The sequence below is a fragment of the Kitasatospora sp. NPDC005856 genome (genome assembly GCF_040629945.1).
Classification (GTDB): domain Bacteria; phylum Actinomycetota; class Actinomycetes; order Streptomycetales; family Streptomycetaceae; genus Kitasatospora.
The window spans coordinates 1-46,930 of sequence record NZ_JBEXWT010000071.1; the positions used below are offsets into that span (position 1 = coordinate 1).

At 73.6% G+C, this 46,930-nt stretch carries 33 protein-coding genes, 1 rRNA gene and 1 pseudogene; 10 read left to right on the forward strand and 25 right to left on the reverse strand.

Annotation, left to right across the window (positions count from 1 at the left end; translation table 11 throughout):
• The 4 genes from ABZ449_RS31370 to miaA all read right to left on the reverse strand — a co-directional run.
• Positions 1-1,689, reverse strand: a 1,689-nt coding sequence (locus ABZ449_RS31370; RefSeq protein WP_360352927.1) for an HD domain-containing protein, incomplete at its 3' end; no start/stop codon positions are given.
• Between the two features lie 260 nt (positions 1,690-1,949).
• Complete coding sequence (gene dapF / locus ABZ449_RS31375) at positions 1,950-2,855, reverse strand: diaminopimelate epimerase (RefSeq protein ID WP_360352929.1); 906 nt, start codon at positions 2,853-2,855, stop codon at positions 1,950-1,952.
• 49 nt (positions 2,856-2,904) lie between these two features.
• Positions 2,905-3,417, reverse strand: a complete 513-nt coding sequence (locus ABZ449_RS31380; RefSeq protein ID WP_360352931.1) for a hypothetical protein — start codon at positions 3,415-3,417, stop codon at positions 2,905-2,907.
• A gap of 228 nt (positions 3,418-3,645) precedes the next feature.
• Positions 3,646-4,605, reverse strand: a complete 960-nt coding sequence (miaA, locus tag ABZ449_RS31385; RefSeq protein WP_360352933.1) for a tRNA (adenosine(37)-N6)-dimethylallyltransferase MiaA — start codon at positions 4,603-4,605, stop codon at positions 3,646-3,648.
• Positions 4,606-4,790: 185 nt separating this feature from the next.
• On the opposite strand from miaA, the gene ABZ449_RS31390 reads away from it, so the two are divergent.
• A complete protein-coding gene (locus ABZ449_RS31390) occupies positions 4,791-5,036 on the forward strand; it encodes an antitoxin (protein WP_360352935.1) in 246 nt (81 codons plus the stop codon).
• Between the two features lie 56 nt (positions 5,037-5,092).
• Here the strand turns inward: ABZ449_RS31390 and ABZ449_RS31395 are convergent, their stop codons facing one another.
• Positions 5,093-5,791, reverse strand: coding sequence for a class III extradiol dioxygenase subunit B-like domain-containing protein (locus ABZ449_RS31395; RefSeq protein ID WP_360352937.1), 699 nt, complete (start codon positions 5,789-5,791; stop codon positions 5,093-5,095).
• Positions 5,792-5,919: 128 nt separating this feature from the next.
• Positions 5,920-7,422, reverse strand: a complete 1,503-nt coding sequence (gene miaB, locus ABZ449_RS31400; protein WP_360352938.1) for a tRNA (N6-isopentenyl adenosine(37)-C2)-methylthiotransferase MiaB — start codon at positions 7,420-7,422, stop codon at positions 5,920-5,922.
• A gap of 95 nt (positions 7,423-7,517) precedes the next feature.
• Between miaB and ABZ449_RS31405 the strand changes: the two genes are divergently transcribed.
• The gene (locus ABZ449_RS31405) at positions 7,518-8,537 is read left to right on the forward strand and encodes a TAXI family TRAP transporter solute-binding subunit (protein ID WP_360352940.1); all 1,020 of its coding nucleotides are present in this window, start codon (positions 7,518-7,520) and stop codon (positions 8,535-8,537) included.
• Positions 8,538-8,586: 49 nt separating this feature from the next.
• Here the strand turns inward: ABZ449_RS31405 and ABZ449_RS31410 are convergent, their stop codons facing one another.
• Positions 8,587-10,011, reverse strand: coding sequence for a HAMP domain-containing sensor histidine kinase (locus ABZ449_RS31410; protein ID WP_360352942.1), 1,425 nt, complete (start codon positions 10,009-10,011; stop codon positions 8,587-8,589).
• 6 nt (positions 10,012-10,017) lie between these two features.
• A complete protein-coding gene (locus ABZ449_RS31415) occupies positions 10,018-10,830 on the reverse strand; it encodes a response regulator transcription factor (RefSeq protein WP_360352944.1) in 813 nt (270 codons plus the stop codon).
• A 391-nt stretch (positions 10,831-11,221) separates the two neighbouring features.
• On the opposite strand from ABZ449_RS31415, the gene ABZ449_RS31420 reads away from it, so the two are divergent.
• The 5 genes from ABZ449_RS31420 to ABZ449_RS31440 all read left to right on the forward strand — a co-directional run bounded on the left by ABZ449_RS31420 (position 11,222) and on the right by ABZ449_RS31440 (position 16,420).
• Positions 11,222-11,995, forward strand: a complete 774-nt coding sequence (locus tag ABZ449_RS31420; protein ID WP_360352946.1) for an amino acid ABC transporter ATP-binding protein — start codon at positions 11,222-11,224, stop codon at positions 11,993-11,995.
• Between the two features lie 121 nt (positions 11,996-12,116).
• On the forward strand, positions 12,117-13,022 hold the full coding sequence (locus tag ABZ449_RS31425) for a glutamate ABC transporter substrate-binding protein (RefSeq protein WP_360352948.1): 906 nt from the start codon (positions 12,117-12,119) through the stop codon (positions 13,020-13,022).
• A 52-nt stretch (positions 13,023-13,074) separates the two neighbouring features.
• Positions 13,075-13,725 (forward strand): amino acid ABC transporter permease, encoded by a 651-nt coding sequence (locus tag ABZ449_RS31430; protein WP_360352950.1) that lies wholly within the window; start codon positions 13,075-13,077, stop codon positions 13,723-13,725.
• Positions 13,722-14,570: an amino acid ABC transporter permease gene (locus ABZ449_RS31435; RefSeq protein ID WP_360352951.1), complete on the forward strand. Its 849-nt coding sequence runs from the start codon at positions 13,722-13,724 to the stop codon at positions 14,568-14,570. Before ABZ449_RS31430 ends, ABZ449_RS31435 begins: the two co-directional genes overlap by 4 nt.
• Before the next feature lie 122 nt (positions 14,571-14,692).
• Positions 14,693-16,420, forward strand: a complete 1,728-nt coding sequence (locus ABZ449_RS31440) for an FAD-dependent monooxygenase (protein WP_360352953.1) — start codon at positions 14,693-14,695, stop codon at positions 16,418-16,420.
• A 70-nt stretch (positions 16,421-16,490) separates the two neighbouring features.
• Here the strand turns inward: ABZ449_RS31440 and rny are convergent, their stop codons facing one another.
• From rny to ABZ449_RS31470, 6 genes are all read right to left on the reverse strand, one after another.
• The gene (rny, locus tag ABZ449_RS31445; protein ID WP_360352955.1) at positions 16,491-17,960 is read right to left on the reverse strand and encodes a ribonuclease Y; all 1,470 of its coding nucleotides are present in this window, start codon (positions 17,958-17,960) and stop codon (positions 16,491-16,493) included.
• 132 nt (positions 17,961-18,092) lie between these two features.
• The gene (gene recX, locus ABZ449_RS31450; RefSeq protein ID WP_360352976.1) at positions 18,093-18,770 is read right to left on the reverse strand and encodes a recombination regulator RecX; all 678 of its coding nucleotides are present in this window, start codon (positions 18,768-18,770) and stop codon (positions 18,093-18,095) included.
• Positions 18,771-19,140: 370 nt separating this feature from the next.
• The gene (gene recA, locus ABZ449_RS31455; protein WP_360352956.1) at positions 19,141-20,259 is read right to left on the reverse strand and encodes a recombinase RecA; all 1,119 of its coding nucleotides are present in this window, start codon (positions 20,257-20,259) and stop codon (positions 19,141-19,143) included.
• Between the two features lie 196 nt (positions 20,260-20,455).
• The gene (locus ABZ449_RS31460) at positions 20,456-21,637 is read right to left on the reverse strand and encodes an AI-2E family transporter (protein WP_360352978.1); all 1,182 of its coding nucleotides are present in this window, start codon (positions 21,635-21,637) and stop codon (positions 20,456-20,458) included.
• A gap of 117 nt (positions 21,638-21,754) precedes the next feature.
• Positions 21,755-21,949 carry a DUF3046 domain-containing protein gene (locus tag ABZ449_RS31465; protein WP_360352958.1) on the reverse strand — a complete coding sequence of 65 codons (195 nt, stop codon included), beginning with the start codon at positions 21,947-21,949 and terminating at the stop codon, positions 21,755-21,757.
• Positions 21,950-21,991: 42 nt separating this feature from the next.
• Complete coding sequence (locus tag ABZ449_RS31470) at positions 21,992-23,569, reverse strand: S8 family serine peptidase (protein WP_360352960.1); 1,578 nt, start codon at positions 23,567-23,569, stop codon at positions 21,992-21,994.
• Positions 23,570-23,762: 193 nt separating this feature from the next.
• Here ABZ449_RS31470 and ABZ449_RS31475 point away from each other — a divergent pair, with 193 nt between their 5' ends.
• The gene (locus tag ABZ449_RS31475; protein WP_360352962.1) at positions 23,763-28,511 is read left to right on the forward strand and encodes an ATP-dependent helicase; all 4,749 of its coding nucleotides are present in this window, start codon (positions 23,763-23,765) and stop codon (positions 28,509-28,511) included.
• A gap of 97 nt (positions 28,512-28,608) precedes the next feature.
• On the opposite strand, the gene ABZ449_RS31480 is transcribed toward ABZ449_RS31475, so the two are convergent.
• The 9 genes and pseudogenes from ABZ449_RS31480 to ABZ449_RS31520 all read right to left on the reverse strand — a co-directional run bounded on the left by ABZ449_RS31480 (position 28,609) and on the right by ABZ449_RS31520 (position 41,895).
• Complete coding sequence (locus ABZ449_RS31480) at positions 28,609-28,917, reverse strand: hypothetical protein (protein WP_360352964.1); 309 nt, start codon at positions 28,915-28,917, stop codon at positions 28,609-28,611.
• 55 nt (positions 28,918-28,972) lie between these two features.
• Positions 28,973-29,341 (reverse strand): helix-turn-helix transcriptional regulator, encoded by a 369-nt coding sequence (locus ABZ449_RS31485; protein ID WP_049660741.1) that lies wholly within the window; start codon positions 29,339-29,341, stop codon positions 28,973-28,975.
• Positions 29,342-29,663: 322 nt separating this feature from the next.
• On the reverse strand, positions 29,664-30,125 hold the full coding sequence (locus ABZ449_RS31490) for a CinA family protein (protein ID WP_360352980.1): 462 nt from the start codon (positions 30,123-30,125) through the stop codon (positions 29,664-29,666).
• 98 nt (positions 30,126-30,223) lie between these two features.
• Positions 30,224-30,862, reverse strand: coding sequence for a CDP-diacylglycerol--glycerol-3-phosphate 3-phosphatidyltransferase (pgsA, locus tag ABZ449_RS31495; RefSeq protein WP_360352966.1), 639 nt, complete (start codon positions 30,860-30,862; stop codon positions 30,224-30,226).
• Positions 30,859-32,364, reverse strand: coding sequence for a 30S ribosomal protein S12 methylthiotransferase RimO (gene rimO / locus ABZ449_RS31500; RefSeq protein ID WP_360352968.1), 1,506 nt, complete (start codon positions 32,362-32,364; stop codon positions 30,859-30,861). The genes pgsA and rimO overlap by 4 nt, the downstream gene beginning before the upstream one ends.
• 96 nt (positions 32,365-32,460) lie before the next feature.
• Positions 32,461-33,261 carry a helix-turn-helix domain-containing protein gene (locus tag ABZ449_RS31505; protein ID WP_360352982.1) on the reverse strand — a complete coding sequence of 267 codons (801 nt, stop codon included), beginning with the start codon at positions 33,259-33,261 and terminating at the stop codon, positions 32,461-32,463.
• A 344-nt stretch (positions 33,262-33,605) separates the two neighbouring features.
• Positions 33,606-36,309 (reverse strand): annotated as a pseudogene (locus ABZ449_RS31510) (DNA translocase FtsK).
• A 116-nt stretch (positions 36,310-36,425) separates the two neighbouring features.
• Complete coding sequence (locus ABZ449_RS31515; RefSeq protein ID WP_360352984.1) at positions 36,426-37,064, reverse strand: response regulator; 639 nt, start codon at positions 37,062-37,064, stop codon at positions 36,426-36,428.
• 292 nt (positions 37,065-37,356) lie between these two features.
• Complete coding sequence (locus ABZ449_RS31520) at positions 37,357-41,895, reverse strand: HAMP domain-containing protein (RefSeq protein ID WP_360352986.1); 4,539 nt, start codon at positions 41,893-41,895, stop codon at positions 37,357-37,359.
• Between the two features lie 544 nt (positions 41,896-42,439).
• Here ABZ449_RS31520 and ABZ449_RS31525 point away from each other — a divergent pair.
• Together ABZ449_RS31525 and ABZ449_RS31530 are read left to right on the forward strand one after the other, a co-directional pair.
• Positions 42,440-45,004, forward strand: coding sequence for a SpoIIE family protein phosphatase (locus ABZ449_RS31525; protein ID WP_360352970.1), 2,565 nt, complete (start codon positions 42,440-42,442; stop codon positions 45,002-45,004).
• Between the two features lie 347 nt (positions 45,005-45,351).
• Positions 45,352-45,915: a GPR1/FUN34/YaaH family transporter gene (locus ABZ449_RS31530; RefSeq protein ID WP_360352972.1), complete on the forward strand. Its 564-nt coding sequence runs from the start codon at positions 45,352-45,354 to the stop codon at positions 45,913-45,915.
• A gap of 23 nt (positions 45,916-45,938) precedes the next feature.
• On the opposite strand, the gene ABZ449_RS31535 is transcribed toward ABZ449_RS31530, so the two are convergent.
• Both ABZ449_RS31535 and rrf read right to left on the reverse strand, forming a co-directional pair.
• Positions 45,939-46,784 carry a phosphatase PAP2 family protein gene (locus ABZ449_RS31535; RefSeq protein ID WP_360352974.1) on the reverse strand — a complete coding sequence of 282 codons (846 nt, stop codon included), beginning with the start codon at positions 46,782-46,784 and terminating at the stop codon, positions 45,939-45,941.
• A 59-nt stretch (positions 46,785-46,843) separates the two neighbouring features.
• A 5S ribosomal RNA gene (gene rrf / locus ABZ449_RS31540) occupies positions 46,844-46,930 on the reverse strand; the annotation flags it as partial.

Genomic DNA, 46,930 nt, shown 5'->3' on the forward strand with positions numbered 1-46,930 from the left:
CGGGGCCGGTTGGCCGCCGGCCGGGCCGGTGCGGACCACCGGCTGCCGGGCCGGGTGGTCGGCCAGCCAGCGCTCGATGGCCAGCCGGGCGGCCGGGGTGCGGGCGTGCGCCAGCCACTCGGGGGCGGGGCCGGAGGGCTGTCCGCCGCCGGCCGGGAGGGACTCGGTGAGCACCGCGATCTGGTCGCCGTCCTCCAGCACGGTGGAGAGCGCGGTGAGCCGCCCGTTGACCCGCGCGCCGATACATCGGTGGCCGGTCTCCTCGCCGAGCAGGTAGGCGGCGTCCACGCAGGTGGCGCCGGCCCTCAGCTGAAGCGTTTCGCCGCCCTCCGTCACCACGGTGATCTCGCGGTCGCCGGCCAGGTCCGCGGTGAGCGCGGACCAGAAGGCGTCCGGGTCGGGCGTCTCCTGCTGCCACTCCAGCAGTCGGCTCAGCCAGCCCGGGCGGGCCGGGTCGGTGCGGTCCAGCTCGTCGGTGTCCTGCACGGCGCCGGCCGGGGAGGGGTCCCCGAGCGCGACCACCCCGGTCTCGGCCACCTCGTGCATCCGCCGGGTGCGGACCAGCACCTCGACCACCGCGCCACCGCTGAGCGCCACGGCGGTGTGCAGCGACTGGTAGAGGTTGAACTTGGGCGCGGCCACGAAGTCCTTGAACTCCCCGGGCAACGGCGTCCAGCAGGTGTGCAGCTCGCCGAGCACGGCGTAGCAGTCGGCGTTCTCCTCGACCACCACCAGCAGCCGTCCGAAGTCCGCCGGCCGCGGCCCCTGCGGCCGGCCGTCCGGCCCGGGCACGGCGGCCCGGCGCAGCAGCACCCGGTGCAGCGAGACGCAGTGCCGGGGCCGGACGGTCACCTCGGCGGCCACCCCGGCCTCGGCCAGCTGGCGGGCCAGCTGCCGGGCGAAGGGCTCCAGCAGGGTGTCCGGACCGGCCTCGTGACCGACCATCAGGGCTCGGGTGCGGGCGTGCTCCTCGGGGTGCAGGGTGGCGAAGACGATGTCCTCCAGCTCCGCCTTGAGCACCTGGATGCCGAGCCGCTCGGCCAGCGGGATCAGCACGTCCCGGGTGACCTTGGCGATCCGCGCCTGACTGGCCGGCTTCATGTGCCGGATGGTGCGCATGTTGTGCAGCCGGTCGGCCAGCTTGATCACCATCACCCGGACGTCGTCCCCGGTGGCGACCAGCATCTTGCGGAAGGTCTCGGCCTCGGCGGCGGCGCCGAAGTCGACCTTCTCCAGCTTCGTCACCCCGTCGACCAGGTAGGCGACTTCGGGCCCGAACCCGGCCGCCACCTGGTCCAGCGTCAGTTCGGTGTCCTCGACCGTGTCGTGGAGCAGCGAGGCGACCAGGGTCGTCGTCCCGGCGCCGAGTTGGGCCAGGATCATGGTGACGGCCAGCGGGTGGGTGATGTACGGCTCGCCGCTCTTGCGCTTCTGGCCCCGGTGACTGGCCTCGGCGAGCCGGTACGCCCGGGCGAGCAGGCCGAGGTCGGCCTGCGGGTGGTGCCCGCGGTGGACCCGGACGAGCGGTTCCAGGGCGTCCGGCACGGGTGGCCGGCCGGTCGCGAGCAGGGCCGCCCGCCCGGCCCGGCCGAGGGCGGCCAGGCCGAGCTCTCCGAAGGGCCGTCTGGCCCCGGCCTGCCGTACGGTCGTCGGCTGCCCCGTCAGGGACTGCCCGGCTTCCATGGTCATCGGCACCTCCGGCAACGGTCGCCGGGCGCCGCCCCGTCCGAGGGGGTGATCTGGACACCCCTCCCCATGGGGTGATCGACCCGGTGGTCCATGCTACCGAGCGGAGCACGTTCCGCGACGCCCTGATTCCCGTCCGCGACCGGTATCACCCGATCGGGGGGATTCGTCACCGCACGAATTGGGCAAACCGGGCTCCCGGCCCTGGACCGGCCGTCAAACTCCCGCCGTACGGCCCGCGGACGGGAGTTCGAGGACGGCCCCTACCGAACCGACTCCCACCAGCGCCCGTCCAGCCGCCCCTCGGCCACGATCACCGCCGGTCCGGTCATCTCCACTCGGCCGTCCGGGTGCTCGGTGATGACCAGTCGGCCGCCCAGCACGTCCACGGTGTACGCGACGGCCTCACCGGTGACCGCCGGGTCGACGCCGTCCCGGCGGATGGCCGCCACCGCCACCGCGCAGGCGCCGGTGCCGCAGGAGCGGGTCTCGCCCGAGCCGCGCTCGTGCACCCGCATCGCGACGTGCCGCGGTCCGCGGTCCACCACGAACTCGACGTTGACGCCCTCCGGGTAGGCGCTCGCGGGGCTGGTGAGCGGCGCGGCGAACAGGTCACCGGCGTGGTCCAGGCTCTCCACGAAGGCCACCGCGTGCGGGTTGCCCATGTTGACGTTCAGGGCCGGCCAGCGCCGCTCGCCGACCGCGACCTCGATGTCGTCCGGCCCGGGCAGCCGGGCCCGGCCCATGTCGATGGTGACGTCGCCGGGCGTGCCGTCCTCGGCGGCCTCGGCGACCTTCGCGGTCAGCACCCCGGAGCGGGTGGCGACGGACAGCTCGCCCGGCTCGGCCAGGCCGGCCTCGACCAGGAAGCGGGCGAAGACCCGCAGGCCGTTGCCGCACATCTCGGCGATGCTGCCGTCCGCATTGCGGTAGTCCATGAACCATTCGGCCCGGTCGGCCATCCCCGCGGCCGCCGGGTCGGCCGCCGCGCGCACCACGCGCAGCAGCCCGTCCCCGCCGAGGCCGGCCCGCCGGTCGCACAGCGCGGCGACGGTCTCGGGACCGATCTCCAGCGTGCCGTCCGGGTCCGGGACGATGACGAAGTCGTTCTGGGTGCCGTGTCCCTTGAAGAAGGGGATGCCGCCCTGCCGGGAAGAGGATGCGCTCACCCCTCCGATGGTACCGAGCGACGATCCGCCCGCCCGGGGCGGGAGCGGCTCAGCGCAGGTAGGCGACCCGCCAGACCGCGAGCGCGCAGGCGGCCACCGCGATCAGGGTGTAGACCACGATCGCCTTCCAGCCGGCCCGCTGCCCGGAGCCCCGGCGCGGCAGCCCCGGCCACTTGTAGCCGGCGTGCCGGGCGGCCATCGCGCCCCAGCCCATCGAGGCGGCGGTGAACAGCAGCCCGAGCATCCCAACCATGGTGGCGCGCGCCCCGGCCGAGCCGAAGGCGAGCGGGAAGGCGAACATCAGCGAGCCGAGGGTGCCCAGCAGGGCGATCGGCAGGGTCTGCCACCAGCGCAGCCGGCGCAGCGGGCGGATCTCCCGCTCGTGCACCGCGGCGTCGGGCGGGGTGCGGGTGTCCAGGGCGGGCACCGCGGCCGCGTAGGAGGTCGGCGCCTCCAGTCCGGTCAGCACGGGAAGGTCGCCCATCGTCGACTCGTCGAACTCCTCGGCCGGTGCGGTGACGCTGCCGCCCTGGCCGGATTCGGGGCCGGTACCCGTCGACACACGGCCTCCCCTGACAGTTCGACACGAGCGGACTCGCGGCCGGGCACGGTCGGCCCGTTCGGCCGACCCCTACGGCATCGATGATGGCATGTCCAGAGAGGCGTTCCGGGCCTGACCGGGGTCGACGGGTGATCCGTGGCCATCACGTGATCGGGCCGTGACCGCCGGTTCGTCCTGCACGGTCGCCTGCGCGCGCAGGTGCACTGCCCGATTGGCCGAAAACCCGTCCTACGCGGCCGGAACTCCCTGACGGCCGATCAGTTCGAGGGATCGTTCCAGCAGCTCGACGGGGTCGGTCCCGGCCGGCCGGGAGAGCCAGTCGATGCGGTCGTCGCGGCGGAACCAGGACTCCTGACGCCGCGCGAAGCGCTTGGTCGCCCGGACGGTCTCGGCCCGGGCCTCGTCCTCGGTGCACTCGCCGGCGAAGTGGTCGAGCACCTGCTGGTAGCCGAGCGCCCGGGAGGCGGTCCTGCCCTCGCGCAGCCCGATCTTCTCCAGCTCCCGCACCTCGTCCAGCAGCCCGGCCTCCCACATCCGGTCCACCCGCAGCGTGATCCGCTCGTCCAGCTCCGGGCGCGGCACGGCGACGCCGATCTGCGCCGTCTCGTACACGGCGGTGTTGCTCGGCAGGTTCGCGGTGAACGGCTGCCCGGTGATCTCGATGACCTCCAGGGCGCGGACGATCCGCCGGCCGTTGCCGGTGAGGATCGCCCCGGCGGCCGCCGGATCCAGCCCGGCCAGCCGCCGGTGCAGCGCGTACGGGCCGACCTCTTCGAGCTCGGCCTCCAGCCGGGCCCGCACCACCGGGTCGGTGCCCGGGAACTCCATCTCGTCGATCGCCGCCCGCACGTACAGCCCGGAGCCGCCGACCAGGACGGGCGTGCGGCCGGCGGCGAGCAACCGGTCGATCTCGGCCCGGGCCAGCCGCTGGTACTCGGCGACGCTGGCGGCCTCGGTGACGTCCCAGATGTCCAGCAGGTGGTGGGGCACTCCCCCGCGCTCGGCCGTGGTGAGCTTGGCGGTGCCGATGTCCATGCCCCGGTACAGCTGCATCGAGTCGGTGTTGATCACCTCGCCGTCGAGGCTTCGGGCGATGGCGACGGCCAGGTCGGACTTGCCGGCGGCGGTCGCGCCGACGACGCAGACCACACGGGGAGGGGCGACACGCGGGGTACGGGAGCTGCTCACCGTTCCAGTCTCCCAAAACCGCCGGGTGGCCGGAGACCGGGCTGCCGCCCGCCCGCGACTGAGCGACGATATGACTGTTTCCCGGACATTTTCCGGTTGTTTCCCCGGTTCCCCGGTTGGGCCGGTTTGCGAACTCTTTGCCGGGCCCGGTCGTTGTGCGGGAAAAGCCGACGAAGGAGATCGCCATGGGTCTGATGGACAACCTCAAGGGCAAGGCCGAGGAGCTCAAGGACAAGGCCAGCGAATTCGCGGGCAAGCACAGCGACCAGATCGAGAAGGCCGTGGACAAGGCCGGCGGCGCGATCGACAAGGCGACCAAGGGCAAGTACAGCGACAAGATCGAGCACGGCGCCGGCAAGGCCAAGGGCGCGGTCGGCGACTTCGCCCACAAGCCGAAGCCGGGCGACGAGGGGCAGCCCCCGCAGGCCTGATCCGGCTGCCCCGATCGGGCGGCCCCGGCCCGGAGGTCCCGCCCGGCCCGGCCCGGCTAGGACCAGGACGCCACGAAGTACCCGACCCCGTACGGCGCGTCCTGGTAGCCCAGCCGCCCGGTGAGGCCGGCGCCCTCCGCGGCGCCGGCCAGCACCTGCCAGGGCGCCCGGCCCTCGGCCTTGAGCTCGGCGGCCAGACCCGGGTCCAGCGCGGCCAGGACGGGCAGGTCGGCCGCGCCCAGGGCGGCGGCCAGCGCGGTGTCGAAGCCCTCGGCCCGCTCGTCCAGGTAGCCGGGGGCCTTCAGCGAACGGCAGGCGCTGCCGTCGCCGAGCACCAGCAGGGCGACCCGGTCGGCGAGGCCGGCCAGGCCCTGGCCGAGGCCGAGCATCCGGTCGGCGGGGGCGTCGGCGGGCACCGCGCAGGCGTGCGTCGGCAGGGTCACTCCGGCGCGCTCCAGCAGCCAGGCGCCGACGGTCAGCGAGGGGGCCAGTTCCGGCCCCTCGACCCGGTCCCCGGGCAGCTTGGCGACCAGCGGCACCCCGTAGCGGTGGAAGGAGCCGGCTCCGCCCTCGGTCCAGACCTCGGCCGCCGGCCCGGTGCCGACCACCACGACCAGCTGCGGCCCGGCCGCGACCAGCGCCGCCAGCGCCTCGTCGCAGGCCGCGCGCAGGGCGTCCAGCTCGGGCGCGGCCCCGGCGGCGACCTCGGGGACGAGCAGCGGCGGACAGGGGCACACGGCGGCGGCTACCAGCATGTGGATCACTCTAGGGCCTGTCCGGCGTCGCGGGCCCGGCAAGGACCCGCCGGACCGGCCCTGACCGAGAAGCCGGGCGGCCCGGCCGGAGCCGGAGCTCCCACCGGGCCGCCCGGAACACCCGCGGGTCAGTCGCCGCAGCAGGCCCCGCCCGCCGGAGCGGCCAGCGGCAGCTCGGCCGGGGCGCCGATCTTCGGCAGGCCGAGCATCACGCCGGCCGGCTTGGCGGCGGGCGCGGCCTGGCGCTTCTCCCAGGCGTCGCCGGCGCGGGTGCGGCGCACCGCGAGCGCCGGGCCCTCGGCGAGCAGGTGGTGCGGGGCGGCGTAGGTGATCTCGACGGTCACCGTGTCGCCCGGGCGCACCGGCTCCTCGGGCTTGGTGAAGTGCACCAGCCGGTTGTCGGGGGCGCGCCCGGAGAGCCGCCGGGTCTGGTCGTCCTTCTTGCCCTCGCCCTCGGCGACCAGGATCTCCAGGGTGCGGCCGACCTGCTTCTTGTTCTCCTCCCAGGAGATCTCCTCCTGGAGGGCGATCAGCCGGTCGTAGCGGGCCTGCACGACCTCCTTCGGGACCTGGTCCTCCATCTCCGCGGCGGGGGTGCCGGGGCGCTTGGAGTACTGGAAGGTGAAGGCGTTGGTGAAGCGGGCCTCGCGGACGACGTGCATCGTCTCCTCGAAGTCCTCCTCGGTCTCGCCGGGGAAGCCCACGATGATGTCGGTGGAGATGGCCGCGTCCGGCATCGCCTCGCGGACCTTGCGGATGATCCCGAGGAAACGCTCCTGCCGGTAGGAGCGGCGCATCGCCTTGAGGACGCGGTCCGAGCCGGACTGCAGCGGCATGTGCAGCTGGTGCATCACGTTCGGGGTCTCGGCCATCGCGGCGATCACGTCGTCGGTGAAGTCGCGGGGGTGCGGCGAGGTGAAGCGGATCCGCTCCAGGCCCTCGATCTGGCCGGCGGCGCGCAGCAGCTTGGAGAAGGCCTCGCGGTCCCCCAGGTCGGAGCCGTAGGCGTTGACGTTCTGGCCGAGCAGGGTCACCTCGATGACGCCCTCGTCCACCAGCGCCTCGATCTCGGCGAGGACGTCGCCGGGGCGGCGGTCCTCCTCCTTGCCGCGCAGCGCGGGGACGATGCAGAAGGTGCAGGTGTTGTTGCAGCCGACCGAGATGGCGACCCAGGCCGCGTACGCGGACTCGCGGCGGGTCGGCAGGGTGGAGGGGAAGGTCTCCAGCGACTCCAGGATCTCGACCTGGGCCTTGCGCTCGACCTCGGCCCGCTCCAGCAGCGCCGGCAGGTGGCCGATGTTGTGGGTGCCGAAGACCACGTCGACCCAGGGGGCGCGCTTGACGATGGTCTCGCGGTCCTTCTGCGCCAGGCAGCCGCCGACGGCGATCTGCATGCCCTTGTGACGGGTCTTGACCGGCGCGAGCTGGCCGAGGTTGCCGTACAGCTTGTTGTCGGCGTTCTCGCGCACCGCGCAGGTGTTGAACACCACCAGGTCCGGGTCGCCCTCGGGCCCGGCCTTGACGTACCCCGCGTCCTCCAGCAGGCCGGACAGCCGCTCGGAGTCGTGGACGTTCATCTGGCAGCCGTGCGTGACGACCTTGTAGCTCTTCAATCCGCTCTCACCGCTCACCAGACCAGGGTACGGGCAGCGGCGAAGCGCTTTTCCCGGAGCTTCCACCACCCGTTCCACTCCCGTTCGGCCGGAGCGCCTGGCAGTATCCCTGCATGGCCCCCACCACCCCGTCCCGTCTCGGCACCGCCGTCCGCACCGCGGCCCGCAGCCCGCTGTGGCGCACGGTGCTGGTGGTGGTGCTGCTGGTGGCCGGGTTCGGCGGCTGGTGGCTGTCGGGAGGCCGCTCGCCCGGGTACCCGCGCGGCGAGGTCCGCTTCGCCACCGGCGTGCAGCGCGGCGTCTACGACCGGTACGGGCAGCTGCTCCAGACCCACGTCTCCCGGGCCATGCCCGGGGTGCGGCTGGCCCTGGACAACTCCGAGGGCTCGATCGACAACCTCACCCGGGTGCTCCACGGCCGGGACACCTTCGCGATAGCCACCGCCGACGCGGTCGCCGACTACCAGGGCTCCGGCAAGGAGAAGCTGCGGGCCATCGCCCGGCTGTACGACGACTACCTTCAGCTGATCGTCCCGGCCTCCTCCCCGGTGCGCCGCACCGGGGACCTCAAGGGCCTGCGGGTGGGCGTCGGCCTGCCGCAGTCCGGGGTGAACCTGGTGACCAAACGGCTACTGGGTGCGGCCGGGCTGGACCCGGACCACGACATCGTCCCGGTGCCGAAGGGGATCGGCGAGGCCACCGACGACCTGCGCGCGGGCAGGCTGGACGCCTTCTTCTGGTCCGGCGGCCTGCCCACCAGCGCGCTCACCGACCTCTCCGACCACTTCCCGATCCGGGTCGTGCCGCTGAGCGACCTCTCCGAGGCCCTGCACAAGGCCGAGGGCGGCGGCACCGACGCCTACCGGGCGGCCACCATGCCCAAGGGCACCTACCCGAACGCCGAGCCCAAGGACGCCGTCGCCACGGTGGCCGTGCCCAACCTGCTGATCACCCGGGACGACGCGGACCCGGGCCTGGTCGAGGGCATGACCCGCGCGGTGATCGACAGCCGGGACCAGATCGGCGCCCAGGTGCACGCGGCCCAGCTGGTCGACCTGCGCACCGCCGTCTACACCGACCCGCTCCCGCTGCACACCGGCGCGGCGCGCTACTACCGCTCGGTGAAGCCGTAGGGCCACCCGCACCCGTCGGCTACCTCTCCGGGCGCTGCTTCTCCGGCCGCTACTTCTCCGGCCGCGGCACCGCCAGCGTCACCGCGAGCCCGGTCGGCTTGACCGGCGCGAAACCGAGCGTGCCGCCGCCGGCCGCCAGCAGGGTGCGGGCGATGGACAGCCCGAGCCCCGAACCGTCCACGTTCTGGTGCCGCGTGCTGCGCCAGAACCGGTCTCCGGCCCGGGACAGCTCGTCCTCGGTGAGGCCGGGCCCGGCGTCGGTGACGGTCACCGCGACCTCGTCCCGGCGCACCGCCACCCGCAGCCGCACCTCGCTGCCGGCCGGGCTGAACTTGAGCGCGTTGTCCACCACGGCGTCCAGGGCGGAGCCGAAGCCGATCGGGTCGGCCATCCCGATCGCCAGCGCCGGGCCGTCCCAGCGCAGCCCGATCCCGCGCTGCTCGGCCACCGGCCGCCAGGCGTCCACCCGGGCCAGGGTGAGCTCGGCGAGGTCGGTGCGCTCGGGTTCGGGGCGGGCGTGCTCGGCGGTGGCCAGGCCGAGCAGGTCGTCCAGCACCCGGGCCAGCCGTACGCCCTCCTCCCGTACGCCGCTGAGCTCCTCCTCGTGGCCCTCGGGCAGTTCCAGGCCGAGCAGCTCGACCCGCAGCAGCAGCGCCGACAGCGGGTTGCGCAGCTGGTGCGAGGCGTCCGCGACGAAGGCCTTCTGCTGGTCCATGGCGAGCACCACGTGGTCCGCCATCTCGTTGAACGAGCGGGCCAGCCGCTGGAGTTCGGGCGGTCCGCCGCCGGGGGCGACCCGGGCGGCCATCCGGCCGGTGGCGATGTCGTGGGTGGCCCGGTCCAGGGTGCGCACCGGGCGCAGCACCCACTCGGTGAGCCGGACGGCGAGCAGCACGGCGACGATCATCGCGGCGGCCTCGCCCGCGCCGATCACCAGCCACTGGTGCACCACCCGGGTGCGCAGCGCCTGGGTCGGGGACTCGCTGAGCACCACCGCGACCACGTCGCCGTCGCGCACCACCGGGGCGGCGACGGTGATCGTCCGGTCCGGCGTCCACGGCCAGACCTGCGGCGGGTTGTGGCTGCGCCGCCCGTCCAGCGCCTCCTGGAAGGCCTGGGCGCCCCAGCCTCCGACGGGCACCCGCCAGCCGTCCGGGGCGGCCGAGATCGCCTGGCCGTCGCGCTGGAAGATGCCCAGGCGCACGCCGTACAGGTCGTGGTAGCGGCGGACCTCGGCGTCGATCGCGCGCTGCCGGCTGACGTCGCCGGGGGCGGGTTCCGGGTCGCCCTTGCGGGCGGAGTCGACGGCGCCGGAGGTGGGCAGGTCCTGGGCGAGGCGGGCGGCGTCGTCGAGCCGGTCGACGACCACCTTGGTCTGTTCGGCCGCCGCGACCGCCGCCGCGAGCGGCAGCCCCAGGGCGGCCAGGACGCAGAGCATGAGGGCGATCAGGATGCCGAGCAGGCGGGTGCGCACGTGCGGTCAGTGCTCCGCGGGAGCGGGCGAGGCAGGAGCGGGCGAGGCGGAAGCGGGCGAGGCAGGAGCGGCCGGGACCGGCGGGGCGGATTCGGCCGCGGCGGGCGTCGGACAGTCCGGGATCAGCCGGTAGCCGACCCCGCGCACGGCCTCGACCAGGCCGGGCAGCGCCAGCTTGTTGCGCAGCGAGCCGATGTGCACCTCCAGGGTGCGCCCGTTGCCCTCCCAGCCGCTGCGCCAGACCTCGCTGAAGATCTGCTCGCGCCGGTAGACCACGCCGGGGCTCTGGGCGAGCAGCGCGAGCAGGTCGAACTCCTTGCGGGTGAGCGGCACGTCGCGGCCGTCCACGCTGACCCGGCGGCGCTCCCGGTCGATCCGGATGCCGCGGGACTCCAGCGGGCCGCGCTGCTGGGGCACGGTGTCGGGCGCGGGCACCGCCACCGCGGCGGGGGCGGCGCCGCGGCGGGCCACGGCGTGGATGCGGGCGAGCAGTTCGCCCATGTCGTACGGCTTGGTGACGTAGTCGTCGGCGCCCAGGTTGAGGCCGTGGATCCGGGAGCGGACGTCGGCGCGGGCGGTGACCATGATCACCGGCACGCCGCTGCCGGCCCTGATCCGGCTGCACACCTCGAAGCCGTCGCGGTCGGGCAGCCCGAGGTCGAGCAGCACCACGCGGTACGGCTCGTTGCCGTCCGGCACCAGGGCGTCCAGCGCCTCGTGGCCGCTGCGGGCGTGCCGGACCTGGAAGCCGTGCCGGCCCAGCACCGCGACCAGCGCGGCCGCCACGCGTTCGTCGTCCTCGACGAGCAGTAGTCGCATCCTGTTCTCCTCCTTCCCCCACGTGATCACCGATGATCACCGGGCCGATCGTTCAGGGCCCGGTCCTGCGCAGTATGGGCCAGCGAACGGCCCGGCGCCAGGTTCGACCGCCCACCGGCCCCGGGGGGAACGGGGAGCACCGGAGCGGATTCCCGCTGTGACATGCCCCGGCGGCGCCCGCGCGAACAGCGCATGGGCGCCGTGTGGCCGTTTCGTGATCCTCAAGTTCCGCTCAGATCGGCTGACGGCGCACGCTCGGGGCTCCTAAGGTCGGCCCACCGGGGGCTGCGGCTCCGCCGGCCGCGGCCCCCGGATTCGTACCACCATTGCCTGCCAAGGGAGTTGAGACCTCCAGAGCAGGCTTGATTCGACGACAGAGGGAGCAGGCGCGATGACCGAGAGCCCGGTCGAGGACTCCAACCCCGCAGCCGCCCCGCTGGTCGTGCTGAGCAACGTCAACAAGCACTACGGCGCGCTGCACGTACTGCAGGACATCGACCTGGAGATCGCCCAGGGCGAGGTGGTCGTGCTGATCGGCCCGTCCGGGTCGGGCAAGTCGACGCTCTGCCGGACGATCAACCGGCTGGAGACGATCGACTCCGGCGCGATCACCATCGACGGCCGGCCGCTGCCCGACGAGGGCAGGGAACTGGCCCGGCTGCGCGCCGAGGTCGGCATGGTGTTCCAGAGCTTCAACCTGTTCGCGCACAAGACCGTGCTGGAGAACGTCGTCATCGGCCAGGTGAAGGTGCGCAAGGTGCCCCGCCCTGAGGCCGAGAAGACCGCCCGGGGCCTGCTGGAGCGCGTCGGCGTCGGCGCGCAGGCGGACAAGTACCCGGCCCAGCTCTCCGGAGGCCAGCAGCAGCGCGTGGCGATCGCCCGCGCGCTGGCGATGAAGCCCAAGGTGATGCTCTTCGACGAGCCCACCTCCGCGCTGGACCCGGAGATGGTCAACGAGGTGCTGGAGGTCATGCGCCAACTGGCCGCGGACGGCATGACGATGGTCGTGGTCACCCACGAGATGGGCTTCGCCCGCTCCGCCGCCAACCGGGTGCTGTTCATGGCCGACGGGAAGATCGTCGAGCAGAACACCCCGGACGCCTTCTTCACCGCGCCGCGCTCCGAGCGCGCCAAGGACTTCCTCTCGAAGATCCTCCACCACTGACGCTTCGAGACCCGCGGGCCCGCCCCGGCCACCGTGCCGGCCGGCCCTGCCCGTGCACGCCTTCCAGACGCCAGAGCCCGGTTGACGCCGCGCGCCGCGGCCCATCCCCAGGAGAACCCTCATGAGGACTTCCCGCACCCTCGCCGTCGCACTCTGTGCCGTCGCGCTCACCGCCACCGCCGCCTGCGGCAAGGACGGCACCCCCGGCGCCACCGCCGCGAGCAGTGGCGCCGGCGCCCCCGCGCTGCCGAGCTACACGGTCAAGACCGACGTCAAGGTCGACTCCGCGGTCCTCGCCGAGGCCAAGAAGCGCGGCCAGCTGATCATCGGCGCCAAGGCCGACCAGCCGAACCTCGGCTGGGAGGACGTCGCCAGCGGCGACCGCAGCGGCTTCGACATCGAGATCGCCAAGATGATCGCCGCCGACCTCGGCTTCACCCCGCAGCAGATCAAGTGGCAGACCCTCGTCTCCTCGCAGCGCGAGCCGGCCATCGCCAAGGGCCAGATCGACTTCTACGTCGGCACCTACAGCATCAACGACGAGCGCAAGAAGAGCGTCTCCTTCGCCGGCCCGTACTACATCGCCGGCCAGGACCTGCTGGTGAAGGCCGACAACACCTCGATCACCGGCCCGGAGAGCACCGGCGGCAAGAACGTCTGCACCGCCACCGGCTCGACCTCGATCAAGAACATCCAGCAGTACAACCCGAAGGTCACCCAGTTCGACACCTACTCGGCCTGCGTCGAGAAGCTGATGTCCGGCGAGGTCGACGCGGTCACCACCGACGACGCGATCCTCAAGGGCTACGCCTCCAAGTACGCCCCCAAGCTCAAGGTGGTCGGCAAGCCGTTCACCAAGGAGAACTACGGCGTCGGCCTCAACAAGGACGACAAGGCCCTGCGCGACGCGATCAGCGACGCCCTCAAGGCCCACGAGGACAACGGCGACTGGAAGAAGGCCTACGACGCGACCCTGGGCGCCTCCGGCTCCGCGGCGCCGGACGTCCCGGCCCTCGACCGCTACTGATCCGCCCGCCGTACGTCGAATCCCGACCATGAACTGAGAGGAGGGCCGCCGGATGGGGTTCCTGTTCGAGGACGACAACTTCGCGTTGTTCCGCGACGGCTTCCTACAGACGATCGAGGTGAGCGCGCTCAGCGCTCTGCTCGCCCTGCTGCTGGGCACCCTGCTGGCGGCCTTCCGGGTCTCCCCGGTGCCGGCCCTGCGCGCCTTCGGCACCACGTGGGTGACGGTCTTCCGCAACACCCCGCTGACCCTGCTGTTCTTCGCCGTCACCTTCGGCCTGCCGCCGCTGGGCGTGCACTTCAGCCACCTGGCGTTCGCGGTGCTGGCGCTCGGCGGGTACACCGCCTCGTTCGTCTGCGAGGTGATCCGCTCCGGCATCAACACCGTGCCGCTCGGCCAGGCGGAGGCCGCCCGCAGCCTCGGCATGACCTTCGGCCAGACCCTCACCCTGGTCGTCCTGCCGCAGGCCGCCCGGACCGTCCTGGGCCCGATGAGCAGCGTGTTCATCGCCCTGCCCAGGAACTCGGCGATCGCCGGCGCGTTCAGCGTCCCCGAGCTGTACAGCGCCCAGCAGACCTTCTCCGAGCGCGGCTACTCGATCTTCGCCATCTTCTTCTGGGTGGCCTGCGCCTACCTGCTGATCAGCGCGACGGTCGCCACGTTCTTCCGGTTCCTGGAATCCCGACTGGCGGTGGCCCGATGAGCTTCTTCAACCGTCAGGCTTCGGCCAGCGTCCTCTACGACACCCCCGGCCCGCGGACCCGCGCCCGCTACCGCGCGTTCGGCGTGCTCTCGGTGCTCGCCATCGCCGGTCTCCTCTGGTACGTCTTCAGCGCGCTGAACGACAACGGCCAGTTCGACGCCGGCCTCTGGGACGCCTTCCAGTACACCTACGTCCAGCAGCAGATCGTGGACGGACTGCTGTCCACCCTGGAGGCGTTCGGGCTCGCGGCGGCCTTCTCGCTCACCCTGGGCGCCCTGCTGGCGGCCGGTCAGCTCTCCGACCACCGGCCGGTCCGCTGGTTCTGCACGGCCTTCACCCAGTTCTTCCGGGCGATGCCGCTGCTGATCCTGATCGTGGGGCTCTACTACGCCTTCTTCGCCCAGCAGCCGATGTGGGCACTGGTGCTCGGCCTCACCCTCTACAACGGCGCGGTCCAGGCCGAGATCATCCGCAGCGGCGTCAACGCCGTCCCGCGCGGCCAGGGCGAGGCGGCGTACGGGCTCGGCATGCGCAAGACCCAGGTGATGACGTCCATCCTGGTGCCGCAGGCCGTCCGCTCGATGCTGCCCTCGATGATCGGCCAGCTGGTCGTCACCCTCAAGGACACCTCGCTCGGCTTCATCATCACCTACCACGAGCTGCTGTTCGTCGGTAAGAAGATCGCCAGCCAGCCTCTCAACGCCGCGGGCTTCCCCTACATCCCCGTGGTGCTCGTGATCGGCCCGATCTACATCGCGATGTGCCTGTTGTTGACCGCGCTCGCACGCTGGATCGAAGCACGTGGCCGTCGCGGCGCGAACCGGCGCACTTCAGCTTCTGCTTGACGGACACGCAGGTGAACTGTTGCATTGCTCTTCGTGACACCTCCCGGGAGCATCCACGCGGCATATGCGGCAGCGGTAACTGACGCCGGCCGATCGGCCGGTTCGTGCCCGGAGGTTCCCTCATGGACCCGGTGATCGTGGTCGGGGCCGGACCGGTCGGTCTGGCCCTGGCCCTCGCCCTGGCCCGGCACGAGGTGCCCACCGTCGTCCTGGACGAGGGCTCCGGGCTCTGCCCCGAAGGCCCTCGCAGCCTCGTGCTCGGCGCCGACACCGCCGCCTTCCTGACCCGGATCGGCTACCCGCGGGCCGTCTCGGACTCCGCGCTGTGGGACTCCTTCGCCGTCTGGCGCCGCCGCCAGGAGGTGCTGCGGATCGACCTCACCGACTCGCCCACCTTCCACCTCCCCCAGCACCGCCTCCAGCGCGGGCTGCGGGACGCGCTGACCGGCACCCCGCTGATCAGGCTGGTCCCGCTCAACCGGGTCGTCGAGCTCGAACAGGACCGGGACGGCGTCAGCGTCCGCACCACGGGCACCCAGGACGGCTCCACCACCTGGTGGCGCGGCAGCCACCTGGTCGGCTGCGACGGCGCCAGATCCACCGTCCGCAAGCTGCTGAAGATCCGTTTCCCCGGCCGCCCCGCGGTCGACCGCAACGCCATCGCCACCGTCCGGGTCGACCTGCCCTTCGACGGCGCCCGGCTGCACCGCGAGCCCCCGTGGCGCGGCGACCGCGAGGCCTCCGCCCGTCCGCTGCCGGACGGCGTCTGGCGGCTCGACTGGCGGCTGCCCCCCGGCCGTCCCGCCGCCACCGAGACGGTCGACCCGCACGCCACCTGGCCCGGCATCGTCACCGGCGACACCCTGCTCACCCGGGTCACCTCCACCCTGGCCGGCTGGTGCGGAGAGCTGCCCCGGTTCGAACTGCTGGCCGCCGCCGACCACACCGCCCAGCAGCGGCTCGCCGCCCGCTTCCGGGTCGACCGCTGCTTCCTGGCCGGCGACGCCGCCCACCTGCACGGCGCGCTCGGCATGCAGAACCTCACGGACGGGCTGCGCGACGCCGACAACCTCGCCTGGCGGCTCGCCCTCGCCTGGCACCTCCACTCCGGCGGACCGCAGCCCGGCGGATCACTGCTGGACGGCTACGAGGCCGAGCGGCGCGGAGCGGTCGGCGCCCGGCTGCGCGCCGTCGACCAGTCCATGCCGCTGCTGCGCCCGCTGCGCGGCTGGCAGCAGACCCGGCGCTCGCTGTTGACCGGCGGCTTCCGCAAGCACGCCCCGCTGCTCGCCGACGGCCAGCTCGGCACCGGCCGGTTCGGCGGCGCGCCGGCCTACCCGGCGGCGCCCTCCGGCGTCCCCGGCCGGGTCCCGGCGCAGCGCGGCGCGCGCGGCACCACCTCGCTCAGCGAGCTGCTGCCCGCCACCGCCCCCGGCGTGCTCGTCCCGGACCTGCCGGTGCTCGCCGACGACGGCACCCCCGACCACCTGCACGCCCGGCTCGGCACCACCTTCCTGCTGCTACTGGTCGCGCCCGGCACGGCCGTCTGGTCCTCCGAGCACTGGCTCGGCGCCGGGCTGATGCCCCGCCTCGCCGAGGTCGCCGCGGCCCTGCCCGTCCCCGCCGAGGTGCTGGTCACCGAGGACTACCCGGGCGCCGGCCCGCACACCGTCCTGCTGATCCGCCCGGACGGCCACCTCGTCGGCGTCACCCAGGGCGCCGTCGCCGAGGACCTCCTCGCCCTCGCCGACCGTGCCCGCGGCGGCCCGGCCACGCTCACCCCGGCCCCCGACCCGGCCGAGCAGCCCGCGTCCCGGCAGGTGGACTCCCCGAGCCAGGGCGTGTCCTAGGCCCTCGGACGCCCGGGAGCCCGTCTGTTGTCCCGGAGCCCGTCTGTTGTCCCGGAGCCCGTCGGTCGTCCTAGCCCGCCACCGCCGTGGCCCGGCTCTCGCGGACGACCGTCACCCGGATCCGGCCCGGACAGGTCAGCTCGGTGGAGACCTGACGGGCGACCTCACGGGCGATCAGTTCCGCTCCCAGGTCGTCCACCGCGTCCGGGCGGACCATCACCCGCACCTCGCGGCCGGCCTGCATCGCGTACACCTCGGCCACGCCCTCGTACGAGCGCGCGATCTCCTCCAGCCGCGCCAGCCGCCGGACGTACAGCTCCAGCGACTCCTTGCGCGCGCCCGGCCGGCCACCCGAGCAGCCGTCCGCGGCCTGGGTCAGCACGGCCGTCACGGTACGGGGATCGACCTCGTTGTGGTGGGCGGCGATCGCGTGCACCACCTCGGCGGACTCGCCGTGGCGCCGGGCGAGCTCCGCGCCCACCGCGGCGTGGCTGCCCTCGGACTCATGGGTGAGCGCCTTGCCGATGTCGTGCAGCAGCGCCGCGCGCCGCACCGGCTCCGGGTCCACCCCGAGCTCGGCGGCCATCATCCCGGCCAGGTGCGCGGACTCCAGCAGGTGGCCCAGCACGTTCTGCCCGTACGACGCCCGGTAGCGCAACGAGCCCAGGGTGCGGACGAGTTCGGGGTGCATCCCGCCGACCCGCGCGTCCAGCAGGGCGTCCTCGCCGGCCCGGACGCAGCGCTGCCCGACCTCCTCGCGGCTGCGCTCGTGCAGGTGCTCGATCCGGGTCGGGTGGATCCGGCCGTCCTCGACCAACTGCTCGAGGGTGAGCCGGGCGGCCTCCCGGCGAACCGGGTCGAAGCAGGACAACTGCACCGACTCGGGGGTGTCGTCGACGATCAGGTTCACGCCGGTGACCGCCTCGAAGGCGCGGATGTTGCGGCCCTCCCGGCCGATGATCCGGCCCTTGATGTCCTCGTTCGGCAGCCGGAGCACGGTGACGGCGCTCTCCGCGGTCTGCTCCGTCGCCAGCCGCTGGATCGCTCCGGCGACGATGTCCCGGGCCCGCCGCTCGCCCTCCTCCTTGGCCTCGCGCTCGATCTCCCGGACGGTGACGGCGGCCTCCCGCCGGACCGACTCCTCGGCCTCCCGCAGGAGTTCGGCGCGGGCCTGCTCGGTGGAGAGCCCTGCGGCCCGCTCCAGCGCCGCCACCCGGCGGGCGACGAGTGCCTCGGACTCGCTCCGGTGCCGCCCCAACTCGACCGAGCGCTCCGTCAGTTCGTCCTCGCGGCGGCGCAACCGGCGCAGTTCCTCGGCCACGTCCCGCTCGCGCCGGGCGAGTTCGGCCCGCTGCCCGGCGCTCTGCTGCTCGGCCCTTCGGCGGATCAGCTCGGCCTCGGCCAGCGCGCGGTGCCGGGCCGCCCGGAGCCGCCTGACCGCCAGCCCGGCGGCCACCAGGAACACCAGCAGGAGGAACCCGGCCGTTCCGGCGACCGCCACCAGCGAGCCGCTCGGGCCGGTGCCCGCCGAGATCCCCATTGCCGCCCACTCCCCCGTCGCCGCGCGGGCCGCCGTCGGAGGCGCCCCGGGAACTGAAGGCGAGGCTAGGTCGGGGTCACGAAACGGTCAAGAGTTGACCAGGTTCACTCCAGGACACCTACAGAACTGCCACTACTCCCGACCCGGTAGTTCACTCTGCTCCTCCTCCAGCGCGCTGCGCACCACCCGGAACGCCAGGCCCTCGGAGTAGCCGCGCCGGGCCAGCATCCCGACCAGCCGCCGGGTGCGCACCTGGGTGTCCAGCCCCCGGGTGGACCGCAGCTTGCGCTCGACCAGCGCCCGGGCCGCGTCCTCCTCGTCGTCGTGGTCGAGCTGGGCGACGGCCTGCTCGACCAGGTCGGCGGCGACGCCCTTGGTGCGCAGCTCCTGGGTCAGCGCCCGGCGGGACAGGCCCCGGACGGCGTGCCGGGACTCCACCCAGGCCGCGGCGAAGGCCGCGTCGTCGATCAGCCCGACCTCTTCGAGCCGGGTGAGCACCTCGTCGGCGACCTCGTCCGGGATCTCCCGCTTGCGCAGGGCGTCGGCGAGCTGCTTCCGGGTCTTGGCGGCGCCGGTCAGCAGCCGCAGGCAGACGTCCCGCGCGCGGTTCTCCGGATCGACCGACTCCTCGGCCCGCTTCCGGGAGGTACGGCCGGCGCCCTCCTGCCCGGAGGGCCCTGCCGACCCGGCTGACCCGGCTGACCCGGCTGACCCGGCCGCGGAACGGCCCCGACGCGCGCCGCGCCCGGGGGCCGAGGCGGCCGCACCCCCGTGACCGGCCGCCTCGCCTCCGTCCCGCCCGCTCGCCACGGCCGTCGGTGTCGAAGCGGGCCCGTCCGCCTCGTGTTCCTCGGCCGCCAGGGCCGAGCGCCGCCGTCGGCGGCCGGTGGGCAGCTCGGAGGCGGAGACCAGGCCGAGCGACTCGACGGAGGCCTCCGCCGACTCCGGCCCGGGTGCCGCGCCGCGCCGCGCCCGGGCCGGAGCCAGGTCGAACTCCGACTCGGAGCCGGATGCCCACTGCGTGGTGGACGGGCGGTCGCGCCGGGAGAGCCGCCCCCCGGGCCTCTCGGCCACCGGCTCCGGTTCCTCCGCGACCGCGGCGAACCAGTCCGGCGGCCCGTAGTCGTCGTCCTCCGGGCCCGCCGGGCCACCGCCCACCGTGTCGTACTGCGTCAACGGATCAGGCCTTGGCCGCCGCCGTCTTCTTCGCCGCGGCCGTCTTGGCGGCGGTCGCGGTGATCGGCTTGGCGGCGCCGTCGGCGGCCTCGGCGGCCTCGGCCCCGCCCTCGGCCGGCTCCTCCACCTTCGGGCCGATGCCGAGCTTGCCCTTGATCTTCCGCTCGATCTCGTCGGCGAGCTGCGGGTTGTCCCGCAGGAAGTTGCGGGCGTTCTCCTTGCCCTGGCCGAGCTGGTCGCCCTCGTAGGTGTACCAGGCGCCCGACTTGCGGATGAAGCCGTGCTCCACGCCCATGTCGATCAGGCCGCCCTCGCGGCTGATGCCCACGCCGTAGAGGATGTCGAACTCTGCCTGCTTGAACGGCGCGGCGACCTTGTTCTTGACCACCTTGACGCGGGTGCGGTTGCCGACCGCCTCGGTGCCGTCCTTCAGGGTCTCGATCCGGCGGATGTCGAGGCGGACCGAGGCGTAGAACTTCAGCGCCCGGCCACCCGTCGTGGTCTCCGGCGAACCGAACATCACGCCGATCTTCTCGCGCAGCTGGTTGATGAAGATCGCGGTGGTGTTCGACTGGTTCAGCGCACCGGCGATCTTGCGCAGCGCCTGGCTCATCAGCCGGGCCTGCAGACCGACGTGCGAGTCGCCCATCTCGCCCTCGATCTCGGCGCGCGGGACGAGCGCCGCGACCGAGTCGATGATCACCAGGTCGATCGCGCCGGAGCGGATCAGCATGTCGGTGATCTCCAGCGCCTGCTCACCGGTGTCCGGCTGGCTGACCAGCAGGGCGTCGGTGTCCACGCCGAGCTTCTTGGCGTACTCCGGGTCGAGCGCGTGCTCCGCGTCGACGAACGCGACCGTGCCGCCGGCCTTCTGGGCGTTGGCGGCCAGGTGCAGGGTCAGGGTGGTCTTACCGGAGGACTCGGGGCCGTAGATCTCGACCACTCGGCCGCGCGGGATGCCGCCGACACCGAGGGCGACGTCCAGGGCGGTGGACCCGGTGGAGATCACCTCGACCGGCTCGTTCGCCTTCTCGCCGAGGCGCATCACCGAGCCCTTGCCGAACTGCCGCTCGATCTGGGCGAGAGCGGTCTCCAGGGCCTTCTCGCGGTCCGTACCTGCCATGGCTTTTTCCCTCGGGTTCTGTGCTGTGCGCTTCATCGTCCTCGACGCTAGCGCGTCCCACTGACAAACGAGCCCTACCGGACTCCGCCTGTGGAAAACTCCTCGCCGGAGAGTACAAAGAACATCTGTTCGATTCAAGCGTCGCACGTCCGGGCCGCGCCGCTCCCGAGGACGCCCCCGGGAGCGGCGTCCCGGGTCACTCCCCGCGCCCCGTCCCGTCCCCGCGTCCCGTCCCGTCCCCGCGTCCCGTCCCGTCCCCGCCGACCATCCGGCGCAGCCGCCGGGCCGCCTCCCGGCGCAGTTCCCGCCGGGCCCGCTGCTGCTCGCCCCGGTCGATCCGCGGATCGGTGGCCACCTCGTACCGCCGCACGTACGTCCCCACGAAGCCCTGGAGCGTCGCCGCCGCCGGGATCGCGATCACCGCGCCCACCGCGCCGAGCAGCGCCGCCCCCGCGATCACCGAGCCGAAGGCCAGCGCCGGGTGCACGTCCACCGTCCGCGCGGTGATCCGCGGCTGCAGCAGGTAGTTCTCGATCTGCTGGTAGACCACCACGAAGCCCAGCACCCACAGCGCGTCCACCGGTTCCACCGTCAGCGCCACCAGCACCGGCAGCGCCCCGGCCAGGTACGTCCCGATGGTCGGCACGAACTGCGACATGACGCCCACCCAGACCGCCAGCGCCGCCGCGTACGGCAGGTCCAGCAGCGTGAACATCACCCAGTGCCCGGCGGACGACACCACCGCGAGCAGCGCCCGGGAGTACAGGTAGCCGCCGGTCTTGGCGAGCGCGATCTCCCAGGCCCGCAGCACCTCGGCCTGCTTGGCGGGCGGCAGCATCGAACAGACCGTCCGGCGCACCCGCGGGCCCTCGGCGGTGAAGTAGAAGGTGAAAAGTCCGACCGTGAAGGCCTGGAAGAGCCCGCCGATCAGGGTGGAGGAGACACCCCAGACGTTGTCGGCGGCCTGCTGGACATAGTTCTCGATGGTGCCGGAGTCCTTGAGCAACCGTTTCTGCAACTCGCCCAGCGAGAGGTCCTGGTGGAAGGTCCGGTTGATCCAGCCGATCAGGTTGTCGACCAGGTGCGGCAGGTCCCCGGCGATCTTCGCCACCTGGTCGACCAGCAGCGTGCCGAGCGCGGCGAGGAAGCCCACCACCGCCACCCCGACCGCCACGAACACCAGGAAGGTCCCCACGCCCCGGCGCACCCCCCGCGCCGCCATCCGGTCCACGGCCGGCTCCAGCGCCAGCGACAGGAAGAACGACACCAGCAGCATCACGAACAGGTCGATCAGCTGCCGGAACGCCCAGTCGGCAAGCTGGAACACCCCCACCAGCACCAGGAACAGCACCATCGCCCGCGGCAGCCAGCGCGGCATCCCGCCGCCCCAGATGGCCCCGCCCGCCGGGGTGCCCTCGGCACCCCGGTCCGAATTCTTCTGCTCCGCGCTATTTGTCACCCGGACAGTCTGTCCCATGGCGCCCGGAGGCCGGCACTAGCGCAGCGTCCCGGAGACGCCCTGGGTGTCGCAGACCACACGCCAGACGTCCTTGGCCTCCCAGCCCGCCTCCAGCGCCTGGTGCACCGTCCGCCCGCCCAGCTCGCTCATCACGTGGTCGGTCGCGAACGACTCCGCGTACGCCTCCCCGAAGTGCGCGTACATCCGTCGCCAGAACTCCGTCAGCCTCATGCCTCGAGTATCCAGGACCGCGCCGGCCCCACGCCGCCGTCTTCAGCGCGGCAGCACCACCAGGCCCGCCCCGAAGTACTGCCGCTCCGCGCACCCGAACGCCCCCGGAGGACACCCCGAGGCCGCCGTCCCCGCCAGCGCCCCGGCCAGGCCGTCCGCCCCCAGCTCGGGATGCAGCGCCGCCACCACCGCCACCGCCCCGGTCACGTGCGCGGCCGCCATCGAGGTCCCGGCCAGCGCCGCGAACCGCCCGTCCGGCCAGTCGGAGACGATCGCCCCCTGCGGTCCACCGTCCGGGTCGCCCCCGGGCGCGGCCAGCGAGACCCGTCCGCGCCCGTAGTTGGAGTAGCCCGCCGGGTGCCCGTCCCGGTTGACGGCGGTGACGGTGACCACCCCGGGCAGCTCGCCGGGCAGCCGCACGCACTCGGTGCCCAGGTGCCGGACGGGCGCCGGCCCCGACACCCGGTCGTTGGGGCTCCGCTCGTCGGTCCGCCCGGCGCCGAGGTCCTGCCCGTCGTTGCCCGCCGAGGCGACCACCACCGCCCCGGCCCGCCGGGCGTACCCGGCGGCCCGCCCCACGGCCGCGATCAGTGCCGCCTGGTCCCGTTCCTCGGGGCAGTTGTACTTCCACGGGTCGGCGAAGTAGCTGTTGTTGATCGCCCTGGCCCCGTGGTCGGCGGCCCAGAGCATCCCGCAGACGACGTTCTCGGCGTAGTACTGCCCGAGCGGCCCGAGCAGTCGGACGGCGGCGATCCGCACGCCCGGGGCGACCCCGGTGACGCCGCGACCGTCCCGGGTGGCGCCCACGATCCCGGCGACGTGCGTGCCGTGCCCGCTCTCGACCACCCCGGCGTCGGGCCGCCAGGCGCCGGTGCGGGCATCGGGCCGGCCGTCCGCGCAGGAGGCGGAGGCCTTCGGATCGACGGCGGCGCGCAGGTCCGGGTGGGTGTCGTCGACGCCGGAGTCCAGCACGGCGACCAGCACCCCGTGCAGCGCGTCGGCGCCCGGCACCGCGCCGCCGGACACCGCCGGGGCACCGCCCGCCCGGATGCCGGCGCCCGCGACCATGGCGAGGTTCCAGGCGCCCGCCTCCCCCGGGTCGGGCACCGTCACCGTCCCCGAGTCCGCCCGGTCACCACCGCGCGCGAGGACGTCCCCGCTCCGGCCCGCCCCCCGCCCTGCCACCGCCCCCGCCGCACGCGCACCCGTAGCCGTACCCGCACCCGTACCCGCCGAGAAGTCCCCGGTCCCCGCCACCGCCCGCGGCGGCGCGACCACCGGAGCGGTCCTGGTCGCCCCGGCGGCGGCGATCCCGGGCCGGGCCCGCACCCGGTCGGCGAACGCGCCGGTCGCGTACACCAGCACGGCCCCGATCTGCGGGTACTCCTGGACCACCTGCCCGCCCGCCGCCCGGCTCTCCGCGCCGGCCCGGGCCGCCCCGGCGGCGTCCTCGCCCTCGGCCAGCACCAGGTAGCTGAGGTACGCCCGCCCCGCCCCGGACACGTAGGGGACGGCGCCACCCACCACGAGCGCCGTGAGCAGCATCGCGAGCAGCGCCCGGGCGGGCCCGCCGACCCGGCGGCGCCGGACGGTCCTGCCCCGCGCGTGCACCTGCGCCATCGCACGGTCTCCGCTCGTCGGTCCGGTGGGTCACGGCTGGATCAAGCCTCGATTCCTCACCATATGAGCGGATCGTCCTTTCTGCTCCCCGGCTTGCACCCCTCCCGATCCCCGCCCCTCGCACCGCCCGTCGCACCGCCCCCGCACCCGCGCCCCACCCCCGGATGTCGGTCCCACCCGGCACCATGGGGGCATGGCGCCCCAGACCCCGCCCCCGCCCGCCCACGACCCCCTGGCCGGCTTCGCCCCCGCCACCCGGGCCTGGTTCACCGGTGCCTTCTCCGCCCCCACCGCCGCCCAGTCCGAGGCCTGGCAGGCCATCCGGCGGGACACGGACGTCCTGGTGGTCGCCCCCACCGGCTCCGGCAAGACGCTGGCCGCCTTCCTCTCCGCCCTCGACCGCCTCAGCAGCACCCCTGCCCCCGCCGAGCCCAGACGCCGCTGCCGGGTCCTCTACGTCTCCCCGCTCAAGGCCCTCGCGGTGGACGTCGAACGGAACCTGCGAGCCCCGCTCGCCGGCCTGCGCCAGGCCGCCGTCCGGCTCGGCCTGCCCGAGCCCGAGGTCCAGGTCGCCATCCGCTCCGGCGACACCCCGGCCGCCGACCGCCGCCGCTTCGCGACCCACCCGCCGGACATCCTGATCACCACCCCCGAGTCGCTGTTCCTGCTGCTCACCTCCGCCTCCCGGGACGCCCTGCGCGGCGTGGACACGGTGATCCTGGACGAGGTGCACGCCGTCGCCGGCACCAAGCGCGGCGCCCACCTCGCGCTCAGCCTGGAGCGGCTGGACGAGCTGCTGGACCGCCCGGCCCGCCGGATCGGCCTGTCCGCGACGGTCCGCCCGGTCGAGGAGGTGGCCCGCTTCCTGAGCCCCCGGCGCGGCGCCACCGTGGTGCAGCCCGCCTCCACCAAGGACTTCGACCTCTCGGTGGTCGTCCCCGTCCCCGACCTCGACGACCTGCCCGCCGCCCCGGCCACCGGCGGCGCCGCCGGCAGCGACCCGCAGCGGCAAGCGTCGATCTGGCCGCACGTCGAGGAGCGGATCGTCGACCTGGTCGAGGCCCACCGCTCGACCATCGTCTTCGCCAACTCCCGCCGGCTGGCCGAGCGGCTGTGCAACCGGCTGAACGAGATCGCCCACGAGCGCGCCACCGGCACCGCCGTCCCCGAGGCGCACGCCCCGGCCCAGCTGATGGGCGGCTCGGGCGCGGCCAAGGGCGCGCCCCCGGTGATCGCCCGGGCCCACCACGGCTCCGTCTCCAAGGAGCAGCGGTCCCTCGTCGAGGAGGAGTTGAAGGCCGGCCGGCTGCCCGCCGTGGTCGCCACCTCCAGCCTGGAGCTGGGCATCGACATGGGCGCCGTCGAGCTGGTCGTCCAGGTCGAGTCCCCGCCCTCGGTCGCCTCCGGCCTCCAGCGGGTCGGCCGGGCCGGCCACCAGGTCGGCGCCGTCTCCACCGGCGTCTTCTTCCCCAAGTACCGGGGGGACCTCGTGCAGTCCGCCGTGGTCACCGAGCGGATGCGGGCCGGCCGGATCGAGGCTCTGCGCATCCCGCGCAACCCGCTGGACGTGCTCGCCCAGCAGCTGGTCGCGATGACGGCCCTGGACACCTGGCCGGTGGACGAGCTGCTCGCCGTGGTCCGCCGCGCCGCCCCCTTCGCCACCCTCCCGCAGTCCGCGTTCGACGCCGTGCTCGACATGCTGGCCGGCCGCTACCCCTCGGACGCCTTCGCCGAGCTGCGCCCCCGCCTGGTGTGGGACCGGGTGGCCGGCACGGTGACCGGCCGCCCCGGCGCCCAGCGGCTGGCCGTCACCTCCGGCGGCACCATCCCGGACCGCGGCCTGTTCGGCGTCTTCATCGCCGGCACCGCTGCGTCCGATGCGAGAACGGGCAAGAAGGGCGGCGGCCGGGTCGGAGAGCTCGACGAGGAGATGGTCTACGAGTCCCGCGTCGGCGACGTGTTCACCCTCGGCACCACGTCCTGGCGGATCGAGGAGATCACCCACGACCAGGTGCTGGTCACCCCGGCCCCCGGCATCCCCGGCCGGCTCCCGTTCTGGAAGGGCGACACCCTCGGCCGTCCGCTCGAACTCGGCCGCGCCCTCGGCGCCTTCACCCGCGAACTGGGCGCCCTGCGACCGGAGGCCGCCACCGAGCGCCTCAAGCAGGCCGGCCTGGACGACTGGGCCGCCGCCAACCTGCTGGACTACCTGGCGGAGCAGCGCGCCGCCTGCGGCCACCTCCCGGACGACCGCACCATCGTGGTCGAGCGCTTCCGGGACGAGCTCGGCGACTGGCGGATCGTCATCCACTCCCCCTTCGGCGCCCAGGTGCACGCCCCCTGGGCGCTCGCCCTCGGCGCCCGGCTGCGCGAGAAGCACGGCCTGGACCCCCAGGTCATGCACGCCGACGACGGCATCGTGCTCCGCCTGCCCGACGCCGATCTCCTCGCCCCCGACTTCGACTTCAGCACCCCGTCGGAACACGCCACGTCGGACGAGGCCCCGGTCGGCGCCGACGCCGCCCTGTTCGACCCCGGCGAGATCGAGCAGCTGGTCACCGACCAGGTCGGCGGCTCCGCCCTGTTCGCCTCCCGCTTCCGGGAGTGCGCCGGCCGCGCCCTGCTGCTCCCCCGCCGCAACCCCGGCCGCCGCACCCCGCTCTGGCAGCAGCGCCAGCGCGCCGCCCAGCTCCTCGAAGTCGCCTCCGAGTACGGCTCGTTCCCGATCGTCCTGGAAGCCGTCCGGGAGTGCCTGCAGGACGTCTTCGACGTCCCCGGCCTGGTCGAGCTGATGGGCGATCTGGAGTCCCGCGCCGTCCGCCTGGTCGAGGTCACCACCCCGGAGCCCTCGCCCTTCGCCCGCTCGCTGCTGTTCGGCTACGTCGCCCAGTTCCTCTACGAGGGCGACTCCCCGCTCGCCGAGCGCCGCGCCGCCGCCCTCTCGCTCGACTCCCGGCTGCTGTCCGAACTCCTCGGCCAGGCCGAGCTGAGCGAACTGCTCGACCCGCAGGTGCTCACCGAGCTGGAGGCCGAGCTCCAACGCCTCACCCCCGAGCGCCGGATCAGGGACGCCGAGGGTGTCGCCGACGCCCTGCGCCTGCTCGGCCCGCTCACCGAGGCCGAGCTGACGCTCCGCGGCGCCGAGCCGCTCTGGGCCCTGGAGCTGGAGGCGGCCCGCCGGGTGATCCAGGTCCGGATCGCCGGCGAGCAGCGCTGGGCCGCGATCGAGGACGCCGGACGGCTGCGCGACGCACTGGGCACGCCGCTGCCGGTCGGGGTCCCGGAGGCCTTCACCGAGCCGGTCAAGGACCCGCTGGGCGATCTGATCGCCCGCCACGCCCGGACCCACGGCCCCTTCACCGCCGCCGAGGCCGCCACCCGCTACGGCCTGGGCACCGCCGTGGTCACCGGTACCCTGCACCGCCTGACCGCCGCCGGCCGCCTGGTCCAGGGCCAGTACCTCCCACCCGCCGCCCGCCACCGCCCATCGCCGGAAGCGCTTCGCGCCGCCCCTCTTGAGCACACCGCCGCGGAGTGGTGCGACGCCGAGGTGCTGCGCCGGCTGCGCCGCCGCTCGCTCGCCGCCCTGCGCCAGGAGATCGAGCCGGTCCCGCCGCGCGCCCTGGCCGCCTTCCTGCCGCAGTGGCAGCACCTGTCCGGCCACCGGCTGCGCGGCCCCGACGGCCTGCTGCGGGTGGTCGAGCAGCTCCAGGGCACCGCCCTGCCCGCCTCCGCGCTGGAGAAGCTGATCCTCCCGGCCCGGCTCGCCGACTACTCCCCCGGCCTGCTGGACGAGCTGATGGCGGCCGGCGAGGTCGGCTGGTGCGGGGCCGGCGCCCTGCCCGGCAAGGACGGCTGGATCAGCCTGCACCTCGCCGAGAACGCCCACCTGCTGCGCCCCGAGCCCGTCCCGCCCGCGCTCACCCCGGCGCACAGCGCCCTGATGTCCGCGCTGGCCGGCGGCTACGGCCTGTTCTTCCGCCAACTCGTCCAGCAGCTCCCGGAGGAGACCGCCGAGCCGGAGGTCGTCGAGGCGCTCTGGGACCTGGCCTGGGCCGGTTACGTCACCAACGACACCCTCGCCCCGCTGCGCGCCCTGCTCGGCTCCGGCCGGACGGCGGGCGCCACCGCCCACCGCGCGCCCCGGTCCACCCCGCGCGGCCGCTACGGCGGCGCCGGCCGCGCCTTCGGCCGGGTCGGCGGCGCCCTGCGCGGCGGCCCGCCGACGGTGGCCGGCCGCTGGTCGCTGCTGCCCGCCTTCGCCGCCGACCCGACGGTCCGGGCCACCGCCCAGGCGCAGAGCCTGCTGGACCGGCACGGCCTGCTCACCCGGGGCACGGTGGCGGCCGAACGGGTGCCCGGCGGCTTCGCCGGGGTCTACCGGGTGCTCGCCGCGATGGAGGAGCGCGGCCGGGCCCGGCGGGGCTACTTCGTCGAGGGCCTGGGCGGCGCCCAGTTCGCCATGGAGGGCGCGGCCGACCGGCTGCGCTCGGTGAACGGCCGGCTGGAGCGGACCCGTGCCGCCGAGTGGCCGGCCGCCCCGGCCGGCGAGCCGCCGCAGACGCTGGTGCTGGCGGCCGCCGATCCGGCCAACGCCTACGGCGCCGCCCTGCCCTGGCCCGAACCGCCCACCGCCCCCGGCGGCAAGGAGTCCACCGCCCACCGCCCGGGTCGCAAGGCGGGCGCGCTGGTGGTCCTGGTGGACGGCGAGCTGGCGCTGTACGTCGAGCGCGGCGGCAAATCCCTGCTGGCCTGGCCGGAGGACGAGGCCACCCGGGCGCTGGCGGCCGGGGCGCTCGCGGCCGCCGTCCGCGAGGGCGCGCTCGGCAGCGTCACGGTCGAGCGGGCCAACGGCGTGCCCGCCCTCGGTTCCGACCTGGGCCGCGCCCTGGAGGAGGCCGGCTTCCACGCCACCCCGCGCGGCCTGCGGCTGCGCCCCTGACCGCGCCCTTCCGTACCCCGGCGCGAGAACCGAACACGGGCAGCGGAAAGCCGGAGGCCGCGGGGTTCCCGACCCCGCGGCCTCCGGCCACGTCGAATCACCCGATCGGCGGCGGCGGTGCGTCCACCGGTTCCGCCGGGCCCAGCGGCTCCGTGCGCGGGCGCCGGGCCGGGCCGGTGGCGTTCCGGTCGGCGTGGACCGGAATGAGACCGAGTCCCCAGCCGCCAGCCGCGAGCAGCCCCAGCACCGCACCGTCGGTCAGCTGCCCCCGGACCACCAGGAGCCACCAGAGGAGCCCGGCCGCCGGGAGTGCCAGCAGCCACCGCACCGGACGCCGTACCCGCGGGAACAGCCGCGCCCGGGCCCGTATTCGGGCCAGCGGGCGATTCCGCGCGTCTGTTCGCACGACCGCCCTCCCTTCGCTCGCCCCGGGCGGGGGCGCCCGGGAGTCGAGGCCGGGATCAGGCGGCGACCACGTCCATCGCGGCGGCCTTGGGCGACATGTTCGCCCGGTCGGTGCCGGGGGCGGGCAGCGGAACCGGTTCGAGTACCGGCCTCAGCAGATCACCTTCGGAGAGGGTGGCCATCGCCGCAAGTTCGGCGAGCGACAGCTCGTCGCTGACCTCGCGCATGACTTCGGACATCCGGACGTCGAGTGCGTCGCAGATGGCGGAGAGCAGCTCCGAGGAGGCCTCCTTCTGGCCCCGCTCGACCTCGGAGAGGTATCCGAGCGAAACCCTGGCGGCCGCCGACACCTCGCGGAGTGTGCGGCCCTGGCGCTGGCGCTGCCGACGCAGTACATCGCCCAGTAGGCGACGGAGCAGGATCATCGGTGCCTCCCTCCTCGGACTGCGGATCGAGATGTCACGTCCCCACCGTACCGCCTTGCCCGCTTCGCGTGCGGGGACCCTGGTCGTGTTCACTCTGGGCTGCAAGGCCGTCCCCCTCCTCGTTCCGGTGTCCTGCCCGGGTTCGCGGGCCCGTCGTGGTACCCGTAGCGGCTCACCCGGCCACCGTCACGCAACTCGTTCGCCACCTGGTTTCTGCCCAACCAGGCTGTTGGATGTAACACGATCCTCCAGCTGTCCCATACCCACGCGCCAGACCGGCGGATCTCGGTTCGGTGGAGATCCCCTCGCGGCGGGAGCGCCCCTACCGGGCGAACCGGCCGACCAGCAGCTCCAGCGCGGCGGTCACCGCCCCGTGACGGATTGTGGCACGACCGCCCGACAGCCGGGGAGAACTGACCAGAGTTCCGCCCGGGCCGGCGACCGCCAGGTGTACGGTGCCCACCGGCTGCCCGTCCTGCGGGTCCGGCCCGGCCACCCCGGTGGTCGCGAGCCCGTACGTGGCCCCCAGCAACCCGCGCACGCCCTCGGCCATCTGCCGGGCCACCACCGGGTGGACCGGCCCGTACACGTCCAGCAGCCCCTCGTCCACCCCGAGCACCGAGGCCTTCAGTTCGGTGGCGTACGCGGTGACCGACCCCCGGAAGGTCGTGGACGCCCCGGGGACGTCCACCAGCGCGGCGGCCAGCAGACCCCCGGTCAGCGACTCGGCGACGGCCAGCGTGCCGCCCTCGGCCCGCAGCGCGGCGTGCGCCCGCGCGGCCAGCTCGTAGTCCCGCGCGGCCACGTCCCGCTCCGCCGCGTCCCGCTCCGCCGCGTCCAGCGCCACCGCGTCCCGCTCCGCCACCAGGTCTCCCCCGTCGCTCAGCGGCCCGCCCGGGCCGCGGCCTGTCCCTCGCGGCGCAGTCGCAGCGCCTGTCCGATGTAGTCCAGCGCGGTGCCGACGGTCAGCAGCACCGCCAGGCCCATCAGCACGGCCCGCCCGGTGGCCAGCCAGCCGGTCAGGTCCAGGACGTACATGCCGACCGCGGTGCCCTGGGTCAGCGTCTTGAGCTTGCCGCCGCGGCTGGCCGGGATGACCCCGTAGCGGATCACCCAGAACCGCATCAGCGTGATGCCGAGCTCGCGGGCCAGGATCACCACGGTGACCCACCAGGGCAGGTCGCCGAGCAGCGAGAGGCCGATCAGCGCCGAGCCCATGATCGCCTTGTCGGCGATCGGGTCGGCGATCTTCCCGAAGTCGGTGACCAGGCCCTTGCGCCGGGCCAGTTCACCGTCGAACAGGTCGGTGATCATCGCGATCGCGAACGCGGCCCAGGCGACCGAGCGCCACTTGGGGTTGTGCCCGCCGTCGGCGAACAGCAGCGCCACGAAGACCGGTACCAGCAGCACCCGGACCATCGTGAGCACGTTGGCGATGTTCCAGACCCCCGGGGCGGACGGCGCCGCGGCCACCGGTCTGCCCGGGTGGGCCGCGGCCGGGGCGCCTGGCCCCTTGGTCATTCCCCGGCTCCCGAGGCCTCGGCCCCCGAGGTCCTGGGCAGTCGCACCTGCTCCAGCGCCTCGGCGATCAGGTCCACGCCCTCGCTGGCGACCACCTTGGCCCGCCAGAACTGGCCGACCTCGGGGGCCTCGACGCCCTCCAGGGTGGTCAGGCCGTCGGTCTCCGGGGCCTGGTGGGCGGCGCGGCCCTCGACCACGCCGTCCTCGATCGACTCGATCAGCACCTCGACCTCGGTGCCGATCCGCTGCTCGGCCCGCTGGGCGGTCATCTCCTCGGCCAGCCGGCTCAGCCGGTCCAGGCGGTCGGCGATCACGTCCTCGGCGAGCTTGCCGTCGTAGGTCGCGGCCTCGGTGCCGTCCTCGTCCGAGTAGCCGAAGACGCCGATCGCGTCCAGGCCGGCGTGCGTGACGAAGCGCTCCAGCTCGGCGAAGTCCTCCTCGGTCTCACCGGGGAAGCCGACGATGAAGTTGGACCGGGCGCCGGCCTGCGGGGCCTTGTCGCGGATGGTCCCCAGCAGCTCCAGGAACTGGTCGGTGGAGCCGAAGCGGCGCATCCGGCGCAGCACCGCGGGTGCCGAGTGCTGGAAGGACAGGTCGAAGTAGGGCACCACGTCGGTGGTCCCGGTCATCGAGTCGATCAGGCCCGGGCGCATCTCGGCCGGCTGGAGGTAGGAGACCCGGACCCGCTCGACGCCCTCGATCGCGGCGATCTCGCCGAGCAGCGTCTCCAGCAGCCGGATGTCGCCGAGGTCCTTGCCGTACGAGGTGTTGTTCTCGCTCACCAGGACGATCTCGCGCACGCCCTGCCCGGCCAGCCACTGGGCCTCGTTCAGCACGTCGGAGGGGCGGCGGGAGATGAAGGAGCCGCGGAAGGCCGGGATGGCGCAGAAGGAGCAGCGGCGGTCGCAGCCGGAGGCGAGCTTGACCGAGGCCACCGGGTTGTCGTCCAGCCGCTTGCGCAGGGTGCGCGGGCCGGAGGCGGGGGCGAGGCCGTCGGGCAGGTCGGCGATCGGCTCGGCGGGGGCCTCGGCGCCGTGGCCGGGCAGCGCGACGGACTCGGCGGCGGACTGCCGCTCGGCCGGGCTGATCGGCAGCAGCTTGCGGCGGTCGCGCGGCAGGTGCGGGGCGTGGTGGCCGCCGGAGAGGATGGTCTGCAGGCGGTCGGAGATGTTGGTGTAGTCGTCGAAGCCGAGCACGCCGTCCGCCTCGGGCAGCGCGTCGGCGAGCTCCTTGCCGTACCGCTCGGCCATGCAGCCGACCGCGACGACGGCCTGGGTGCGGCCGTGCCCCTTGAGGTCGTTGGCCTCCAGCAGGGCGTCCACGGAGTCCTTCTTGGCGGCTTCGACGAAGCCGCAGGTGTTGACCACGGCGACGTCCGCGTCGGCGGCGTCGTCGACGAGCAACCAGCCGTCGGCTTCCAGTCGCCCGGCGAGTTCCTCGGAGTCCACCTCGTTGCGGGCGCATCCGAGCGTGACAAGGGCGACAGTACGGCGTTCAGGCATAGGCCCAAGATTAACGCGCGGGCTCCGGTGCCGTTCGCCCCGGAGGCCGCGCGCCTCGGATCAGCTGATCATCAGTGGGCCGCGCGACCCCTGTGGTCAGCCCGCCTGCGGGTCTCCGGGGGTGTACGTGACGTGCACCACCTGGCCGTCCTTGCCGAGGAGGCCGAGGTCCTTCCCGTTGACGTACGCGTGCACGGCCCCGCCGTTGCCGAGCACCAGCTTGATCTGCTTGGGGTCGGTGAAGGTCTGGTCCTGGCCGTTGGCGATGTTGTTCTGGAACAGCGACTTGCCGTTGCCGTCCATCGCCGAGACCCAGCTGGTGCCCTCGGCGACCAGTTTCACGGTGACCTTGTCGGCCGGGACGGCGGCGATCGCGGCGGCGCTCGGCGCGGGCGCCGGCGGCTGGACGGCCGGCGTGGCGGCGGGGGCCACCGAGCCGGTGCCGGAGCCGCTGGGCAGCGGCGCGCTGGCCGAGCCCGCGGTGCCGCGCCCGCCGTTGCCGCTGACCAGGTTGAAGCCGATCAGCGCGACCACGGCGACGATCGCGGCGACCATGGCGGCCGCCCAGTTCGGCCGGCCGCGGCGGGGCACCTTGATCGGGCCGCTGTCGATCAGCTGGGTCGCCGGGCGCCTGGCGGCGGGCGAGCCGCCGTGCGCGGCGTCGTACCGGGCGACGAGGGCCTCGCCGTCCAGGCCGATCGCGCGGGCGATCAGGCGGATGTGCCCGCGGGCGTAGAAGTCGCCGCCGCAGCGGGCGAAGTCGTCGTCCTCGATGGCATGGACGATCGGCACCCGCACCCGGGTGGCGGTGCTCACCTGGTCCACCGTGAGCCCCGCGTCGATCCGGGCGGTGGACAGCACCCGGCCGATGCTCGGGGCATCGGCCGCCTGCGTCAGGTCGTCGGTCGGCTCGACGGACGACGTGGCGTTCTCGCGGTCGGAGGACTTGCCGATGGTCACGGGGCACGCCTTTCGAGCGGATGGCCACCTGCTGGGGAACAGTCTAGGGGCGTGGGCGGATCGTTTCTCAAGCGGAACGGGCCCGAATGCGCGCGCCCGATCCGACCGGGGTCCGGCACCGCGTTGACGGGTCGTCGGCGCGGCCGCGCGGGGAGCCCGGGGTTCGCTTTCCGCCGTGTGACGCGGTGTACGTACGTTCGGTTCCCCACACGGCGCCTACCCTCCTCCGAACGAGTGACACCCGGGTCAGGACACGGCCCTGCCCCCGACAGGGCCGTCCGTCAGCCCCGAAGGGTGATCAGCACCCCGTCCAGCTCGTCCGGCTTCACCAGCACGTCACGGGCCTTGGAGCCCTCGCTCGGGCCGACGATCCCGCGCGACTCCATCAGGTCCATCAGCCGGCCCGCCTTGGCGAAGCCGACCCGGAGCTTGCGCTGGAGCATCGAGGTCGAGCCGAACTGGGTGGAGACCACCAGCTCGGCCGCCTGGATCAGCAGGTCGAGGTCGTCGCCGATCTCCTCGTCGATCTCCTTCTTCGGCCCGCCGCCCACCGTCACGTCGTCCCGGTAGACGGCGCTCAGCTGGTCCTTGCAGTGCTGCACCACCTTGGCGATCTCGGCCTCGGTGACGAAGGCGCCCTGCATGCGGATCGGCTTGCTCGCGCCCATCGGCAGGAAGAGCGCGTCGCCCTTGCCGATCAGCTTCTCCGCGCCGGGCTGGTCGAGGATGACCCGGGAGTCGGCCATCGCGGAGGTCGCGAAGGCCAGCCGGGACGGCACGTTGGCCTTGATCAGGCCGGTGACGACGTCCACCGAGGGCCGCTGGGTGGCGAGCACCAGGTGGATGCCGGCCGCGCGGGCCAGCTGGGTGATGCGCACCACCGAGTCCTCGACGTCGCGCGGGGCGACCATCATCAGGTCGGCCAGCTCGTCGACGATCACCAGCAGGTACGGGTACGGGCGCAGCTCGCGCTCGCTGCCCGGCGGCGGGGTGACGGTGCCGGCCTTCACGGCGGCGTTGAAGTCGTCCACGTGCCGGAACCCGTACGCCGCGAGGTCGTCGTAGCGCAGGTCCATCTCGCGCACCACCCACTGGAGGGCCTCGGCGGCCTTCTTGGGGTTGGTGATGATCGGGGTGATCAGGTGCGGGATGCCCTCGTACGCGGTGAGCTCGACGCGCTTGGGGTCGACGAGCACCATCCGCACCTCGTCCGGGGTGGCCCGGGCGAGGATCGAGGTGATCAGGCAGTTGATGCAGGAGGACTTGCCCGCGCCGGTCGCACCGGCGACCAGGATGTGCGGCATCTTGGCGAGGTTGGCCATCACGGTGTGGCCCTCGACGTCCTTGCCCATGCCGACGACCATCGGGTGGGTGTCCTCGGCGGCCGTGCGCGAGCGCAGGATGTCGCCGAGGCTGACCATCTCGCGGTCCCGGTTGGGGATCTCGATGCCGACGGCGGACTTGCCCGGGATGGGGCTGATGATCCGCACGTCCGGGCTGGCCACCGCGTACGCGATGTTCTTGGCGAGCGCGGTGATCCGCTCCACCTTGACGGCCGGGCCGAGCTCGACCTCGTAGCGGGTGACCGTCGGGCCCCGGGTGAAACCGGTGACCTTGGCGTCCACCTTGAACTCGGCGAAGGTGCTCGTGAGCTGGGCCACCACCTCGTCGTTGAGGGCGCTGCGGGCCTTGGCCGGGCCGCCGCGCTCCAGCAGGTCGAGGGAGGGCAGGGCGTAGGTGATGCCCTCGGAGAGCTGGAGCTGCTCCATGCGCACGGGCGCCGGGCCGTGCTCCTCGGGTGCGCCGGGGCCGCCACTGCGGGCGGCCGGGACGGCGGGCTCCTCCGGCGGGGCGGTGCGGTCCTGCACCTGGTGCATCATGTCCGCCACCGCGGAGGAGGCGGGCACGCCGTAGACCAGGGCGCCGTCCAGGTCCGCGGCCGCGCCGGCGGCGAGGTCGCGGGTGGCGTAGGGGTCCAGCGGCTCCTTGTCCAGCGAGATCCGCTCGGCGTCCTCCGGCTCGTCGGTCCGCTTGCGCCGGCGGCGGCGCCGGGCGGCCACCTCGTCCGAGGGGTCGTCACCGTCGGTGTCCACGGTGAAGGGCAGCGCGTCGGGGTCGGCGTCCTCCGGCGGGTCGGTGGACAGCTCGCGCTCCGGCGTGCGCCCCCAGTGCAGCTCGTCCTCGGGCCTGGGCTCGACCACGCCCAGCCGTATGCCGATCCCCCGCACCCGCTCGCCGATCCGGTTGATCGGAGTGGCGGTGACCACCAGCAGGCCGAAGAAGGCCAGCAGCAGGAGCAGCGGCACGGCGAGCGCCGGCCCGGCGGCGGCCATCATCGGGGTGGACGCGGCCCAGCCGATGATTCCGCCGGCCGCCCTTATCCGGGAGGCGCCGCTGCCCATCATGGGCGCGCCGCAGCCGATGTGGACCAGGCCCAGGACGCCGACCAGCAGCGCGCTCAGCCCGATCATGATCCGCCCGTTGGCCTCCGGCAGCTCCGGGTGGCGCCAGAGCCGGATCGCCATCGCGGCCAGCAGGAACGGCACCAGCACGTCGAGCCGGCCGAACAGCCCGGACACCACGGCGGTGGCTCCCTCGCCCAGCCAGCCCTGGGGGCTGAACCAGGTGCCGGCCGCGGTCACCAGCGCGAGCGCGAACAGCAACAGGCCCACGCCGTCCTTGCGGTGGTCCGGATGCAGGTTCTTGGCACCGTCGCCGAAGCCCCGGAAGATCGCGGCGATCGGGCTCGCCAGGGCGTTGAGCGCGCCCATCAGCACCGACCTGGACGGCTTGGGCGCGGGCGCGGCCGCCTTGGCCGCCGTCTTCTTCGCGGGGGCCGCCTTCTTCGCCGCCGCCTTCTTCGCGGGCGGCTTGCCGGGGGCCTTCGCCGCGGCCTTCTTGGACGGTCCCGGACTCGTCTTACGTGCTGCGTTCCCGGGCGTGCGAGTGGCCATGGGTCAGCAGCCTACCGGGGCGGACGACCAGTGCACATGCGCCCGAGCCCGGGCGCCCGGACGTGTCGCAGACACACCGTCACCCTGACCGGGATTCACCCGGTCGCCACACCGGACCACCCGGACGGGTGAACCGCCGACCGGGGATCAGGAACTGCCCGGGCGCATCGCGTCCAGGGCCCGGCGCAGCCCGGCGAGCTTGCGCTCCAGGTGCGCGGCGGTGGCGGCCGCCCCGGCGTCCTCGCCCCCGTCCAGCTGCTTGCCGAGCGCCTCGGCCTGCTCCTCGACCGCCGCCAGCCGCGCGGACAGCTCGCCCAGCAGCGCCCCGCCGAGCGCCCGGTCGTCGCCGCCCTCCTCCAGTTGCAGGCGCAGCAGCGCGGCCTGCTCCTTCAGCTGGCAGTTCTTCGCGTACAGGTCGACGAAGACGGAGACCTTGGCGCGCAGCACCCACGGGTCGAAGGGCTTGGAGATGTAGTCCACCGCACCGGCCGCGTAGCCGCGGAAGGTGTGGTGCGGGCCGTGGTTGATCGCGGTCAGGAAGATGATCGGGATGTCCCGGGTGCGCTCGCGGCGCTTGATGTGGGCGGCGGTCTCGAAGCCGTCCATCCCCGGCATCTGGACGTCCAGCAGGATCACCGCGAAGTCGTCGGTGAGCAGCGCCTTCAGCGCCTCCTCACCGGAGGCCGCGCGGACCAGCGTCTGGTCCAGGGCCGAGAGGATCGCCTCCAGCGCCAGCAGGTTCTCCGGTCGGTCGTCGACCAGGAGGATCTTGGCCTTCTGCATCAGGGCTCGCCCTCCTGTCGCCTGCCTGCCGCCCGGTGCAGGCACCCGCGTACTGCCCACCGCTACCCCGGTCATGCTAGCCGCACCCCCTCGCCCGGCACATCGCCCCGTCGTGACCCGATCCGGGGCGGCGCGCAGTCAGTGCTCCGGCGCACGCTCACCAGCGTGTTGCCGTCCGGTCACTGTTCGCAACGATCGGTGACCCTACCGGGTTCCCGGGCCCGACCGCCAGCAAGCCGACCGCGCGGCCGGCGTGAACCCGGGGCCCGGTCCCGGGTTCACGCCTCCCGCACGGTCACGCGCGGTCGCCGTTCAACCACTCGCGCATCACCGTCAGCAGGTGGTCGGTCTCCACCGGCTTGGTGATGTGGTCGGTGGCACCCGCCTGCAGCGACTTCTCCTTGTCGCCCTTCATCGCCTTGGCGGTCAGCGCGATGATCGGCAGGCCGGCGAACTGGGGCATCCGGCGGATCGCCTCGGTGGTCGCGTAGCCGTCCATCTCCGGCATCATGATGTCCATCAGGACCAGCGCCACGTTCTCGTGCTGCTCCAGCATCTCGATGCCCTCGCGGCCGTTCTCCGCGTACAGCACGGTCAGGCCGTGCTGCTCCAGCACGCTGGTGAGGGCGAACACGTTGCGGACGTCGTCGTCCACGATCAGCACCTGCTGGCCGTCGAAGCGCCGGGCGCCGTTGACCGGTCGGAGCTGGACGGGCTCCAGCGTCCGCGGTCCGGCGGCGCTCTCCAGGGCGGCGCTGCGCCGGCGCTCCACCGCGCCGCGGCGGCGCTCCTCGGCCAGCTCCCGGACCTCCTGGGCCCAGTGGTCGGCCGGGTTCTCGCCGACCGGCACCGGCAGGCCCACCGGGGTCACCCCGACCGAGGCGCGCGGCGCCAGGCCGCTCGCCACGCCCTGGCGGGGCTCTCCGACGGCCTCCGGGGCCTCGGTGCGCAGCGGCAGGTAGAGCGTGAAGGTGGAGCCCTTGCCCAGCTCGCTCTCGGCGTGGATCTCGCCGCCGAGCAGCCGGGCGATCTCGCGGCTGATGGACAGGCCGAGGCCGGTGCCGCCGTACTTGCGGCTGGTGGTGCCGTCGGCCTGCTTGAACGCCTCGAAGATCTCCCGCAGCTTGTTGCCGGGGATGCCGATGCCGGTGTCGGAGACCGAGAAGGCGATCAGCTCGTCGTCCGGCCCCTGGATCGAGCCGGACTCCAGCAGCCGCTCGCGCACGTGCTGCGGGACCTCCCGGCCGGCCGGGCGGATCGAGAAGTCGACGGCTCCGGCGTCGGTGAACTTCACCGCGTTGGAGATCAGGTTGCGCAGCACCTGCTGGAGCCGCTGCTCGTCGGTGTGCAGGGTGACCGGCAGGGCGGGCGAGACCCGGACGGCGAAGTCCAGGTTCTTGTCCAGCGCGACCGGCTGGAAGGTGGCCTCGACGTAGTCGACCAGCTGGACCAGCGCGATCCGGGCCGGGCGGACGTCCATCTTGCCGGCCTCGACCTTGGACAGGTCGAGGATGTCGTTGATCAGCTGGAGCAGGTCGGAGCCCGCGCCGTGGATGGTGTCGGCGAACTCGACCTGCTTCGGCGAGAGGTTGCCCTCGTTGTTGTCGGAGAGCAGCTTGGCCAGGATCAGCAGCGAGTTGAGCGGGGTGCGCAGCTCGTGCGACATGTTGGCGAGGAACTCGCTCTTGTAGCGGGAGGCCAGGGCGAGCTGCTCGGCCCGCTCCTCCAGGACCTGCCGGGCCTCCTCGATCTCGCCGTTCTTGATCTCGATGTCGCGGTTCTGCTGGGCGAGTTGCTCGGCCTTCTCCTGCAACTCCTCGTTGGTGCGCTCCAGTTCCTCCTGGCGTGCCTCCAACTCGGCGGACCGCATGGAGAGTTCGGCGGTGAGTCGCTGGGACTCCAGCAGCAGGCCCTCGGTCTTGGTGTTGACGCTGATGGTGTTGACGGTGACGCCGATCAGGTCGGCGATCTGGTTCAGGAAGTCCAGCGCGACGGTGGTGAAGGAGCTGAAGGTGGCCAGCTCGATCACGCCCAGCAGCCGGCCCTCGAACAGCACCGGCAGCACCACGATGTGGGCCGGGGAGGCCTCGCCGAGCCCGGAGGCGATCTTCAGGTAGCCGGGCGGCGCCTCCTTGAGGATGATCGCCCGCTTCTCCACCGCGGCCTGGCCGATCAGCGACTCGCCGGGGCGGAAGGTGGTCGGCATCGCCCGCCGCTGGTAGCCGTAGCTGCCGATCAGGCGCAGCACGGTGTCGTTCTCGTCGTCGTCCTCGGTGATCAGCTCGGCGGTGCGGCCGGCCGGCTGGGCGAGGAAGAAGGCACCGTGCTGGGCGGAGACCACCGGGGTCAGCTCGGTCATGATCAGCGAGGCGACCGCCTCCAGGTCCCGGCGGCCCTGGAGCAGACCGGAGATCCGGGCCAGATTGGTCTTGAGCCAGTCCTGCTCCTGGTTGGTGCGGGTGGTCTCGCGCAGGTTGGCGATCATCTGGTTGATGTTGTCCTTGAGCTCGTCGAGCTCGCCCGCGGCGTCCACGTCGATCCGCAGGCTCAGGTCGCCCCTGGTGACCGCGGTGGCGACCTGGGCGATCGCGCGCACCTGCCGGGTCAGGTTGTTGGCCAGCTCGTTCACCGACTCGGTGAGGTCCTGCCAGGTGCCGTCCACCCCGGGCACCCGGGCCTGGCCGCCGAGCCGCCCGTCGGTGCCCACCTCGCGGGCGACCCGGGTGACCTCGTCGGCGAACGCCGAGAGCTGGTCGACCATGGTGTTGATGTTGGTCTTGAGCTGGAGGATCTCGCCGCGCGCGTCGACGTCGATCTTCTGCGAGAGGTCGCCGCGCGCCACCGCGGTGATCACCAGCGCGATGTTCCGCACCTGGCCGGTGAGGTTGTTGGCCATCTGGTTGACGTTGTCGGTCAGGTCCTTCCAGATCCCGGCCACACCCGGCACGCTCGCCTGGCCGCCCAGCGTGCCGTCGGTGCCGACCTCGCGGGCGACCCGGGTGACCTCCACCGCGAAGGAGGACAGCTGGTCGACCATGGTGTTCAGGGTCGCGGCGAGCGCCGCCACCTCGCCCTGCGCCTCGATGGCGATCTTCTTGGAGAGGTCGCCACGGGCCACCGCGCCGGCGACCTCGGCGATGTTGCGCACCTGTCCGGTCAGGTTCGACGCCATGAAGTTGACGTTGTCGGTCAGGTCCTTCCAGATGCCCGACACCCCGCGCACCCGGGCCTGGCCGCCCAGGATGCCCTCGGTGCCCACCTCGCGCGCCACCCTGGTCACCTCGTCGGCGAACGCCGACAGCTGGTCGACCATGGTGTTGACGGTCGTCACCAGCTCCAGGATCTCGCCCCGGGCGTCGACGGTGATCTTCTTGGAGACGTCGCCGCGCGCCACCGCCGTGGTCACCTCGGCGATGTTCCGGACCTGGCTGGTCAGGTTGTTGGCCATCAGGTTGACGGAGTTGGTCAGGTCCTTCCAGATCCCGGCCACGCCGGGCACGCTGGCCTGGCCGCCCAGGATGCCCTCGGTGCCGACGTCCCGGGCGACCCGGGTGACCTCGTCCGCGAAGGCGCCCAGCTGGTCCACCATCGTGTTGATGGTGTTCTTCAGCTCCAGGATCTCCCCGCGCGCGTCGACCTGGATCTTCTGCGACAGGTCGCCCTTGGCGACCGCGGTCGTCACCTGGGCGATGTTGCGCACCTGATCGGTGAGGTTGTTCGCCATGAAGTTGACGTTGTCGGTCAGGTCCCGCCAGACCCCGGCCGCCCAGGGCACCTGCGCCTGGCCGCCGAGCCGTCCCTCGGTGCCCACCTGGCGGGCCACCCGGGTCACCTGCTCGGCGAAGCCGGAGAGCTGGTCGACCATCGTGTTGATGGTGTTCTTCAGCTCCAGCATCTCCCCGCGCGCGTCCACCTCGATCTTCTGCGAGAGGTCCCCGCGCGCCACCGCCGTCGTCACCTGGGCGATGTTGCGCACCTGGCCGGTCAGGTTGTCGGCCATGAAGTTCACCGAGTCGGTGAGGTCCCGCCAGACCCCCGCCACGCCCGGCACCTGGGCCTGCCCGCCGAGCCGGCCCTCCGTCCCCACGTCCCGGGCCACCGTGGTGACCTGGGCGGCGAACCCGTTCAGCTGGTCCACCATCGTGTTGACGGTGTTCTTCAGCTCCAGCATCTCGCCGGCCACCTCGACGGTGACCTTGCGGGACAGGTCGCCCTTGGCCACCGCCGTCGTCACCTGGGCGATGTTGCGGACCTGGGCGGTCAGCCGGCCCGCCATGGTGTTGACCGAGTCCGCCAGGTCCTTCCAACTGCCGGACACGCTGCGGACCTTGGCCTGACCGCCGAGCTTGCCCTCGGTGCCGACCTCGCGGGCCACCCGGGTCACCTCGTCGGTGAACTCGGAGAGCTGGTCCACCAGCCCGTTGACGGTCCGCCCGATCTTCAGGTACTCGCCGCGCAGCGGGTGGCTCACCCCGTTGCTGTGCAGCGAGCGCAGCTCCATCTTCTGGTCCAGGTCGCCCTCGGCGATCGAGGTGAGCACCCGGCCCACCTCGGCCATCGGGCGGGCCAGGTCGTCGATCAGCGCGTTGCAGTTGTCGACCGCCGCCATCCAGGCGCCCTCGCCCGCACCGGTCTCCAGCCGCTCGTTCAAGCGGCCCTCGCGGCCCACCGCGCGCCGGACCCGCGCCAGTTCACCGGTCAGGTGCTGGTTGCGCTCGGCGACCTCGTTGAACACCGCGGCGATCTCGGCCAGCGGCCCGTCCCCCGGGACGGTCAGCCGGCGGCGGAAGTTGCCGTCCCTCATCGCGGTCAGCGCCGACAGCAGCTTGCGCAGCTCGGCGGGCTCCGCGCCACGACCGTGGCCCGGCGCCCGTCGGCCGGCCGCGTTCCGCGGCACGGCCCCGGGGCGCCCACCGCGCGCGGCGGGCGGCGTCGTTCCGGTTGCGTCCTTGGTGGCCGAACTCAACGGGCCCCTCCCACATCGTGAACTGTCCGGTGACCGACCGTGCCGGTGCGGCACGCACCCGGGCACCGGCCCGGCTGGGCTGCGTGCCGACCGTCCTCGACGCGCCGGCACCCACACGACCGTACTGCTCGCACCGGCCGTCGCGGACCCCCCAGTCTGGCAGCACAGGCACCGGGTGCACGGCCGGTTGCGCTCGGTTCGTACCGCACCGTCCGAAACAGGTGGGCAGAATCACCCTCTGGTGCCTGTTTCGACTCCCCGCCCCCACGGGGAACCAAGCGGAAAGTAGGGTGGAGCGCTGCACCGGGCCACGACCCGACCCAGCGCCGCCGCTCACCCCGACGGCGCGCACGGGGAGTCGGCGCCGCACCCCGGACAGCCAGGGCAAGAGCAGCAGAGGAGAAGTGGCAACGTGGTCACCGCGCGCGCAGCCGCCACCTTCGACCCCGACGGCCGGTCCGCGGCCGCCGCACGGGGTTTCGTCCGGGACGCGCTGCTCGGCTGGGGCCTGCCAGAGGTCGTCGACGACGCGGTCGTGCTGGTCAGCGAGCTCGTCACCAACGCCGTCGTGCACGCCGGCACCGACGCGGAGGTCTGCTGCCTGCGCGAGGAGGAGAGCGTCCGGATCGAGGTCACCGACCACCACCCCGAGCGCGGCCTGCCCTCGCTCGGCGGCGGTCCGGTCACCGGCTCCGACCGGTACGCCGACCCGGACGGCGAGGGCGGTCGCGGCCTGCTGATGTGCTCCGCCCTCGCGGAGCGGTGGGGCGTCGAGTACGCGGCCGGCCGCAAGACCGTCTGGTTCCGCCTCGCACTGCCCGCACAGGTGCTCGGCACCCGCTACGCCGTTCCCGCGACCCCCGGCAGCGATCTGCCCAGCGGCCCCGGCCCGGTGCACGTCGCCGTCGTCCAACTCGACGAGGACGGCCGGGTGCTGGCCTGGAACCCGGATGCCGAGGCGCTCTTCCAGTACCCCGCCGCGGCCGTCCTCGGCCGCCCCTGGGCCGACCTCGCGGTCTGGCCCAAGTCCCCCGGCGCCCGCGGCCTCGGCCTGACCGACACCCTGCGGATGGCCCGCTGGGAGGGCGGCTACGGCATCCGCCGCCAGGACGGCCACGAGGTCGAGGTGTACGGCGCCCAGGTCCGGCTCCGCGACACCGAGGGCGTCCCCTCCACCCTCTGCCTGCTCGTCCTCGAACCCGACCGCGCGGTGCTGCGCTCCCCCGCCCGGGCCCTGCCCGGCGAGCGCCCCGACCAGGCCGGGCCCCGGCTCGACCTGCTGGCCGGCCCGGTCGCCGCAGACGACCTCGACACCCTGCTCCAGCGCACCGTCGAACGCGCCCGCGACCTGCTCGACGGCGACGCCGCCTACCTGCTGCTCACCACCGACGACGAGGCCGAGTTCGAGGTCCGCGCCGCCACCGGCCTCACCGCCGGACACCGCAGACACACCCGCTTCCCGGTCGGCACCGGCAACCGCTACGACTCCGCCCGGCTGCCCTCCGTCCACGAGGACCTCGCCGCCCGGCCCACCGGACTGCCGCTGCTCTCCGACAGCGGCATGCGCTCCCTGATCACCGTCCCGCTCAAGGTCGAGGGCCGCCTCATCGGTTCGCTCGGCATCGCCGCCGCCGCGCCCGGCCGCTACGACAACGAGGACGCGCTGCGCCTGCAGTTCGCCGCCGACCGGGTCGCCCTCGCCGTCGAGAGCACCCGGCTGACCGAGCTCGAACAGCTGCGCCGCGGCTCGCTCTCCTTCCTCGTCGAGGCCTCCGACCTGCTGGCCGGCACCCTCGAACACGAACAGACGCTCGCACTGATGGCCCAGATGGCCGTCCCCACCCTCGCCTCCTGGTGCGCCGTCTACACGACCGCCGACCACTCCTCCCCGGCCAGGCTGGCCTTCGTCCTGCACGAGGACGAGGACCGCATCGACCCGCTGCGCGACCTGCTCGACAAGACCCCCGTGCCGGAGGCCGGCCCCACCCACGGCGTCCGGTTCTGGACGGCCCCCGCCGAATCCGCCGGGGCGAGCGGGCTCGCCGACGGCCCGGAACTCGCGGGCCTGCTCGGCGAGACCGTCGTCCTCGCGCTGACCGCCCGCAACCGCGTCATCGGCCTGCTGGTGCTCGGCGTCCCGGCCGGCGTCCGGTTCCGCCAGGAGATCCTCGAACTCGCCGAGGACCTCTCCCGCCGGGCCGCCCTCGCCCTGGACAACTCCCGCCTCTACTCCGAGCGCACCGCCACCAGCCAGGCCCTCCAGCGCAGCCTGCTCCCGCCGGACCTGCCGGAGATCCCCGGCGTCGAGGTGGACGTGTACTACCAGGCGGCCGGCGAGGGCAACGAGGTCGGCGGCGACTTCTACGACCTGTTCACCATCCGCGAGGGCACCTACGGATTCGCCATCGGCGACGTCTGCGGCACCGGACCCGAGGCCGCCTCGGTCACCGGCCTGGCGCGGCACTCGCTGCGGCTCCTCGCCCGCGAGGGCCTGGACGCGCCGCAGGTGCTGCGCCGGCTCAACGCGGCCATCCTGGACGAGGGTTCACGCAGCCGCTTCCTCACCCTGCTCTACGGCGAGCTGACGCCCCGCCCGGACGGCAGCACCGAGCTCTCCCTGGTCTGCGCCGGCCACCCCCTGCCGCTGCGGCTGCGCACCGACGGCCAGGTCGACCGGGCCGCCACCCCGCAGCCGCTGCTCGGCGTCATGGACGACCTCGACCTCACCGCCGAGCACCTGGTGCTCGCCCCCGGCGAGGTCCTGCTCTGCGTCACCGACGGGGTCACCGAGCGCCGCGAGGGCCGGCGGATGCTGGGCGACGACGGCCTCGCCGAGGTGCTCACCGGCTGCACCGGCCTGACCGCCGGCGCGGTCGCGGCGAGGGTGCAGCGCGCGGTCGAGCGCTTCGCCCCGGAGCCGCCGTCCGACGACATGGCGATCCTGACCCTGCGGGTGCCCACCCAGCGCAAGGCCTGAGCGCTCCGCGGCCGGCGCGGCGTCGGCTCGGTGCGGCGCCTACCGTGTGCGGCACCGACCGTGTGGTGACTCCGCCCGTGTGCTGACGTAGTCACAAATTGTTATATTCACAATGGTGCAAGCGGGGAGGGGTCGGGTAGACCGATCTCACCGGAGATTCCCTCCGGCGGGGACGCGACCAGCGGGCTCTCCGCTGGCCCATCACTTCCGATGGCCCACCACTTTCGACCGCAGCCCGCGCACGCTCACAGCGGTGCGCCCTCGGCGCGGTCGCGCGCATCCACTCATCGAGACGACACCACAGCGTCACTGCGCCCTGCGCGCGCCCAGAGTGAAAGGAGCCTCCGGTGAGCAACGACGCTACCGGGGCAACGAACGCCCGCTCCACCGGAGCCGACGCGGGTAACCTCGGCTACCTCGCACTCGGTCTCACACTGCTCGCCTACGGCCTGCTCTCCACCGGCATCCTGCACGGAGCCGGAGTCGGGAACGCGGCCCACCTCGCCCATCTCCTCGGCGGCGTCACCCTCTTCATCGCGGGCCTCTGGCAGCTCCGCGGCGGCGAGGGCTTCACCGGAACCGCCTTCACCACCCTCGGCGCCTTCTGGGCGACCTGGTCGGCGGCCGGCGGGGCGGGCAAGAACGCCGCCGGACTCTTCCTGCTGCTGTGGGCCCTGCTCGCCCTCACCCTCACCGCCGCGAGCTGGGGCACCGGCCTGCTCGGCCGCGCCGTCTACGGCCTGCTGACGGTCTCCCTGCTGCTCTCCGCCATCGCCAGCTTCGGCGGCTACGGCGGCCTGGCCAAGACCGCCGGCTGGATCGCGGCCGTCTCCGGGCTCGCCGCCTGGTACGGGGCCACCTCCGCGCTGAGCAACGGCTCCTGGGGGAAGCTCTCCCTGCCGGTCAAGTAGCCGACGGCCGGGACCGGCCCCGGTCAACCGACCTGCTCCAACCGCTCCTCCGCGGTGCCGCGGGGCCCGACCTCCGTCCTGGCGGAGGCCCGGCCCCGTCGGCGTGCCGCCAGCGCCAGCACGGCGTAGGCGAGGAGCAGGATCGCCACGGCCACGATGCCGTCCGACCAGAAGTGGTTGGCCGTCACCACCACCACGGCCACCGTCAACAACGGATGCAGCACCATCACCCAACGCAGCGAACTGCGCGACACCCGGATCACCGCGACCGCTGCCAGCACGCACCAGGCGACGTGCACCGAGGGCATCGCCGACAACTGATCGGCCACCACCACACCGCCGACCGCGCCGCCGTAGACCGACTGCCCGTACTGGGCGGCCACGTCGACGAAGCCGCTCTCCGGCAACATCCGCGGCGGCGCCACCGGGATGAACTGCACCAGCAGGCAGACCGCGGTCGTGATCACCACCGTGTTGCGCACCCACGCGTAGCGCTCGCGGTGCCGCACGAACACCCAGAGCAGGACGCCCAGCATCACGGCGAAGTGCATGACCGCGTAGTAGTAGTTCGCCAGCCTCACCAGCACCGGGTACGGCGTGACCGCCTTCTGCCAGGAGGCCTCGTCCGGCAGCCCGACCACCTGCTCGGTGTGGTGGATCCAGCTCGCACGGTCCAACGCGTGGTCCGTGCTCATCACCGAGAGGTGCCCGACCAGCTGCCAGAGCGCGAACAGCGCCAGCAGCGTGCCGGCCTCCCGCAGCAGAGCGGACAGCGCCGGCTTCCGGCCCTTCACCGCGGCGTACGCGCCCGCATGGAGACCGACGGCGGCGGCCCCGGCGGACTGCCAGGTAAGGGTCAGGTTCTGCATTGGCAGAGGGTAACGCAAAAAGCCCCTTCCCGGATGGGAAGGGGCTTTTTGGAAGAATTGTTCGGCGGCGTCCTACTCTCCCACAGGGTCCCCCCTGCAGTACCATCGGCGCTGTGAGGCTTAGCTTCCGGGTTCGGAATGTAACC

What these genes read in the sequence shown, in the direction of transcription:
- ABZ449_RS31390 (WP_360352935.1), top strand. Translation starts at nt 4,791, where the DNA reads ATGGGTCTGATGGACAACCTCAAGGGCAAGGCCGAGGAGCTCAAGGAC.
- ABZ449_RS31395 (WP_360352937.1), bottom strand. Translation starts at nt 5,791, where the DNA reads ATGCTGGTAGCCGCCGCCGTGTGCCCCTGTCCGCCGCTGCTCGTCCCC.
- ABZ449_RS31405 (WP_360352940.1), top strand. Translation starts at nt 7,518, where the DNA reads ATGGCCCCCACCACCCCGTCCCGTCTCGGCACCGCCGTCCGCACCGCG.
- ABZ449_RS31415 (WP_360352944.1), bottom strand. Translation starts at nt 10,830, where the DNA reads ATGCGACTACTGCTCGTCGAGGACGACGAACGCGTGGCGGCCGCGCTG.
- ABZ449_RS31420 (WP_360352946.1), top strand. Translation starts at nt 11,222, where the DNA reads ATGACCGAGAGCCCGGTCGAGGACTCCAACCCCGCAGCCGCCCCGCTG.
- ABZ449_RS31425 (WP_360352948.1), top strand. Translation starts at nt 12,117, where the DNA reads ATGAGGACTTCCCGCACCCTCGCCGTCGCACTCTGTGCCGTCGCGCTC.
- ABZ449_RS31430 (WP_360352950.1), top strand. Translation starts at nt 13,075, where the DNA reads ATGGGGTTCCTGTTCGAGGACGACAACTTCGCGTTGTTCCGCGACGGC.
- ABZ449_RS31435 (WP_360352951.1), top strand. Translation starts at nt 13,722, where the DNA reads ATGAGCTTCTTCAACCGTCAGGCTTCGGCCAGCGTCCTCTACGACACC.
- ABZ449_RS31440 (WP_360352953.1), top strand. Translation starts at nt 14,693, where the DNA reads ATGGACCCGGTGATCGTGGTCGGGGCCGGACCGGTCGGTCTGGCCCTG.
- rny (WP_360352955.1), bottom strand. Translation starts at nt 17,960, where the DNA reads ATGGGGATCTCGGCGGGCACCGGCCCGAGCGGCTCGCTGGTGGCGGTC.
- recA (WP_360352956.1), bottom strand. Translation starts at nt 20,259, where the DNA reads ATGGCAGGTACGGACCGCGAGAAGGCCCTGGAGACCGCTCTCGCCCAG.
- ABZ449_RS31460 (WP_360352978.1), bottom strand. Translation starts at nt 21,637, where the DNA reads ATGCCGCGCTGGCTGCCGCGGGCGATGGTGCTGTTCCTGGTGCTGGTG.
- ABZ449_RS31465 (WP_360352958.1), bottom strand. Translation starts at nt 21,949, where the DNA reads ATGAGGCTGACGGAGTTCTGGCGACGGATGTACGCGCACTTCGGGGAG.
- ABZ449_RS31470 (WP_360352960.1), bottom strand. Translation starts at nt 23,569, where the DNA reads ATGGCGCAGGTGCACGCGCGGGGCAGGACCGTCCGGCGCCGCCGGGTC.
- ABZ449_RS31475 (WP_360352962.1), top strand. Translation starts at nt 23,763, where the DNA reads ATGGCGCCCCAGACCCCGCCCCCGCCCGCCCACGACCCCCTGGCCGGC.
- ABZ449_RS31485 (WP_049660741.1), bottom strand. Translation starts at nt 29,341, where the DNA reads ATGATCCTGCTCCGTCGCCTACTGGGCGATGTACTGCGTCGGCAGCGC.
- pgsA (WP_360352966.1), bottom strand. Translation starts at nt 30,862, where the DNA reads ATGACCAAGGGGCCAGGCGCCCCGGCCGCGGCCCACCCGGGCAGACCG.
- rimO (WP_360352968.1), bottom strand. Translation starts at nt 32,364, where the DNA reads ATGCCTGAACGCCGTACTGTCGCCCTTGTCACGCTCGGATGCGCCCGC.
- ABZ449_RS31535 (WP_360352974.1), bottom strand. Translation starts at nt 46,784, where the DNA reads ATGCAGAACCTGACCCTTACCTGGCAGTCCGCCGGGGCCGCCGCCGTC.